Origin of the sequence: Amycolatopsis taiwanensis DSM 45107, from assembly GCF_000519205.1 — a bacterium.
In the GTDB taxonomy this organism is placed as follows: Bacteria; Actinomycetota; Actinomycetes; order Mycobacteriales; family Pseudonocardiaceae; genus Amycolatopsis_E; species Amycolatopsis_E taiwanensis.
This window is the reverse complement of the sequence record NZ_JAFB01000008.1, coordinates 225684-281011: the sequence shown is the minus strand read 5'-3', so window position 1 is coordinate 281011 and position 55328 is coordinate 225684. Positions and strand designations below refer to the sequence as shown.

General features: G+C 68.8%; 59 protein-coding genes (2 of these 59 cut by a window edge). 36 read left to right on the top strand and 23 right to left on the bottom strand.

What is annotated here, in order from left to right; genetic code table 11:
- The 6 genes from A3CU_RS0108255 to A3CU_RS0108230 all read left to right on the top strand — a co-directional run.
- Window positions 1-69, top strand: partial view of a nucleotidyltransferase family protein gene (locus A3CU_RS0108255; protein WP_027941894.1) — the 3' end only. Its footprint begins 744 nt before the window's first position; the window shows 69 of its 813 coding nt (coding positions 745-813); its start codon lies off the left edge, out of view; its stop codon occupies window positions 67-69.
- Window positions 66-860 carry a metallophosphoesterase family protein gene (locus A3CU_RS43900; protein ID WP_063628798.1) on the top strand — a complete coding sequence of 265 codons (795 nt, stop codon included), beginning with the start codon at window positions 66-68 and terminating at the stop codon, window positions 858-860. Before A3CU_RS0108255 ends, A3CU_RS43900 begins: the two co-directional genes overlap by 4 nt.
- Before the next feature lie 38 nt (window positions 861-898).
- Window positions 899-2479, top strand: coding sequence for a non-homologous end-joining DNA ligase (gene ligD / locus A3CU_RS0108245; protein ID WP_027941893.1), 1581 nt, complete (start codon window positions 899-901; stop codon window positions 2477-2479).
- A 194-nt stretch (window positions 2480-2673) separates the two neighbouring features.
- Window positions 2674-3318 carry a hypothetical protein gene (locus A3CU_RS0108240; RefSeq protein ID WP_027941892.1) on the top strand — a complete coding sequence of 215 codons (645 nt, stop codon included), beginning with the start codon at window positions 2674-2676 and terminating at the stop codon, window positions 3316-3318.
- 61 nt (window positions 3319-3379) lie between these two features.
- Window positions 3380-4339 carry a glycosyltransferase gene (locus tag A3CU_RS0108235; protein ID WP_027941891.1) on the top strand — a complete coding sequence of 320 codons (960 nt, stop codon included), beginning with the start codon at window positions 3380-3382 and terminating at the stop codon, window positions 4337-4339.
- 14 nt (window positions 4340-4353) lie between these two features.
- Window positions 4354-5568 (top strand): glycosyltransferase, encoded by a 1215-nt coding sequence (locus A3CU_RS0108230; protein WP_027941890.1) that lies wholly within the window; start codon window positions 4354-4356, stop codon window positions 5566-5568.
- Between the two features lie 15 nt (window positions 5569-5583).
- Here A3CU_RS0108230 and A3CU_RS0108225 read toward each other — a convergent pair whose 3' ends face one another.
- The 3 genes from A3CU_RS0108225 to A3CU_RS0108215 form a co-directional block, all read right to left on the bottom strand.
- Window positions 5584-6474, bottom strand: a complete 891-nt coding sequence (locus tag A3CU_RS0108225) for a glycosyltransferase family 2 protein (RefSeq protein ID WP_027941889.1) — start codon at window positions 6472-6474, stop codon at window positions 5584-5586.
- Window positions 6475-6538: 64 nt separating this feature from the next.
- A complete protein-coding gene (locus A3CU_RS0108220) occupies window positions 6539-7444 on the bottom strand; it encodes a glycosyltransferase family 2 protein (RefSeq protein ID WP_027941888.1) in 906 nt (301 codons plus the stop codon).
- Window positions 7441-8310: a polysaccharide pyruvyl transferase family protein gene (locus tag A3CU_RS0108215; RefSeq protein ID WP_027941887.1), complete on the bottom strand. Its 870-nt coding sequence runs from the start codon at window positions 8308-8310 to the stop codon at window positions 7441-7443. The genes A3CU_RS0108220 and A3CU_RS0108215 overlap by 4 nt, the downstream gene beginning before the upstream one ends.
- A gap of 60 nt (window positions 8311-8370) precedes the next feature.
- Between A3CU_RS0108215 and A3CU_RS0108210 the strand changes: the two genes are divergently transcribed.
- From A3CU_RS0108210 to A3CU_RS0108170, 9 genes are all read left to right on the top strand, one after another.
- Window positions 8371-9336 (top strand): UDP-glucuronic acid decarboxylase family protein, encoded by a 966-nt coding sequence (locus A3CU_RS0108210; protein ID WP_027941886.1) that lies wholly within the window; start codon window positions 8371-8373, stop codon window positions 9334-9336.
- 101 nt (window positions 9337-9437) lie between these two features.
- Window positions 9438-11057 (top strand): carbamoyltransferase family protein, encoded by a 1620-nt coding sequence (locus A3CU_RS0108205; RefSeq protein ID WP_027941885.1) that lies wholly within the window; start codon window positions 9438-9440, stop codon window positions 11055-11057.
- Window positions 11054-12529: an HAD-IIIA family hydrolase gene (locus A3CU_RS0108200; RefSeq protein ID WP_027941884.1), complete on the top strand. Its 1476-nt coding sequence runs from the start codon at window positions 11054-11056 to the stop codon at window positions 12527-12529. Before A3CU_RS0108205 ends, A3CU_RS0108200 begins: the two co-directional genes overlap by 4 nt.
- Window positions 12526-13536: a glycosyltransferase family 9 protein gene (locus tag A3CU_RS0108195; protein WP_027941883.1), complete on the top strand. Its 1011-nt coding sequence runs from the start codon at window positions 12526-12528 to the stop codon at window positions 13534-13536. The genes A3CU_RS0108200 and A3CU_RS0108195 overlap by 4 nt, the downstream gene beginning before the upstream one ends.
- Window positions 13537-13566: 30 nt before the next feature.
- Entirely contained in the window at window positions 13567-14130 is a 564-nt protein-coding gene (locus A3CU_RS0108190) for a D-sedoheptulose-7-phosphate isomerase (protein WP_027941882.1), read from the top strand.
- Window positions 14127-15509 carry a PfkB family carbohydrate kinase gene (locus A3CU_RS0108185; RefSeq protein WP_027941881.1) on the top strand — a complete coding sequence of 461 codons (1383 nt, stop codon included), beginning with the start codon at window positions 14127-14129 and terminating at the stop codon, window positions 15507-15509. The genes A3CU_RS0108190 and A3CU_RS0108185 overlap by 4 nt, the downstream gene beginning before the upstream one ends.
- Window positions 15506-16195 (top strand): SDR family oxidoreductase, encoded by a 690-nt coding sequence (locus A3CU_RS0108180; protein ID WP_027941880.1) that lies wholly within the window; start codon window positions 15506-15508, stop codon window positions 16193-16195. The genes A3CU_RS0108185 and A3CU_RS0108180 overlap by 4 nt, the downstream gene beginning before the upstream one ends.
- The gene (locus tag A3CU_RS0108175) at window positions 16186-17136 is read left to right on the top strand and encodes a glycosyltransferase family 9 protein (RefSeq protein WP_027941879.1); all 951 of its coding nucleotides are present in this window, start codon (window positions 16186-16188) and stop codon (window positions 17134-17136) included. Before A3CU_RS0108180 ends, A3CU_RS0108175 begins: the two co-directional genes overlap by 10 nt.
- Window positions 17129-18415 carry a UDP-glucose dehydrogenase family protein gene (locus A3CU_RS0108170; RefSeq protein WP_027941878.1) on the top strand — a complete coding sequence of 429 codons (1287 nt, stop codon included), beginning with the start codon at window positions 17129-17131 and terminating at the stop codon, window positions 18413-18415. The genes A3CU_RS0108175 and A3CU_RS0108170 overlap by 8 nt, the downstream gene beginning before the upstream one ends.
- Before the next feature lie 37 nt (window positions 18416-18452).
- On the opposite strand, the gene A3CU_RS0108165 is transcribed toward A3CU_RS0108170, so the two are convergent.
- A complete protein-coding gene (locus A3CU_RS0108165) occupies window positions 18453-19166 on the bottom strand; it encodes a DUF2267 domain-containing protein (protein WP_027941877.1) in 714 nt (237 codons plus the stop codon).
- Window positions 19167-19371: 205 nt separating this feature from the next.
- Between A3CU_RS0108165 and A3CU_RS0108160 the strand changes: the two genes are divergently transcribed.
- Both A3CU_RS0108160 and A3CU_RS43895 read left to right on the top strand, forming a co-directional pair.
- Window positions 19372-19788, top strand: coding sequence for a CBS domain-containing protein (locus A3CU_RS0108160; protein ID WP_027941876.1), 417 nt, complete (start codon window positions 19372-19374; stop codon window positions 19786-19788).
- A gap of 60 nt (window positions 19789-19848) precedes the next feature.
- Window positions 19849-20322: a hypothetical protein gene (locus A3CU_RS43895; RefSeq protein ID WP_156960280.1), complete on the top strand. Its 474-nt coding sequence runs from the start codon at window positions 19849-19851 to the stop codon at window positions 20320-20322.
- Window positions 20323-20328: 6 nt separating this feature from the next.
- Here the strand turns inward: A3CU_RS43895 and A3CU_RS0108150 are convergent, their stop codons facing one another.
- Window positions 20329-21417, bottom strand: a complete 1089-nt coding sequence (locus A3CU_RS0108150) for a carboxylate-amine ligase (RefSeq protein WP_027941875.1) — start codon at window positions 21415-21417, stop codon at window positions 20329-20331.
- A 118-nt stretch (window positions 21418-21535) separates the two neighbouring features.
- On the opposite strand from A3CU_RS0108150, the gene A3CU_RS0108145 reads away from it, so the two are divergent.
- Complete coding sequence (locus A3CU_RS0108145; protein WP_027941874.1) at window positions 21536-21868, top strand: hypothetical protein; 333 nt, start codon at window positions 21536-21538, stop codon at window positions 21866-21868.
- Between the two features lie 33 nt (window positions 21869-21901).
- Here the strand turns inward: A3CU_RS0108145 and A3CU_RS0108140 are convergent, their stop codons facing one another.
- Window positions 21902-22288, bottom strand: coding sequence for a hypothetical protein (locus A3CU_RS0108140; RefSeq protein WP_027941873.1), 387 nt, complete (start codon window positions 22286-22288; stop codon window positions 21902-21904).
- 35 nt (window positions 22289-22323) lie between these two features.
- On the bottom strand, window positions 22324-23178 hold the full coding sequence (locus A3CU_RS0108135) for an SDR family oxidoreductase (protein WP_027941872.1): 855 nt from the start codon (window positions 23176-23178) through the stop codon (window positions 22324-22326).
- A gap of 208 nt (window positions 23179-23386) precedes the next feature.
- Between A3CU_RS0108135 and A3CU_RS0108130 the strand changes: the two genes are divergently transcribed.
- Complete coding sequence (locus tag A3CU_RS0108130; protein WP_027941871.1) at window positions 23387-23941, top strand: hemerythrin domain-containing protein; 555 nt, start codon at window positions 23387-23389, stop codon at window positions 23939-23941.
- 91 nt (window positions 23942-24032) lie between these two features.
- On the opposite strand, the gene A3CU_RS0108125 is transcribed toward A3CU_RS0108130, so the two are convergent.
- Window positions 24033-24644, bottom strand: a complete 612-nt coding sequence (locus A3CU_RS0108125) for an FMN-binding negative transcriptional regulator (RefSeq protein ID WP_027941870.1) — start codon at window positions 24642-24644, stop codon at window positions 24033-24035.
- A 97-nt stretch (window positions 24645-24741) separates the two neighbouring features.
- On the opposite strand from A3CU_RS0108125, the gene A3CU_RS0108120 reads away from it, so the two are divergent.
- The 6 genes from A3CU_RS0108120 (at window position 24742) to A3CU_RS0108090 (ending at window position 33043) form a co-directional block, all read left to right on the top strand.
- A complete protein-coding gene (locus A3CU_RS0108120; protein WP_043840758.1) occupies window positions 24742-25629 on the top strand; it encodes an SDR family NAD(P)-dependent oxidoreductase in 888 nt (295 codons plus the stop codon).
- A gap of 1015 nt (window positions 25630-26644) precedes the next feature.
- Complete coding sequence (locus tag A3CU_RS52260) at window positions 26645-28210, top strand: restriction endonuclease (protein ID WP_245616926.1); 1566 nt, start codon at window positions 26645-26647, stop codon at window positions 28208-28210.
- 71 nt (window positions 28211-28281) lie between these two features.
- The gene (locus A3CU_RS52255) at window positions 28282-28857 is read left to right on the top strand and encodes a MarR family winged helix-turn-helix transcriptional regulator (protein ID WP_245616924.1); all 576 of its coding nucleotides are present in this window, start codon (window positions 28282-28284) and stop codon (window positions 28855-28857) included.
- A gap of 165 nt (window positions 28858-29022) precedes the next feature.
- Entirely contained in the window at window positions 29023-30390 is a 1368-nt protein-coding gene (locus A3CU_RS0108100; RefSeq protein ID WP_027941866.1) for an MFS transporter, read from the top strand.
- Window positions 30391-30422: 32 nt separating this feature from the next.
- The gene (locus tag A3CU_RS0108095) at window positions 30423-31382 is read left to right on the top strand and encodes an MBL fold metallo-hydrolase (protein WP_027941865.1); all 960 of its coding nucleotides are present in this window, start codon (window positions 30423-30425) and stop codon (window positions 31380-31382) included.
- A 44-nt stretch (window positions 31383-31426) separates the two neighbouring features.
- On the top strand, window positions 31427-33043 hold the full coding sequence (locus A3CU_RS0108090; protein ID WP_052371539.1) for an FAD-dependent monooxygenase: 1617 nt from the start codon (window positions 31427-31429) through the stop codon (window positions 33041-33043).
- Window positions 33044-33209: 166 nt separating this feature from the next.
- On the opposite strand, the gene A3CU_RS0108085 is transcribed toward A3CU_RS0108090, so the two are convergent.
- Together A3CU_RS0108085 and A3CU_RS55560 are read right to left on the bottom strand one after the other, a co-directional pair.
- Window positions 33210-34481: an HNH endonuclease signature motif containing protein gene (locus A3CU_RS0108085; protein ID WP_027941863.1), complete on the bottom strand. Its 1272-nt coding sequence runs from the start codon at window positions 34479-34481 to the stop codon at window positions 33210-33212.
- 83 nt (window positions 34482-34564) lie between these two features.
- A complete protein-coding gene (locus tag A3CU_RS55560; RefSeq protein ID WP_156960279.1) occupies window positions 34565-34714 on the bottom strand; it encodes a helix-turn-helix domain-containing protein in 150 nt (49 codons plus the stop codon).
- Between the two features lie 34 nt (window positions 34715-34748).
- On the opposite strand from A3CU_RS55560, the gene A3CU_RS53860 reads away from it, so the two are divergent.
- On the top strand, window positions 34749-34916 hold the full coding sequence (locus A3CU_RS53860) for a hypothetical protein (RefSeq protein ID WP_156960278.1): 168 nt from the start codon (window positions 34749-34751) through the stop codon (window positions 34914-34916).
- A gap of 25 nt (window positions 34917-34941) precedes the next feature.
- On the opposite strand, the gene kdpC is transcribed toward A3CU_RS53860, so the two are convergent.
- The 12 genes from kdpC to A3CU_RS0108010 form a co-directional block, all read right to left on the bottom strand.
- A complete protein-coding gene (gene kdpC, locus A3CU_RS0108070; RefSeq protein ID WP_027941862.1) occupies window positions 34942-35556 on the bottom strand; it encodes a K(+)-transporting ATPase subunit C in 615 nt (204 codons plus the stop codon).
- A 14-nt stretch (window positions 35557-35570) separates the two neighbouring features.
- The gene (gene kdpB, locus A3CU_RS0108065) at window positions 35571-37640 is read right to left on the bottom strand and encodes a potassium-transporting ATPase subunit KdpB (protein ID WP_027941861.1); all 2070 of its coding nucleotides are present in this window, start codon (window positions 37638-37640) and stop codon (window positions 35571-35573) included.
- Between the two features lie 35 nt (window positions 37641-37675).
- Window positions 37676-39337, bottom strand: a complete 1662-nt coding sequence (kdpA, locus tag A3CU_RS0108060) for a potassium-transporting ATPase subunit KdpA (RefSeq protein ID WP_027941860.1) — start codon at window positions 39335-39337, stop codon at window positions 37676-37678.
- Entirely contained in the window at window positions 39337-39438 is a 102-nt protein-coding gene (kdpF, locus tag A3CU_RS0108055) for a K(+)-transporting ATPase subunit F (RefSeq protein WP_027941859.1), read from the bottom strand. The genes kdpA and kdpF overlap by 1 nt, the downstream gene beginning before the upstream one ends.
- A complete protein-coding gene (locus A3CU_RS52245) occupies window positions 39435-39608 on the bottom strand; it encodes a hypothetical protein (RefSeq protein ID WP_156960277.1) in 174 nt (57 codons plus the stop codon). The genes kdpF and A3CU_RS52245 overlap by 4 nt, the downstream gene beginning before the upstream one ends.
- Before the next feature lie 32 nt (window positions 39609-39640).
- A complete protein-coding gene (locus A3CU_RS43885; protein ID WP_052371538.1) occupies window positions 39641-40105 on the bottom strand; it encodes a hypothetical protein in 465 nt (154 codons plus the stop codon).
- A 159-nt stretch (window positions 40106-40264) separates the two neighbouring features.
- Window positions 40265-40921 (bottom strand): glycoside hydrolase family 16 protein, encoded by a 657-nt coding sequence (locus A3CU_RS43880; protein WP_169739603.1) that lies wholly within the window; start codon window positions 40919-40921, stop codon window positions 40265-40267.
- A 49-nt stretch (window positions 40922-40970) separates the two neighbouring features.
- Complete coding sequence (locus A3CU_RS0108035) at window positions 40971-42341, bottom strand: FAD-dependent oxidoreductase (protein WP_027941858.1); 1371 nt, start codon at window positions 42339-42341, stop codon at window positions 40971-40973.
- A gap of 206 nt (window positions 42342-42547) precedes the next feature.
- Window positions 42548-42922 carry an MmcQ/YjbR family DNA-binding protein gene (locus tag A3CU_RS0108025; protein ID WP_043840757.1) on the bottom strand — a complete coding sequence of 125 codons (375 nt, stop codon included), beginning with the start codon at window positions 42920-42922 and terminating at the stop codon, window positions 42548-42550.
- A 129-nt stretch (window positions 42923-43051) separates the two neighbouring features.
- Window positions 43052-43498 (bottom strand): DUF5709 domain-containing protein, encoded by a 447-nt coding sequence (locus A3CU_RS0108020; protein ID WP_027941856.1) that lies wholly within the window; start codon window positions 43496-43498, stop codon window positions 43052-43054.
- Between the two features lie 160 nt (window positions 43499-43658).
- Window positions 43659-44510, bottom strand: coding sequence for an LLM class flavin-dependent oxidoreductase (locus tag A3CU_RS0108015; RefSeq protein WP_027941855.1), 852 nt, complete (start codon window positions 44508-44510; stop codon window positions 43659-43661).
- A 107-nt stretch (window positions 44511-44617) separates the two neighbouring features.
- A complete protein-coding gene (locus tag A3CU_RS0108010) occupies window positions 44618-45811 on the bottom strand; it encodes an MFS transporter (protein ID WP_027941854.1) in 1194 nt (397 codons plus the stop codon).
- Between the two features lie 67 nt (window positions 45812-45878).
- Here A3CU_RS0108010 and A3CU_RS43875 point away from each other — a divergent pair, with 67 nt between their 5' ends.
- The gene (locus A3CU_RS43875) at window positions 45879-46961 is read left to right on the top strand and encodes an ArsR/SmtB family transcription factor (RefSeq protein WP_245616922.1); all 1083 of its coding nucleotides are present in this window, start codon (window positions 45879-45881) and stop codon (window positions 46959-46961) included.
- On the opposite strand, the gene A3CU_RS0108000 is transcribed toward A3CU_RS43875, so the two are convergent.
- A complete protein-coding gene (locus A3CU_RS0108000) occupies window positions 46872-47738 on the bottom strand; it encodes an aldo/keto reductase family oxidoreductase (protein WP_027941853.1) in 867 nt (288 codons plus the stop codon). The two genes, A3CU_RS43875 and A3CU_RS0108000, sit on opposite strands and share 90 nt — an antisense overlap.
- A gap of 647 nt (window positions 47739-48385) precedes the next feature.
- Here A3CU_RS0108000 and A3CU_RS0107995 point away from each other — a divergent pair.
- The 9 genes from A3CU_RS0107995 to A3CU_RS43855 form a co-directional block, all read left to right on the top strand.
- Window positions 48386-49054: a TcmI family type II polyketide cyclase gene (locus A3CU_RS0107995; RefSeq protein ID WP_027941852.1), complete on the top strand. Its 669-nt coding sequence runs from the start codon at window positions 48386-48388 to the stop codon at window positions 49052-49054.
- A gap of 5 nt (window positions 49055-49059) precedes the next feature.
- Entirely contained in the window at window positions 49060-50769 is a 1710-nt protein-coding gene (locus A3CU_RS0107990; protein WP_027941851.1) for an acetyl-CoA carboxylase carboxyltransferase subunit alpha, read from the top strand.
- A complete protein-coding gene (locus tag A3CU_RS43870) occupies window positions 50766-51275 on the top strand; it encodes an acetyl-CoA carboxylase biotin carboxyl carrier protein (protein WP_043840756.1) in 510 nt (169 codons plus the stop codon). Before A3CU_RS0107990 ends, A3CU_RS43870 begins: the two co-directional genes overlap by 4 nt.
- The gene (locus tag A3CU_RS43865; RefSeq protein ID WP_063628797.1) at window positions 51272-52705 is read left to right on the top strand and encodes an acetyl-CoA carboxylase biotin carboxylase subunit; all 1434 of its coding nucleotides are present in this window, start codon (window positions 51272-51274) and stop codon (window positions 52703-52705) included. The genes A3CU_RS43870 and A3CU_RS43865 overlap by 4 nt, the downstream gene beginning before the upstream one ends.
- The gene (locus A3CU_RS0107975) at window positions 52702-52962 is read left to right on the top strand and encodes an acyl carrier protein (RefSeq protein ID WP_027941850.1); all 261 of its coding nucleotides are present in this window, start codon (window positions 52702-52704) and stop codon (window positions 52960-52962) included. The genes A3CU_RS43865 and A3CU_RS0107975 overlap by 4 nt, the downstream gene beginning before the upstream one ends.
- A 34-nt stretch (window positions 52963-52996) precedes the next feature.
- Window positions 52997-53455: an SRPBCC family protein gene (locus A3CU_RS0107970; protein ID WP_027941849.1), complete on the top strand. Its 459-nt coding sequence runs from the start codon at window positions 52997-52999 to the stop codon at window positions 53453-53455.
- The gene (locus A3CU_RS43860) at window positions 53452-53892 is read left to right on the top strand and encodes a cupin domain-containing protein (RefSeq protein WP_052371536.1); all 441 of its coding nucleotides are present in this window, start codon (window positions 53452-53454) and stop codon (window positions 53890-53892) included. The genes A3CU_RS0107970 and A3CU_RS43860 overlap by 4 nt, the downstream gene beginning before the upstream one ends.
- Window positions 53889-55163: a beta-ketoacyl-[acyl-carrier-protein] synthase family protein gene (locus A3CU_RS0107960; RefSeq protein WP_027941848.1), complete on the top strand. Its 1275-nt coding sequence runs from the start codon at window positions 53889-53891 to the stop codon at window positions 55161-55163. Before A3CU_RS43860 ends, A3CU_RS0107960 begins: the two co-directional genes overlap by 4 nt.
- 129 nt (window positions 55164-55292) lie before the next feature.
- A protein-coding gene (locus A3CU_RS43855; protein ID WP_052371535.1) for a beta-ketoacyl synthase N-terminal-like domain-containing protein crosses the window boundary here: on the top strand, window positions 55293-55328 show its beginning. It continues 1251 nt past the right edge of the window; only the first 36 of its 1287 coding nucleotides appear in the window; the start codon lies at window positions 55293-55295; its stop codon lies off the right edge, out of view.

The window sequence follows — 55328 nt, the reverse complement described above, 5'->3', positions numbered from 1 at the left end:
CTGGTGCACAACGATGTCCGGGTCGCCGATGTCCGGGAACCCGCGCACACCGAGGAGCTCAACCCATGAGGATCGCCGCTGTCGGCGACGTCCACCTCGGTGAGGACTCCCGCGGCCTGCTACGCCCCGCGCTGGAACACATCGGCGACCACGCCGACGTCCTGCTGCTCGCGGGGGACCTCACCCAGCACGGAACCCTGGACGAGGCGCGCGTCGTCGCCGAGGAATTCGCCGGGCTTGGCGTTCCGGTCGCCGCCGTGCTCGGCAACCACGACCATCACAGCGACCAGGAAGAGGCCATCGCGGCCCTGCTGACCGAATCCGGCATCACGATGCTGGAAGGCACCGCCATCACCTTCGACCTGCCCGGCGGGAGCCTCGGCGTGGCCGGGGTGAAGGGATTCGGCGGAGGGTTCGCCGGCAAATGCGCGAGCCGGTTCGGGGAACGTGAGATGAAGAGCTTCGTCGAGCACACCATGGAATCGGCGGACCGGCTCCGGGAAGCGCTCCTGAGTCTGGACACCGACGTGACGGTGGCGCTCACCCACTACGCCCCGATCGCGGGCACCCTGGGGGGAGAGCCACCGCAAATCCACCCGTTCCTCGGCTCGTACCTGCTGTGTGAGCCGGTCGACGAAGTGGGGGCCGACCTGGCCCTGCACGGCCATGCCCACTTCGGCTCCGAACAGGGCGTCACACCGGGCGGCGTGCGGGTGCGCAACGTCGCGCAGCCGGTCATCCGCGCTGCCTATGCGACCTATTCCATCGAGCCCGTCGCCGCGTCGGCACCGGCAGGGTTCGTGGGGGAGATCGCGTCCGGCCACCATGCTTCGACGCGTAACCACGCCGATCTTGGGTAACACGACTGAACGGACAGGAGCACGGAAAGGAGTCAGCATTGGCGGAGCGGCGTCGCCTGGCGGAATACCAGACGAAACGTGACTTCGCCCGGACGAGGGAGCCCGCCGGCGACGATGACTTCACGCGGGGCGGGAACTCGTTCGTGGTGCAACGGCACCGGGCCCGGCGCCGTCATTACGATCTCCGGCTGGAACTCGACGGTGTGCTGGTGAGCTGGGCGGTGCCGAAGGGCCCCACCCTCGATCCGGACGTCCGGCGGATGGCGGTACACGTCGAGGATCATCCCCGCGAGTACGCCGATTTCGAAGGCGTCATCCCCCGGGGACAGTACGGCGGCGGGGACGTGATCGTCTGGGACCGGGGCACCTGGGAACCGGCGGAGACCGACGATCCCGCGCAGGCGATCAGGGACGGCAACCTGCATTTCGATCTGCACGGGGACAAGCTCGCCGGCCGGTTCGTCCTCGTCCGGCGCGGCCAGTCCACTTCGGACAAGGAGCAGTGGCTGTTGCTGCACAAACACGACGAACACGCGCGCAAGGGCTGGGAGGCGGACGACCACCCGAAATCGGTCAAGACCGGTCGCACGAACGACGAGGTGGCGGCGGACCCCGAGGCGACCTGGCACAGCGACCGGCCGGCCTCCCGGGCCGCCGTGCCGACCCGCCTGCCACCGCCGAACCGCGACGAACTGGCCGCACTGGACAAGCTGGACGGCAAGGGAACCTGGGACTTCGACGGGCATCGGCTGAACCTGACGAACCTGGACAAGGTCCTCGTTCCCGCGGCCGAAGACGCAACCGCGGTGACAAAACGCGACTTGATCGCGTACTACGCGACGATCGCGCCGGTCATGCTGCCCTATCTCGCCGACCGCCCGCTCAACGCGCACCGTTTCCCCAACGGCATCGGCAAACCCGGATTCTGGCAGAAGGAAGCGCCCGGGCACGCGCCGAAGTGGTTGCGACGCTGGTACAACGACCGCGCCGACTCCGACGAGGCCCACTGCTACCTCGTACCGGACAGCGCCGCCGCCCTGGCCTGGCTCGCCAACTACGGCGCGCTGGAACTGCATGCCTGGACCTCCCGGATCCCGGACGTGGAGCATCCGACGTGGGCCCTGTTCGACATCGATCCCGGTCCGCGGACCCGGTTCGAGGATGTGCTCCTGCTGGCCCGGCTGCACCGCACGGCGCTGGAGCGGCTCGGTCTCGAAGGCCGGCCGAAGGTCACCGGCCAGCGCGGCATCCAGGTGTGGGTGCCGGTCGAACCGCGCTACACCTACGACGAAACCCGCGCCTGGACCGAAACCGTGTCCCGGCTCATCGGCCGCACCGTGCCGGACCTGGTGAGCTGGCAGTGGGAGAAGAGCAAACGCGGCGGCCTCGCCCGGCTGGACTACACCCAGAACGTCATCAACAAGACCCTCGTGGCGCCCTACAGCGTCCGGCCCCGCCCGGGTGCCCCGGTCTCGGTGCCGCTCGAGTGGGACGAACTCGACGAGGAGGACCTGCGGCCCGACGGCTGGACCATCCGCACGGTCGCGGATCGCTTGGCGGACAAGGGAGATCCGTTCGCCCCCCTGCTCGGTCTGCCGCAACACCTGCCCGAGCTGTGAACCGGCGTGTCCCCGCCCCAGGCCCCCGAGTTCCCGCCCCAGGCCCCCGAGTTCCCGGTTCAAGACGGTGAAATCCCGGTTCAGGACGGCGAGTTCCCGATTCAAGACGGTGAAATTCCGGTTCGGGACGATCACCGGCTACGACCGGTGCAAACCCCAGGCATGGAGTCACCGCGTGCCGGGTAGCCGGAGTCATGGCCGACCGGAACAAGACCATGGTGCGCCGGTTGCTCGACCGCGCCGGAGAGACCTATGCCGCCGAAGCGGGCATCCGCCTCGCCGACAAGCCGGCACCGCTGTACCGGCTGCTGGTGCTCTCCACCCTGCTGTCCACCCGGATCAACGCTAACATCGCGGTAGACGCCGCGAAGGAACTGGCCAGGGCCAAGCTGACCACGCCGCGCGCGATGGCGGACGCCGACTGGCAGGACCGGGTCGACGCGCTCGGCCGGGCCCATTACAAACGCTACGACGAGCAGACCGCGACCGCGCTCGGTCAAAGCGCGGAAACGCTGCTGGACCGCTACTCCGGCGATCTGCGCAAGCTACGGAAAGAGGCCGGGCAGGACCGCACCGAGATCACCCGGCAGCTGCGCCAGTTCTCCCGCGTCGGTCCCGTAGGCGCCGACATCTTCTGCCGCGAAGCCCAGGCTGTCTGGCCGGAACTGCGGCCCTACCTGGACAGGAAGGCGCTGGCCGGCGCGAAACGGCTGGCGCTGCCCGAGGATCCGGAAAAACTCGCCCGGCTCACCGACGGCGAGCACCTGGCACCGCTTGCTGCGTCACTCGTCCGTGTCGCGCTCAGCCGTGAACTCGCCGACGAGCTCGCCGGCCGCTGAGTGCGGCGTGCATCTCACACATAGGTGTTTAACGGCCGGCTGGACGGCAACGACTACTGCTATGGCAGAGATCCTGTTGTGGCACGTGCACGGGTCGTGGACGACGGCGTTCGTCCACGGCAGACACAGCTACACGCTGCCGGTGCTGCCGCAGGGTGGTGCCTGGGGCCTGGGACGCGCCGGCCGCGATTGGCCCGCCGCCGTGACGGAGGTTCCGGTTGAGGAGCTCGCGCACACCGAGCCAGACGTCGTGGTGCTGCAACGCATGGAAGAGATCGACCGCGTCACCGAATGGCTCGGACAGGTGCCCGGCAAGGACGTCCCCGCGGTGTACGTGGAACACAACGCTCCTTCGCCCTACGCCGCCAGCTCGGTCCATCCGCTGGCCGGCCAATCGGCTATCCCCATCGTGCACGTGACGCATTTCAACGACCTGATGTGGGACTGTGGAAGCGCGCCGACCGTGGTCATTCCACATGGGATCGTCGATCCGGGTCACCGCTACACCGGGGAGGTGCCCCATGGCGTCACGATGATCAACGAACCGGTACGGCGGGCGCGGGTCACCGGAAGCGATCTGCTGCCGGCCTTCTCGCAGGTGGGTCCCGTCGATCTCTACGGGATCGGCGCGACGGATTTCGCTCCGCCACTGGCCCGGCATCCCATCCGTGGCATCGGCGATCTCGCGCCGGCCGAACTGCACGACGAAGTGGCGCGCAGGCGCGTCTACCTGCACACCGCGCGGTGGACCTCCCTCGGCCTGTCCCTACTCGAAGCGATGCACCTCGGCATGCCGGTGGTCGCGCTGGCGACGACGGAGGCGTTACGGGCCGTACCCCCGGACGCGGGGGCACTGTCCACCGACATCACGGCTCTGACGACCACGTTCGGCGAACTGCTACACGAACCCGACCTGGCGAGGCTGGCCGGCAAGCGCGCTCGGCAGTTCGCCGTGTCCCACTACGGGCTCGACGCGTTCCTGGCGCGGTGGGACTCGCTGCTCGCCGAACTCACCCACTGAAGGACGTGATGCCGATGAAGATCGCCATGGTCTCCGAACACGCCAGTCCCCTCGCCGCGCTCGGCGGGGTCGACGCCGGGGGGCAGAACCTGCACGTGGCCGAGCTTTCCGCCGCCCTGTGCCGGCAAGGACACCAGGTCACCGTCTACACGCGCCGCGACAGCCGCACCTCGCCCGAGGAAACCACCGCCGCCGACGGCTACCGCGTGGTGCACGTGCCCGCCGGGCCCGCCGAACAGCTACCGAAGGACGAGTTGCTGCCGTACATGGGTGAGTTCGCCGAGTTCCTGCGTGCGGCGTGGGAGCGGGACCGGCCGGACATCGTGCACGCGCATTTCTGGATGTCCGGGCTCGCTTCGGTGCTCGCGGCCGCGCGCAGCAGCCTGTGTCTGGTACAGACCTTTCACGCGCTGGGCGCGGTCAAGCGCAGGCACCAGGGCGCCGAGGACACCAGCCCGCCCAGCCGGATACGGCTGGAACGCATGATCGCCCAGCGCGTCGACCGGGTGATCGCCACGTGCTCCGACGAGGTCTTCGAACTCGTGCGGCTCGGTATGCCCCGGTCGCGGGCTTCGGTGGTGCCCTGTGGAGTCGACCTCGACAGCTTCCGTGCGGACGGGCCGCGTGCCGCACGAGGCGCCGCACATCGGGTGGTCACCGTCGGGCGCCTGGTGCCGCGCAAGGGTTTCGATACCACCATCACCGCGCTCAGGTCGCTTCCCGACACCGAACTCGTCATCATCGGCGGGCCCGGTAAGGGAGAACTCGTCGACGATCCGGAAGCACAGCGGCTGCGGGGCCTCGCCGACGTGCTCGGCGTGGGCGACCGGCTGCACATGGTGGGTCAGGTGCCGCGTGCGGACATGCCGGCCCTGCTGCGCTCGGCGAGCGTCGTCGCCTGCACACCCTGGTACGAACCATTCGGCATCACCCCACTCGAAGCGATGGCTTGCGGCGTGCCCGTGGTGGCGGGCGCGGTCGGCGGCCTGATCGATACGGTCGTCGACGGTGTGACCGGCAGCCTGGTGCGGCCGCGCGACCCGCACCGGCTCGCGTCGGCCATCCGGAGCCTGCTCTCCGACCCGGTCATGCGCGAAAGGTATGGCATCGCGGGGCGCGATCGCGTGAGCGCCCGCTACTCGTGGGATCGAATCGCCACGGACACCCTGCGCGCCTACCGTCGCGCCAACCCGGCGGCCCACCGGCCGTCGGAATCCGCCGCCCAGTAAGCCGTTCAGAGTCGTTCAGCCGACGTAGCGACGGGCTTGCGATTGCCGTTGCGATTCCTCCAGCGAGACCAAGCCTGCCTCGACGGCGGGTGGGACCACCGCACGTTCCCGAAGTACCCAGGGCAGCCCCCGTAGTGCTTCCGCAACCGCCAGCGCGGTCGCGGAATCGAACGGCGCCGACCGGAGCACCGCCACGCTCCGCCTCAGTGCGCTGCGCAACGGGCGCCGCAACCACAATGTCCACAAGGTGTTCCGGATGCCGAGTTGGCGGCGGCGGCGCGAGTCCCGGACCTCGGATGGTGCGTGGTGGACCACGATCTCCTCGTCCCAGCACATCCACCAGCCGCGCGCGGCCAGGTCGAGCGCCAGCAGTTCTTCCTCGCCGCCGAGCCACATGCGTGCCGAGAAGCCACCGACCTCGGTGAACGCGGCGATGCGGAAGGCGGTCAGTCCGGCCATGATGCCCAGCAGCGCCGGGCCGGGCAGCCAGTCGGGCCCGGACACCGGCGAATACCGCAGTTCCGGCGTCAGCGGGTCCTCCGTCAATCCCGGCTCCACCAGACATTTCCCGGTGACGGACGCAAGCCCGGGATAGCTGTCGAGCACGTCCGCGGCGTGTTCGAGTGAACCGGCCTGCCACCGCGTGTCGTCATCGCAGAAGGCGACATACGGTGTGCGCACGCGCCCTACGGCGTGGTTGCGCGCTACCGAGCCGAGGTTGCGGTCCGCCCGGATCAACTCGACCTCCGGGAACGAGCGAGCGACAGCGTCCGCAGTTCCATCACGCGAAGCGTTGTCGACCAGGATGATCGGCGCGTTATCCGGCAGCTTCGTCATCTGCGCCAACGTCTCCATCAGCTGATCGCGACGATTGTGGGTGATCACGACCACCGTGATCCGGCTCATGCTTGCTCCTCCGCGGGTAAGGCGCGGTGGTCACCTTGACTGCCGCGGCTTGACAAAGGGCTACTCATGCCTGTTCCTCCGCGAACCGCGGCTTGACACTGTCACGCGCTTCCTCCGCCCGCTCGAGCCGCCTTGCCTGTTGTTCGACGAACTCCGGTAACCGGCGGCGCTGTCTCAACGCCGACGGGAGACGCGCCAGCAAACCGACGAGCACCGTCCGTGCATCCGCGTCACGCACTGCCCGCACCGCCAACGCCGCCGTTTGGGCGAGACACCGCCGCAAAGGTCGCCGCAACCAGGTGATCAGCAAGTTGTTCCGCCGCTCCGCGCGTGCACGCCACGTCGGAGCCGGGCGGTTCGGTGACGGGTGATGGTGGGCATGGACTTCCCCGGCGTAGCACAGTTTCCAGTCGTGCGCTGCGAGATCGAGCGCGAGTAGTCGCTCCTCCGCGCCGAAGTGGAGAAGCTCACTGAAGCCGCCCGCTTGGACGAACGCCACCTTGCGGACGACCACCGCACAGCCGAGGAACCCGAGCACCGACGGCCCCGGCAGCTCCCGGGCGCGACCCAGCGGGCTGGCCGCCATCGACGCGTTCACCGGATCATCGGTCCCGGGTGGACCGACGAGTGTCCGCGCGGCGAGCAGCCCGACCTCCGGGTAGGCGTCGAGAATCCGCTCGGCTTCGGCCAGTGCGCCCTCTGCCCACCACGAATCGTCGTCGCTGAACGCAACGTATGGGGTAGTCGCCTCCGCTACCCCGACGTTACGCGCGGCCGCCGCCAGGTTCCGTCGTAGCCGGATCAACCGCACACCGGGGAACGATCCGGCCACCGCCGAGGTATGGTCCGCGGAGGCGTTGTCGACCACGACGATCGCCGGGGCCGGCCGGAGCGAGGTCAGCTCACGCAGGGTCCGGGCGAGTTCGCCCGCCCGGTTCCTGGTCGCGATCACGACCGTGGTCCCAGTCACCGTGAAACCTCCGAGAGTAGTTGCTCGGCAAGGGTTCCACCCCCTCGCCCGTCTTTCGCGGCCGCCGTGCCCGCGCGGGAAAGGCACCATGCCCACCACCGGTCGAGAAGGCCCGGTTCACCGGCCCGTCGAGCGGCGACGATCGCGGGCCAGCCGAGCGCACCGGCCTGTGCGGTCACCTTCCCGCCGTCCTCGACCGGATCCACGGCCAGTACCGGCACGCCCGCGCGCAACGCGAGGACCAGCCCATGCAGACGGGTGGTCACGATCGCGTCGAACCTGCCGACCAGCGACAGGAACTGGTCGGGTGTCGCGCATTTCGACCAGTCGTCGCAGGCGAGCCGGGTGTCCACCGGAACCCGCGCGCAGTCGAGCGTGGACAGCCAGTCCGACAGGTGGGCATGGACTTCGTCGTGTCGTCGGCTGGCGCCGTACTCGGGCTGCGCCGGCGCCAGCACGACACCCGCCACCGGCACCGGATGCGCCGCCGCGGTCAGCGAAAGATCCACAGTGGACATTTCGCCGTCGTCCCTGGCGAGTATCCGGTGGAAACCGGTAACGGCGGTGTCGTCGTGGTCGATCACCGAGACCCCGACCGCGATCCGCCGGCATGCGGCGTACCGCTCGTGCAGCCACCGCACCTGCCTGCCGTGCGCGGGTCCGCACGCGAAGACCAGATGGGTGTATTCGCGCGGGTCCGCGTCGTCCAGCGACAGTGCTCCCGGCCGGAAACCCGGGCTCCACGCCGAATCGTGCGCCACCCCGGCTCCGGCCAGCACCTCCGAAACCCGCCGCATACTCAACACATCCCCCGCGGTCGCCTCGCCCTCGCGGAAGCTCGGCCAGCCGGTGACAAGTACCCGCATGGGCCGCAGGTACCCCTGTGCGCGCCGGTTCAACCGCGGCGGCACGGGTAGTCCGCTGGAATGACCCACAGCATTCAGCTCGCACTGGTGGCCGGAGGCGCGGGATTCATAGGTTCGCATCTGTGCGACAGTCTGCTCGCCGCCGGAGCCGAAGTGGACGCACTCGACAATTTCGCCACGTCCTCCCCGGACACCATCGCACACCTGCTCGACAAGCCCGGATTCCGGTTGATACAGCACGACGTCACAATGCCGTTACCGGCCGACCGTTGGTATGACACCGTGTTCCACCTCGCGTCGGCGGCATCGCCGCCGGACTACCTTCGGTTACCGCTACAAACGCTGCAAGCGGGCTCGGTGGGCACGGAGAACCTGCTTCAACTCGCCGCGCGGTGCGGCTCGCGGTTCTTGCTCGGATCGACGAGCGAGGTCTACGGCGATCCCGCCGAACACCCGCAACCGGAAACCTATTGGGGGAACGTGAACCCGGTCGGCCTGCGCAGCGTCTACGACGAGGCGAAACGTTATGCCGAGGCGCTCACCATGGCCTACCGCAGGGAAGAGGAAATGGACACCGGCATCGCGCGGATCTTCAACACCTACGGTCCCCGCATGCGGGCACATGACGGCCGCATGGTGCCGACCTTCGTCCGTCAGGCGCTGGCCGGTGAGCCGCTGACCGTCACCGGCACGGGCGAGCAGACCCGGTCGTTGTGTTATGTGGACGACACCGTGCGTGGTCTGCTCGCGCTCGCCCGGTCCGGTCATCCCGGTCCGGTCAATCTGGGCAACCCGCACGAAATCTCGGTGGCGGAACTCGCGTCGGAGATCACCCGCATCACGGAAAGCTCGTCGCCGGTGGAGCACATCGACGCCGTGGTGGACGATCCGCGACGGCGCTGCCCCGACATCGGCCTCGCGCGGCAGGAGCTGGGCTGGCGCCCCGAAGTGGACCTGGCCGAGGGGCTGCGCCGGACGGTGACCTGGTTCGCGCGGCTACTGCCGGAGCGAGAACCGCTCCCGTGAGTAGCGATTTCCTCCGGCTCGTTTACAACCAATTCCTCCGGGTAGCGCTACAGAAAGACGCGGACCGGACCGTGGTCTGCCCCGACGGAAAGGGTGGGATCGTGCGCATTCTCGGGATCAATGCCGTGTTCCACGATCCCGCCGCCGCGCTCGTCGTGGACGGTGAGATCGTGGCCGCGGCGGAAGAAGAGCGCTTCAGCCGGCGCAAGCACGGCAAGCGGCCGGTGCCGTTCTCCGCGTGGGAAATGCCGGAACAGGCCGCGGCCTGGTGCTTGGAATTCGCGGGTATCCGTCCGGATCAGGTCGACGCCGTGGGCTACTCCTATGATCCGGACCTCGTCGATCACTCACTCGGCGGTCTCGACGACGGCAGCGAGCGGACGCGCACGGACTATGCGCGCCGCGCGCCCGGATTTCTCAAGGCGTGCTTACCGGGGCTGGATCCCTCCTCGGTGCGGTTCGTACGCCATCACGTCGCGCACGGCGCGTCCGCCGCGCTGGCTGCCCCCTTCGACGATCCCGCCGTGCTCGTCGCCGACGGGCGTGGGGAAAGCACGTCGTATCTGGCGGGTGAATACCGCGACGGCAAGTTCGTCGAACTCGCCTCGCAACGGCTGCCGCATTCGCTCGGCCTGCTCTATGAGGAACTCACCGAGCATCTCGGCTTCGCGAGGTCGAGCGACGAATACAAGGTGATGGCGCTGGCTTCCTACGGCGAGCCGCGGTTTCTCTCCGAGTTCGAACGGCTGGTTCCCACCGACGGTGACGGTGGTTTCCGCACCGAGCCCGTTGACTGGACATCGTTCGCACCGCCCGCCACCGGGTCGGATTTCTCCCGCGAACACGCCGATCTGGCCGCGAGTGTACAACGCAGACTCGAAGACGTCCTGCTGGAACTGGCCGCCTGGCTGCATCGCCGGACCGGGAACCGGAAGCTGGCGATGGCCGGCGGGATCGCACTGAACTGCGTGGCGAACACCCGGCTGCACGCCGAGGGGCCGTTCGAGCAGATCTGGGTGCAGCCGGCGGCCGGCGACGCGGGCACCGCTCTCGGCGCAGCGCTGCAGCTCGCGACGGAGTGGGGCGAGCCGGTACAGGCGATGCCGGGCGCGGATCTCGGTCGCGAATGGACCGACGGTGAGCTGGAGACCGTGCTGCGCCGGGCAAAACTCGCCTACTCACGTCCGGACGATCTCGCCGGGACGGTCGCCGCGGCGCTGGCCGACGACCAGATCGTCGCCTGGTTCCAGGGACGGGCCGAGTTCGGTCCGCGCGCGCTGGGACACCGCTCACTGCTGGCCCATCCCGGCCATGCCGGCAATCTCGAACGACTGAACGACGTGAAGGGGCGTGAACACTTCCGTCCCGTCGCCCCGATGGTGCTCGCCGACCGTGCGGGCGAGATCTTCCAGCGTGGTCCGCTGCCCAGTCCCTACATGCTGTTCGTGCACGATGTCGCCCCGGCTTGGCGGGACCGCCTGCCCGCGGTGACCCACGTGGACGGCACCGCGCGAGTGCAGACCGTCGAGGCCGGCGAGAACCCCTTGCTGGCCCGCATGCTGACCGGGTTCGAGGCCAGAACCGGATTGCCGGCCGTGGTGAACACCAGTCTCAACACCGCGGGCAGGCCGATGGTCGATTCCCCGCGTGATGCCCTCGAATGCTTCGGCTCCGCGCCGATCGACCTGCTCGCCATCGGGCCGTTCGTGATCCGGCGATGATCGACTACAGCGTCGTGATCCCGACGACCGGCCGCGAAAGTCTGCGGACGCTGCTCGAAGCGCTCGACGGCGCATCCGGCCCCGCACCGCGGGAGATCGTCGTGGTGGACGACCGGCCGTCACCGCACGAGCTGCCGCTTCCACCGTGCCGGCATCGGATCGAGGTGGTCTTCTCCGGGGGGCGCGGCCCCGCGGCGGCACGCAACAGCGGCTGGCGCAGGGCACGCGGCGACTGGATCGCCTTCCTCGACGACGACGTGGTGGTCGGCCGGGACTGGCCGGACCGGCTCGCCGAAGACCTCGCGGGGCTCGGCCCGGAAACGGCCGCATCGCAGGGCCGGATAGTCGTTCCCCTCCCGGTGGACCGGCGCCCCACGGACGACGAACGTGGTACCGCGGGCCTCGCCACCGCGCGCTGGATCACCGCCGACATGGCCTACCGGCGCTCGGTGCTGTCCGCGGTCGGCGGCTTCGACGAACGGTTTCCGCGTGCTTACCGTGAGGACGCGGATCTCGCGCTTCGAGTCTGCCTGGCCGGCTACGTGATCGCGTCCGGCGCGCGCACCACCACGCACCCGGTGCGCGACTCCGGCCCGTTGGCCAGCCTGCGCGCCCAGCGTGGTAACGCCGACAACGCCTTGATGCGGCGCAAGTACGGCCGGCACTGGCGTGCGCGCATAGGCGAGGGACCGGGCCGGATTCGCCGGCATCTCGCCTGCGCCGCCGCCGGTGGCTTGACCGTCCTTTTCAGACTTTGCCACAACCGTAAGGCCGCCGCGGTCACCGCCACCGTCTGGGCGGCGCTGACCGCGGAGTTCGCCATCGCCCGAATCCGGCGCGGGCCGCGCACGGGTGCCGAGATCGGCCGGATGCTGGTGACCAGTGTGCTGATCCCGCCCGCCGCGTCGTGGCACCGCCTGCGCGGGCAACTCCGGTATCGCCACGCGTCCGGGCCGCCGCTCGCGCTCCTGTTCGACCGGGACGACACCCTGATCGAAGACGTGCCCTATCTCGCCGATCCCGAAAAGGTCCGGCCGATGCCCGGCGCGGAGACGATGCTGCCAAGGCTTCGCGCCGCCGGTGTCCGGCTCGGCATCATCAGCAACCAGTCCGGTGTCGCCAAGGACCTGATCAGCCCGGAGGAGCTGGCCGCGGTCAACTCGCGGGTGGAGGCGCTGCTCGGCCCCTTCGACACCTGGCAGGTGTGCATACACGACAGAGGCGACGGGTGCTCCTGTCGCAAACCCGGTCCGGGCCTCATCCGGCAGGCGGCGCACGCGCTCGGGGTCGCGACTGACCGGTGCGTCATCATCGGTGACACCGAGGCCGACGTGCTCGCGGCCGAGGGTGCCGGCGCACGCGGGATCCTGGTGCCCACCGCGAAAACCCGTCCCGAAGAAGTGCAGCGCGCGCAGTTGGTCGCGCGAGACCTCACCGAGGCCGTCCGGCTCGCGATGGGGGTGACGCGATGAGGAAGGTACTCCTCGCGCGCCTGGACAACGTCGGCGACGTTTTGCTCGCCGGGCCGTGCGTGCGTGCCGTGGCGGCCGGTGGCGACACGGTGACGATGCTGGCGAGCCCGCGCGGGCGCGGCGGCGCCGAACTCTTGCCGGGAGTCGACGACGTGCTGGCCTGGAGCGCACCGTGGATCGATCTGGATCCGGAACCGGTTACCGCGGCCGGTATCGACGAGTTCGTCACGCGGATCCGGGCACTGCGGTTCGATCGCGCGCTCATCCTCACCTCGTTCCACCAGTCGGCGCTGCCGCTGGCGCTTCTGCTGCGGATGGCCGGAATCCCTTGGCTCGGCGCGATTTCCGACGACTACCCCGGCTCGCTGCTCGACCTCCGGCATCGGGTGCACGGCGACGTGCCGGAGAGCGAACGAGCCCTTTCGCTGGCCATAGCCGCGGGCTACCGGCTCCCCGCCGGGGACGACGGTGGGCTGGCCGTACGCCGGCCGCTGCCCGATGTCAGCCGGCTGACCGGCGAGCGCGGTTACGTCGTGGTGCACCCGGCCGCGTCGGTGCCGGCTCGCCAACCCACGGCGGAGCATGCGGCCGCCATGGTCGCCGCCCTCGCCCGGGCCGGTCATCGCGTGGTGGTGACCGGCGCGCCGTCCGAACGGCAGCTCACCGCGCTGGTGGCCGGCGAGCACGCCAGGGACCTCGGAGGGGCGACGACACTGCGTGAACTCGCCGCGGTGCTCGACGGCGCGGCCGCAGTGGTGGCGCCCAACACGGGGCCCGCACATCTCGCGGCCGCCGTCGGAACCCCGGTCGTGTCCTTGTTCGCTCCGGTCGTACCCGCCGCGCGCTGGGCCCCGTATCGCGTGCTGACGGTGCTGCTCGGTGACCAGGGGGCACCGTGCCGCGACACCAGGGCCAGGGAATGCCCGATCGACGGCCATCCGTGCCTCGAATCGATCAGCCCGCTCGACGTGGTCGCCGCGACCGCGGAAGTCACCGGACGACGGTGAGCGGAGCCGCCTGAGGGCAGGAGGTGTTTCGTGATCAGAGAACATTTCGCGGCGTTGAGCGAAGCCGCGACGCGGACGAGTGTCTCCGCGCCCAAGGTCCAGCGGTGGGGCCACCGGCTCGCCGGCATCCTCGACGGCGGCGGCCGGCTCCTGGCCTGCGGCAACGGTGGCAGTGCCGCCGAGGCGCAGCATTTGACCGGTGAGTTGGTCGGCCGGTTCCGCCACGAACGCCGGCCGCTGTCGGCGATCGCGCTGCACGCCGACACGTCCGCGCTGACCGCGATCGGCAACGACTACGACCAGAACGAGCTGTTCGCGCGTCAGGTCCGCGCCCACGGCAGGCGAGGCGACGTCCTCCTGTTGCTGTCCACGAGCGGAACGAGCCCGAATGTCGTCGCCGCGGCCAAGGCCGCACAGGACATCAGCGTCATCACCTGGGCGTTCACCGGGCCCGCACCCAACCCGCTCGCGGCCTTGTGTGATGACGCCATCGCGGTCGAAGCGCCGAGCACGGCGACCGTGCAGGAGGTACATCTGGCGTTGGTACACGCGCTGTGCGCTTCACTCGACGAAGCACTCGGAGTCCCGACATGACTGCCGCGAGTCGGCTGGTGGTGGTCGGCGATGTGCTCCTCGACGTCGACATCGACGGCACGGCGAACCGGTTGTGTCCGGAGGCTCCGGTGCCGGTCGTGGATGTGGTCCGGCAACGGCACCGGCCCGGTGGCGCCGGCCTGGCGGCGTTGCTTGCTTCGCGGTGCACCGCCGCGGTCGATCTCGTGACGGCCCTTGGTGACGACGAGGGCGGGGCGGCGATCGCGAGGATGCTGGCGCCGGCCGTGCGTGTGCTGCGGCTTCCCTTGCAGGGCAACACCATCAGCAAAACCAGGATTCGCGCCGGCGGACAGTCGATGCTCCGCCTCGACGGCGGCAACGGCAAGGCCAAGACCACTCCGCTGGCGCCCGAGGTGATCGCCGCACTGCGTACGGCCGGCGCGATACTGGTCGCGGACTACGGTCGCGGCGTCGCCGCGCACCCGGAGATCCGTGGCCTGCTCACCGAACTCGCGCCGCGAGTGCCCATCGTGTGGGATCCGCATCCCCGTGGGCCCGCGCCGATCCGCGGTGCCCGGCTGGTCACCCCGAACGCGGGCGAGGCAGCGGGGTTCGCGCCGGGTTACACCGAGCCCGCGGAGTTGGCCAAGGTCCTCCGCGACGAATGGTGTACCGACTCGGTCGCGGTCACCACGGGCTCGGCGGGCGCACTGCTCGCCAACGCCAAACGCGTGACGACCGTCGAGGTGCCGGCCGGGCTGCGTTTCGCGGGATACGACACCTGCGGGGCAGGCGACCAGTTCGCCTGCGCCGCCGCGAGCGCACTGCTCGATGGGCGCACAGTCGCCGACGCGGTGGCGGCGGGCGTGGAGGCGGCCGCGAGGTTCGTCGCCGTTGGTGGCGCTTCCGCGCTGTCGGTGCACGAACGCGCCCAGACCGCGCCCGCCACCCCGGAACCGGCCCTCGAACTCGCCGCGCGGGTCCGCGCCTCCGGCGGGCGGCTCGTGGCCACCGGCGGGTGTTTCGACCTGCTGCACCCCGGGCACCTCGCATTGCTGCGGCAGGCGCGTGCACTCGGTGACGCGCTGATCGTGTGCCTCAACTCCGACGATTCGGTCCGGCGACGGAAAGGGAGCAGCCGTCCGATCGTCGCCGAAGCCGACCGGGCGCACCTGCTCGCCGAACTGTCCTGTGTGGACGCGGTGGCCGTCTTCGGCGAAAGCTCGCCCGCCCGGCTGCTCGAGCGGCTGCGTCCCGACGTCTGGGTCAAGGGCGGCGACTACGCCGAATCCGATCTCCCCGAAGCCGAAGTGATCCGCCGCCACGGTGGCGAAATCGTGCTGGTGCCGACCGTGCCCGGGTACTCGACGAGCCGGCTGGTGGCCACCGCGCGCGGCAACTGTGAAGGAGAGCGATGACAGCACTGGGCAACATCCTGATCACCGGTGGGGCCAGCGGCCTCGGCGCCGCCGTGGCCGAAGCCGTTACCGAAGCGGGTGGAAAGCCATACGTGATCGACCGGGTCCGGCCCGAACGGGCGGTGGAGTTCGCCCAGGCGGACCTGTCGGACACCGCGGCGACCGAAACCGCGGTGCGCGATCTCGTCGAACGGGCCGGGGGCCGGCTCGACGGCGTCTTCACCGCCGCGGGCATCGATGCCTGCGGACCGCTCGACGAGGTGCCCGTCCGCGACTGGGAACAGGTCATCAAGGTCAACCTGCTCGGTACCGTCACCGTGGTCCGCGCGGCACTGCCGTACCTGAAGGAAAGCCACGGGACCGTCGTGACCTGCGGCTCCACCTTGGGCATCAAGGCCGTCGGCGACGCGACCGCCTACTGCGCCTCCAAATTCGGCATGGTCGGCTTCACCCGCGCGCTCGCCGCCGAGACCGCGGGCGTCGTCGGCGTCACCTTGCTGATCCCCGGTGGCATGGACACCGCCTTCTTCGACGGCCGCGCCGAACAGTACAAACCACCGCCCGGCGCGAAGCTCAACCGGCCGGAGGACACCGCACGGTCGGTGGTGTTCGCGCTGAGCCAGCCGCCGGGCTGCGAGGTACGGGAACTCGTCGTCTGCTCATCCGAAGAAGGGTCGTGGCCGTGACCGACTCGGTCCTCGTGCTCCGCGCGCTGGGTCTGGGCGATTTGCTCACGGCGGTTCCCGCGCTGCGCGCACTGCGCCGCGCCCGCCCCGACGCCCGGCTCGTCCTCGCGACCCCGGACAGGCTGCGAGACGTCGTGGAGCTCATCGACGCCGTCGACGAGTTGTTGCCGACCTCGGGACTCGGTTCGTTGCACTGGCCCGGCAACCGGCCGGCACTCGCGGTGAACCTGCACGGACGCGGTCCGGAGAGCATCGAAGACCTCCTGGCGCAACGTCCGGGCAACCTGCTCACTCACCGTCATCCGGCGTTTCCGGCCCAGCCCGGCCTCGAGTGGCGGAGCGACGTGCATGAGGTGGACCGGTGGTGCCGGCTCCTCGAATACGGCGGGATCCAGGCGGACCGCGAAGACCTCCGGCTGCCCGAACCGCCCGGGCCGAGCCCGGCGCCGAGCGCGGTGGTGATCCACCCCGGCGCGGCCTCTCCGGCCCGGCGGTGGCCACCGGAGCGGTACGCGGCCGTGGCGCGCGACCTCGCCGCGGCCGGCCATCGGGTGGTGATCACCGGTTCCGTGGCCGAGCAAGCGCTCGCCCGGGAGATCGCGGAGCCGGCCGGGCTGCCCGAATCAGCCGTGCTGGCGGGGCGGGCCGGACTCGCCGAACTGGCGTCGCTGGTCGCCGCGGCCCGGCTCGTCGTCTGCGGGGACACCGGTGTCGGGCATCTCGCGACCGCCTTCGGCACGCCGTCCGTACTGCTTTTCGGGCCGACGCCACCCCGGTTGTGGGGCCCGCCGCACACGGCCACGCAGCACATCGCGCTGTGGGTCGGGGATGTGGGCGACCCGCACGGCAACCGGACCGACTCCGGCCTGCTGATGCTCCAGCCCGCGCGCGTGCTGGCAGCGGCTGCCGGTTTGTTGCGAGAGAAGGTGCCTCATGGGTAACCGCGTCGGAATCGTGGGCGCGGGCTACGTCGGCCTCACCACCGGCGCCTGTCTCGCTCACCTCGGTCACCACGTTACCTGCGTCGACAATGACCGATCCAAAGTAGACTCCTACGCCGAAGGTGAGATCGGCATCGCCGAACCGGGGCTCGGCGACCTGGTGCGGGAGGGGCTCGCCGAGGAGCGGCTCGGATTCACCACCAGACTCGCCGCACTCGACAAGTCGGACGTGGTCGTGCTGTGCCTGCCCACCCCGATGGGCCGGGACGGCACCGCCGATCTCGGCTCCGTCGAGGCCGTGCTGCGGGAACTCGGGAGCGTGATACCACCGGACTGTGTGCTCGTCACCAAGTCCACCGTGCCGGTCGGCACCGCGGCCCGGCTGCCCGCCCTGCTCGGCCGCGACGACGTCCCCGTGGTGAGCAATCCGGAATTCCTTCGCGAAGGCCACACGGTTTCCGACTTCCTCGCCCCCGGCCGCATTCTCATCGGGTCCGCGCCCGAGTTCCGCGACGCCGCGACGCGGGTCGCCGGGCTCTACGCCGGGCTGGACGCGCCGGTGCTCCACACCACCGCGGAGAGCGCCGAGCTGGCGAAGTATGCCAGCAACGCGTTTCTGGCCATCAAACTGTCCTATGTGAACACGCTGGCCGAGTTGTGCGAGCGGGTGGGCGCCGACATCGGCGAGGTCACGCACACGATGGGCCTCGACGACCGCATCGGCACGGCCTTCCTCACGCCGGGGCCCGGCTGGGGTGGCTCCTGCCTGCCCAAGGACACCAGCGAACTGCTCGGGCTCGCGGAGGCCGCCGGGGTCGACCTTCCACTGGTTCGCGACGCGGTACGGGTGAACTCCCGCCAATCCGCGTCGATGGTGCGCAAGATCCGGATCGCCGCGACCGGCACCGCGGACGGTTCCTTGGCCGGCGCCAGGGTCGGACTGCTCGGGCTCACCTTCAAGGCGGGCACCGATGACCTCCGGAACTCCCCCGCGCTCGGCATCGCGGCCGAACTCGCCCATCAGCGCGCGGTGCTGACGGCGCACGATCCGGCCGTGTCGCGCGGCCCGGACTGGTTGACCACCACGGCGGACCCGTACCGCGTCGCCGAAGACGCCGATGTGGTGGTCGTGCTCACCGAATGGCCCCAGTTCCGTGATCTCGACTGGGCCGCGATCGCGGCGACCACGCGGCGACCCGTCGTGGTCGACACCCGGAACCTGCTCAACGACCGGATCCTCGCCGGAACAGGCATACGTCGAATCGGCGTCGGCAGCTGAAGCGGCCGACGCCGAAGACGCGACGTGTCTGTTGCCGTCAGGGGCGACCACCGGACCCGATTTCCGCCACCGCACGGTCGATCCGTTCGGCGAGCTCGAGATCGGGTTCGGTGACCACACCGGGCTGCCCGGTGTTCAACGTGACGGTGACCGTGTCGGCCTCGCGCTCGATGTGTGCGTGATCGTTGAGTTCGCGGGCCTCCCGCTGAACCCGGTTAGTCAGCGGAGTCAGCCGGTCCGGTGGGAGCTGTATCGTGCGCGAGATGCCGGTGTGATCGCCGGTCCAGCCGGTGAGGTGGCGCAACGCCTGGTCGATCTCGGCATCGGACAACTCGGTGGGGACCTCGGCGCGCACGCTGGCCGCCCGTCGCGGTGGTTCCCCGGCCGGGGTCAGCACGTCGAAAATGTCGGAGCTCAACCGGCTGTGCAGGTGGTCGACAAGCTCCGCGTCGCCGGCTCGCAGGGCATTGAGTACCGCCTGGCTGAGGTACCGCGCCCGCTCCGGTGTGGTCTGGAGCCGATGGCCGATCTGGATCAGCAGGCCCGTGCCGTCGCGGATCTCGGGCGGTCCCGGCACCTCTGCGGCGGGCTCCAGCAAGCCGGGCAGGCGTTCGGCGACACGCCGGCGATCCTCCGGTGGCAGGCAGTGCGCCAGGGTGGCCAGCACCGCCTGCACCGCCTCGCGTGCCTCGCCCGTGCTGTCCAGGCCGGCCTGGTCCCGTACCGACTCGACAAGGTCCTGGTATTTCACTGACATCCTCCTTTCACAAGGTGACCGCCCGGCGGGTACCCGGGAGATGAACCCGTATTCCGCCGAGGGCACCCGACGGGCCGGTAGACGGCCGGCGCCGTTTGACGAACTCGAGTGCGGGGTAGGCCATGAAGGGCTCGATTTCTCGGTACCGCAAGAGAAAGACGGCACAGAACGCCCACAAGGCCGAAGGAGGAGAACAGCGATGACCAAGGCCCGCGACATCATGACCAGGAGCCCCGCCTGCATCCGCACGAGCGACACCGTCCTCGACGCCGCCAAGCGGATGGCCCAGGTGAGTGTCGGCGCGATGCCGATCTGCGGTGAGGACAACCGGCTCAAGGGCATGCTCACCGACCGTGACATCGTGGTGAAGGTGCTCGCCGAGGGTAAGGACCCGCGCGCGATCCGGGCCGGCGAACTGGCGCAGGGCGAAGCCGTCACCATCGGCGCCGACGACGACGCGAACGAGATCTTCCGCACCATGGCACGGCACAAGGTCCGGCGTCTCCCCGTCATCGACGGCCACGACCTCGTCGGGATCGTCGCCCAGGCCGACGTCGCCCGCGCGCTGAAGGACCCTCAGGTCGGCGAGCTGGTGGAAGCGATTTCCCAGGACTGATCGGCATTTCGAACCGGGCGCGGCGGGAACGCCGAGGACTACCTGTTTTGGAGACCGCGCATGGCTGAGCACCATTACCGTGGGCCCTCGCACACGAGTGGGCGCGAAGTGCTGCACGCCACCGTGCGCGGGGCCGTGGCGGCGATGAGCATGAGCGGGATGCGCCTGCTGACCACCCGAGTCGGCCTGGTGGGACAGACTCCACCCGAAATGGTCGCCTTCGAGCACGCGCCGAAGATCATCCGCCGGATGTCGCCTGGACAGCGGGATGGGCTCATCGTTCTGATGCATTGGGCGTACGGAGCAGGCGGCGGAACAGTCTTCGGCCTCCTGCCGGACCGCGTGCGGCTGAAGCCGTGGGCAGGCCCGATCTTCGGCGCGGCGCTGTGGCTGCTGTTCGAGGTCGTGCTGGTGCCGGTGCTCGGGCTGCAAGCACGCAGGGGCAAAGCATTGCGGGAGCGGGCCGCCTTGGCCGCCGACCACCTTCTCTACGGCGCGATCCTGTCCGAGTTCCGCCGCCGCCCGAGCCGCTGATCGTATTCAGCGCAAGATCAGAGAGTCGACGACGTCGCCGAGCAGCTTTCGCTTGGCGAAGGCGGCACGCTGCCGTTGCGCGCCATCGCCGGTCTCCCGTAGCTTGGCCAGCGCCTCCAGCACGAAATCCACGTCGCCGGTGGCGCGCAGGGCGGGCCGGATCCGGTCGACCAGTTCGGTGAGCTGGGCATGGACCGGCACGAGACGGCCGGTGACCGGATGCAGGCAGCTCCCGCCGGCTCCGTCGCGGGCCACCCGCCACAGGTTGGCGCGCAACACCTCCTGGGACAGCGAGAGCGGCGGCCTGTCCAGGTCGTCTAGCGCGGTACCGACCAGCCCACGGACCACGATGCCCAGGAGCGCGGCTGCCTCCGCCGTCACGGCCACGTCCGCGACCCTGGTTTCCAGGGTCGGTTGCCGCTCGGACAACCGGATGTCCCAATAGAGCATCCCTCGGTCGAGCATGGCCCCGGCGCGGAGCATGCCATCGACGATGGTTTCGTAGTGATCGAGCGAGACGAAAACCGGTGGCGGGCCGGCGGAGGGCCACCGCGACCACAGGATGTGCCGCCAACTGCTGTAGCGGGTGTCCTGGCCATCGCAGAAAGCCGAGTTCGCGGTCAGCCCGAGCAACGCCGGAAGCCAGGGCCGAACATGGTTGCTGACCACGACCCCGGCCTCCCGGTCCGGCACCGCCACGTGCACATGGCACCCGCACGCGGTGCCGGTTCTGGCAATGGCCCGGAACTGTTCGGCCATCCGGCGGTAGCGCGTCGTCGGCGTGATCTCGGGCGGGGTTTCCTGGGCGAACACTGGTGTCCCGCTCGCCATCACCCGCAGCCCGCTTCTGCCCGCTTCCTTCGCCAGCCGCCCACGCAGCTCTCGCAGCTGGCCCAGGAGTTCGCCGGCGCTCTCGCACACCCCGGTCGCCGACTCGACCTGGCAGCGACCGAGTTCGAGTTGTACCGCGACTTCCGGCTCCTTTGCCGCGTGGACCACGTCGGGTCCGCGCAGTGAAAGACGACCGGCGTCGTCGATCAACAGAAACTCTTCCTCGACGCCGACGGTCAACACGAATCCGGCTACCCGCGGCACGCGAGAACCAACCATTCGGGTGTTCGTTGCACCGGCGCTGTGGATCGAGGATTCAACCGGTCTCACGGTGGGTACACGCTTAGCCCGACCCCCGATAATCGAGAGAGGTTGATGACGAATGCCGCGCGCATGGAGCGACAAACGGGAACGACAGTACGAACATGTCAAGGAATCGGCCGAGCATCGGGGTTACGGCCAGCGCCGGGCAAAGGAGATGGCGGCGAGGACCGTCAACAAGGACCGTGCGCAGGAGGGCGAGTCCAGGCGGGCGAGCAAGACCTCGACGAAGGACATGTCCCCCGAACGACGCGGCGGCAAGCGATCCGGCAAGCGCCAGGGGCCCGGCGGACTCACCCGGGACCAGCTCTACAACGAAGCGAAGCAGCGTGGGATCAAGGGCCGCTCGAGGATGTCCAAACACGACCTGCAGGAGGCGCTGGGCAAGTCCTGAGCCCAGTCCGTCTTAACCACGTGCAGTCGTCGGCTACCGACTGTGCCGGGCTTGAGGTGCTGACCTGGACGTTCGCTGGCGAGGCAGGAGGTAGGCCGTGGTCGTGTCGGCCTCCCCCTGGTCCTCCAGCTCCACGACTCCCTCGGCGTCGCTGCCGACCGGCTTGGCCGCCCCCTCGAAAACCTCGCCGACAAAGCGGACGACGACCGGCAGCGCGCTGTTGGTCAACGCCTTGAACACCGGTACCGCGGCGATGAACATGGCCAGCGGCGGTTCGATGAGTCCCAGCCCCACCGCAACCGCCAGTCCTCCGAAATACCCCACCGACCGGGGCACATCGACCCGTACCCGGCCGGACTCGATCGCCATCACGCTGCCCGGGGCACCGATACGGACCTCGAGCACACTCTCCGACGCCATACGAACACCTCACACACTCGTCGCCCGGCAGAGCCTCAGCCGGGCGTGGTCTCGCCGCCGAGCGGCGCAAGCACCTCGCCGGTGTAGTAACCGGACAACCGGTTCGAAGCGAGGAAGACATACGACGGCGCCACATCGTCCGGGTGCGCCGCCTCCTTGAACGGCACCTGCAGGCCGAAACTCTCCACCTTCTCCGGTGGGAACGTCGATGGGATCAGCGGCGTCCACACCGGGCCAGGCGCGACACAGTTGACCCGGATCCTCCGTCCGGCGAGCGCCTGCGCCATGGCGAACGTCCACGCGTGGATCGCTCCCTTGGTGGCCGAGTAGTCGATCAGCGACTTGTTGCCCCGCAAGCCGTTCACCGAACCGGTGTTGACGATGACGTCGCCATCCTGCAGATACGCCAACGCCGCCTGCGTAACCCGGAAGTAGCTGTGGATGTTGATGTCGAAGGTCCGCATCCACTGCTCCTCGGTCAGGTCCTCGGGCTCGTCGACCGGCCACTGCGTCGCGGCGTTGTTCACCAGGATGTTCAAGCCACCCAGCTGGCGCACGGTTTCCGCCACGACCTGCCGGCAGTGCCGGGCCTCGGCCAGATCACCCGGGAGCAGGACACACTGCCGTCCTTCGGCCCGGACGAGGTCTTCCGTCCGTTTGGCGTCCTCGTGCTCGTTGAGGTAGGCGATCGCGACGTCGGCCCCCTCCTTCGCGAAAGCAATCGCGACTGCCCGGCCGATACCCGAATCCCCGCCGGTGATCAAGGCCCGTTGCCCCGTGAACAGGCCACGCCCCTCGTAGCCGGCCATCGAGTCCCGCGGTGGCGGTTCCATCTTCGCGGTCACGCCGGGCGGTTCCTGCTGCTGTGGTGGCTGGGGACGGTCGGTCATGGGACCTCCTTCGATCGGGCTGGCGTCCAGTCCCGTTTACCCGTCGACGGGCGGCGAAAACGCCGCCACCACCGGGTGGAAACCCGGCGTATGCCGGGTAGCCAGAGGGCGTATCGAGACACGCGCGACCGGCACCGCGTCTCAAGCAACCAGAGGCACTGAGCGCGGGTCAAGCCCGCCGGCGTGTGAGGCAAAGAAAGGAGCCGACATGTCCGAGGACATCGACGTGGTCACTCTCCTCGAGCGCCAGCACGAAGAGATCCGGCAACTGTTCACCGAGGTGGAGGACGCCGGAAACGCTCACCGTGCGCAGGCCTTCGGTGAGCTGGTCAAACTACTTTCGGTGCATGAGACCGCAGAGGAAGAACTCGTACACCCTGAGGTACGCCAGCAGCAGGGCGGTGAGCCGATCGTCGAGGCGCGCATCCGCGAGGAACGCCGCGCGAAGGAGTTACTGTCCAGTTTGGATGAGTTGGGGCCGGACGCGGAAGGATTCGACACCCTGCTCCGCGAGCTGCGCGACGACGTGCTGGCACATGCCGATCACGAGGAACAGGAAGAGTTCCCGTTGCTGCGCCGGACCAGCGACGAAAAGCGGCTACGCGCCATGGCGGACACCGTACGCGCCGCGGAAGCGATCGCGCCCACGCGTCCGCACCCCGGTGTGGAAAGCCCGGGCGAGCACCTGGTGCTCGGCCCACCCACCGCGCTCATGGACCGGGCTCGCGACGCGATTCGCAGCGTGCTACGACAAAAGCACTGACCGGATCTCTCGGGTGTTCGAGGTTGAGGAATTGTCAGAACCTGCCGGTGAAGACTGCCAACCGGACTGGTCGCCTCGTAGCAATTGACCGTCAGGGGCGGTGGTTCTCGACGGCGGTCGCGCCGCTCTCGTCTCCGGACTGCCGGAGTCCGCGGATCACTCCGTCGATATCGGCTGCCGGACGGTTCTGGCTGAGTTTGAACTTGGCTTCGATGCGCTTGATGGTGATTTCGATCCCCACGATGGCCCTGAGCTGGCCACGGAAGAACTTCTCCGGCGCATCGTCGACCGACCACGGTTCCGGCCGACCGGCTTCGTGGTGATCGGTGAGGCGGCGTACGACGTCGGCCACCCAGTCCGGGTCATCGTGCACGGTCATGGTCCCGTAGACGTGCGCGGTGAGATAGTTCCAGGTGGGCACCACCCGGCCGTGCTCCGCCTTCGACGCGTACCACGACGGCGTGATGTAGGAGTCGGGGCCACGCAGGATGACCAACGCATCACCGATCACCGATCGCCGCCAATGATCGTTGTTCCGGGCGAGGTGGCCCAGCAGCCTGCCATGTTCCTGGTCGTAGACGAACGGCAGGATCGTCGCCACCAGGCCGTCAGGGGTCGCCGTGACCAGATCAGCGGCCCCATGATCGGCCAGAAGCTCATGAACCGATTCGTCATCGGGCGCGAAGTGAGCCGGAACGTACACGAGATCATCCTAATCCGTTGCCACGGCTCGATCCACGACACCAGCAACGCCGGCACCGTCTTCCGACCGGCCGCGCGACTCGCACGTAGGAGAAACGATGACCACCAGAAACGAGTCCCCGGTATCCGGGCCACTGACTGGTCGGATCGCCATCGTGACCGGTGCTGCCCGGGGGATCGGCCGGGCAGCAGCGATTGCGCTCAGCCAGGCTGGGGCGGACGTGGCCGGGATTGACATCGCCACCCGAGTGAGTCCGATCCTCGATTTCGAACCCGCCACGGTCGAGGACCTGTCCGAGACCGGCCGGCTCGTGAGGGCCGCGGGCGGCCGGTGGCTGCAGCACGTCGCCGACCAGCGTGAGATCGCCCAGATTCGCGCCATCGCCGAGACGGTTGAGCGGGAATGGGGCGGTGTCGATGTGGTCTTCGCGAACGCCGGGATTCAGGCGTTCAAGCCGCTGCTGGAAATGTCCGATCCCGACTGGTACGACCAGATCGACGTGAACCTGCACGGTACGGCGAATGTTCTGCGCGTCTTCGCGCCGCTACTGGTCCGGCGCGGCGGCGGGCGGATCATCGTCACGTCATCGACGCAGGGCCAGCACGGAACGAAGTTCGGATCGTCGTACTCGGCTTCCAAATGGGGGATCATCGGCCTGATGAAGTCGGCGGCGCTGGAACTCGGCGCCCACAACATCACGGTGAACGCCGTCATCCCCGGTCTGATCGACACCGCCTTGACCCGGCACGAGGGCCGTTACGCGCAAGCCATCATCGAGGCCGGGCAGGTACCCAGTGGCGACGCGAGTGAGGACGAGCGCAGGGCTGTCGAGTTGTTGAAAGCCAAGACACCACTGGGCGTGCCCTGGCTCGAACCGGCGGACGTCGCCCCGCTGATCGTCTTTTTAGCGTCAGACCAAGCCCGAATGATCAGTGGGACCTCGTTCGCCGCGACTGGCGGCGACAGCGCGCACGTCACGGCCTGAAGCGGGCTGCGCTGCTCTGGCAGGCAGCGGGTTCGAGGTGCCCGTGTGGACCTGACGTTGTCCGGTAGGCCGGGTACGGCTGCGGCGCAAGGCCAAACGAAATGAGCGGTCCATCAACGTCAAGGAAGACCAGCGGAAGCTGTCCAGAGCCACCGGTCACGGCCGCTAAAGTAACCGATCTTCATGGCAGGTAGATCTGATCAGACGTCGGGATGCCGAGATGGGCGGTCGCCCGCCCAGGGCCTGTATCGAATTCGGTTGGCGTGCGTTCGGCCGGTTTCGTCGTTCTTGCCGGAATCCCGGAAACGTCACAAACCCAGAACTCACCTCCACCGCCCCAGAACTCAGCCACCCGAACCCAGAACTCGCCCGCCCCAGCCGGGGACACGCCAGCACCTGGCGTGTCCCCGGCTCAGGCACCCGAGTTCCCGGCTCAGGCGCCCGAGTTCCCGGTCCGGCCGGGTGTGTCCCCGGTCCAGGCACCCGAGTTCCGGCTTGGGACCACAGAGATACCGAAGGCAGGATTACCCTGCCAGTGCAACGAACTCGCGTCCTGGACCGGGGACACAGCCTCCTGGAACAAGAACACAGTGGTCTGGAACAGGAACACGGCAGCCTGAAGCGGGAACACACCGCCGTCGCCACACGCTACGAAGCCACCGTCCACCTCTGGGGAAGCCTGTCGGGACCGTTGGTTCGCCGGAACTCGTGCACGACCTCGATCGGGCCGATGTGGCACGTTCCACTCTCGGGCAATCTTGATCGCGGAGTCCTCGAAGCCCACAAAGGACGATCAACAGTACGACGGCACCCAGGAGCCGCCGTTCTGAGTCCACGACACCAAGCCACGAAGGCTGCCGTACGAGAAGGTCGGCCGCGGTCGTCTCAGACTGGCCGTCCATCGAAACGACCGCAGCGCGGTGCTCCGTTCGGGCACAGTTGTCGTGGATCAGACTCAGCGGGTTCAGTTGTTGGCTTACCGTCAGAGAGGAACGCTTGCACGGGAGGGAGTGCCGTGGCGCAGCGAACGGGTCGGTCGTCCGGGAGCGAGTGGAAGCGGCAGCGGCAGCGGATGGCGTCGTGGGAGGCCGCCGAGCGCAAACGTCAGGCCAAGGAGAGGGCGCGCCAGGCCCACCAGGATTACCTCGCCGAGCAGCAGGAACGGGCGAGCGGCCGGACCCGGGAGGCAGCTGAGCGGTTGGCCGAATTGACCGGGATCCTGCACGCCGCGCTCGACGCCCGGGCCGCGCCGCTGGACTTGACGGCCGGTAAAGCCACCCCAGCGCTGCCCGTGCTCGATCTCGGCCGGGACGCGAGCCCCTCCCCCGCGCCCAACTGGGCGGACTACGAACCGCGGGAACCGGGAGCGATCGGCCGGATGCTCGGGCGGAACAAGCGGTTCGACGAGCTGACCGCACGTCAGCGTCAGCGGTTCGACCGGGACCTGGTGCGCCACCAGCAGGCCGAGCAGGCGCGGCAGCAGCGGGTGGCGGCGGCTCAGGCGCAGCACAACGAACTCGTTGCCGCCGCGGTGCGCGCCGCAACGGAGCACAACGCGGCGATCGATCGGCGGCGTGAGCGGGTGCTGGCCGGTGAGCGGATCGCGACCAGCGACTACTTCCAGCAGGTGATCGACTCGGTCCGGCTGCCCGCCGGTTGTCCCACGGCTCGCCGGGCGGGCTATGTCCCCGAATCCACGATGCTCGTCATCGAGTGGGATCTTCCCGGGTTCGACGTGGTGCCCACGGACAAGGAGTTCCGCTACGTCAAGACCCGGGACACGGTCGAGGTGTCACGCGGCAGGTCGATCACCGAGCGGCGGCAGGCTTACCGTGATCTCATCGCCCAGATCGCTCTCGTCGCGTTGTACGTGGTGTTCCGCTCAGACCCTGCTGATCTTGTGCACACGGTCGTGGTGAACGGCGTGGTCGACGGCATCGATTCCGCGACCGGTCAGCCCAACCGCACCTGCCGAATCACGCTACGCGCGACCCGCAAGCACTTCGAGGAGGTGAACCTGCGCAAGGTCAAGCCGGTCGACTGCGCGCAGATCCATTTCGCCGCGCAGATCAGTGGACACCCCGACGACGTCCAACCCGTCACGCCCATTGTCGATTTCGGCATGGCCGACCCGCGCATCGTCGAGTCCGCCGACGTGATCAGCGAGTTGGACCGGCACCCCAACCTGGTCGACCTGACCGCCGAAGAGTTCGAGCATTTCATCCAGAACCTGTTCGCCCGCATGGGTTTCGAAACTTACAAGCTCCCGAACAGCGGTGACGGCGGCGTGGACGTGCTCGCCTATGACCACGACCCGGTGCGCGGCGCCAAGTACGTGATCCAGGCGAAGAAATACACGCACAAGGTCCAGCCCAGCGCGGTCCGGGAACTGCATGGCACGGTCCAGCATGAGGGCGCCAACAAGGGCATCCTGGTCACCACACACGGCTTCACCTCGGGCTGCTACGAATGGTCGAACGGCAAGCCGCTGCAGCTTTACGACGGCACGCACCTGATCGCCCTCTGCAGGCAATACGGCATCGAAGCCCGGATCGTCCTTCCGCTCAAGTCCGCCGAGTAGAACGCGGCCCGGCGTGCCGTCGCCTCGCACTCCGAAGCACGCCCGGGCCGGCGGCGACCTACCATTGGCCGGTGGCCAAGTCCCTCGACCCCCGGTCCGGTGTTGACCCCGACTCGGCGCAATCCGGCGAGCCGAGCGACTCGTTGTCCTTCGCGGAAGTCGCTCTCGACCGGACGAAGGAGCGGCTCCCCGGCACGGACCGCGCCGCCATGGCCATGGTGCTGTTGTTGCATCGCGTGGCGAACAGCATCGTTTACGACCTCGAGTCCACAGTGCACCGGCCCGCCGGCTGGAGCTGGTCGGCCTTCCGCCTGCTGTTCACGCTCTGGGTCGCCGATGGCCTGGAGGCCCGCCGTGCCGCCGAGTTGACCGGGATGAGCCGGGCCGCGGTGTCCAGTCTCGCGAAGACCCTCAGCTCAGCCGGCTTGCTCGCCCGGGCACCCGACGCCCGGGACGGCCGCGGCGTGGTGCTCTCACTTACCCAGGCCGGTACGGATCGGCTGGAGTCGGCCTTTCAGCACCATAACCAGCGGGAATCGAAGTGGTCCGCGCTTCTCACCGAGGATGAGGTCGAGACCCTGAACACCGTGTTGACCAAGATCGCACGTGCCGGACAGTCCACGGACTGGGTCAGTCGCCGCTTCTGAGTCACCGCGCAATGTGACCTATGTCACTGTCATTTGGCGGTAAAACCTTGGGGCTGGTTCTGGTATTCGTGACGTCCGTCGCTTACCGTCTGCCAGATAGTTAAACCTTTTATCATCATCAAGGGTCGCGGATCGAGACCTCCCGACCTCAAGAAGGGACTGCCAATGACGTACAGCCCTGGGGATTCCGCCTATCCCGTGCCGTCGAGCACGGCGACCGAGGGCGGTTCGCCCGCCGGGTCCGCCAAGACCCAGCTGCGCCGGGTCATCGGCGGGAGCGTGGTCGGCACGACCATCGAGTGGTACGACTTCTTCGTTTACGCCTCGGCTGCCGGCCTGGTGTTCAGCAAGCAGTTCTTCCCGTCGCTGGACGGGACGGCCGCGCTGCTGGCCTCGTTCGCCACGCTCGGCGTCAGCTTCGTGGCCCGGCCGATCGGCGGCATCGTCGCCGGGCACGTGGGCGATCGCCTGGGCCGTAAGGCGGTGCTGGTCGCGACCCTGCTGCTGATGGGGATCTCCACGGTGGGCGTCGGCCTGCTGCCTGGGTACGACTCGATCGGTGTCGCGGCGCCGGTGCTGCTCGTCTTCTTGCGCCTGCTGCAGGGTTTCTCGGCCGGTGGCGAGTGGGGCGGAGCCGCGCTGATGTCAGTGGAGCACGCTCCGGCCGGCCGACGTGGGCTGTTCGGTTCGTTCCCGCAGATCGGCGTGCCGCTGGGACTGTTGCTGGCCAATCTGGTCTTCTTCACCATCTCGTCCACCACGAGCAAGGAGCAGTTCCAGTCGTGGGGCTGGCGCATCCCGTTCCTGCTCTCGGTCGTGCTGATCGCGGTCGGGTTCTTCGTACGGGCCAGGGTGTCCGAGAGCCCGGTCTTCGACGAGCTGCGCGATCGCCGCTCCCGTAGCTCCGCTCCGCTGGTTCAGCTGTTCCGCACGAACACCCGCGAACTGCTCGTCGCGATCGGCTTGTTCATCGGCAACAACATGATCGGCTACATCCTGATCGCGTTCATCAACTCCTACGGCACGAAGACGCTCGGCCTGTCGAGCTCGACGATGCTGTTGATCGGCATCGTCGGTGCCGTCGCCTGGGGAGTGTTCACCCTGCTCGCCGGGCAATGGTCGGACTCCTGGGGCCGCCGCCGCACCTATCTGGTCGGCACGATCGCGATGGCCGCGTGGACGTTCCCGTTCTTCCTGCTCTTCGACACCCGCTCGATACCGCTGATGCTGCTGGCGGTGATAGCCCTGGCCTTCGGCCTCGGTCTGACCTACGGTCCGCAAGCGGCCGCGTACGCCGAGCTCTTCCCGACCGCGATCCGCTACAGCGGCGTCTCCTTCGCCTACTCCATCGGCGCGATTCTCGGCGGTGGCTTCGCCCCGCTGCTCGCGACCTGGCTGATCCAGGTCACCGGCACCTCCCTGTCCGTATCCGCCTACATGCTCCTGGTCTGTCTGATCACGCTCATCGCCGTGCTCGCCCTGCGCGAACGTCCCGCCGCCGAGCGGGAAGCGTTCGTACTGGCCACCGACTGAACCGACCGTCGTCTGATCGAAAGGACACCACTATGCCCAAGCCGTTCGCCTCCTCCGCCGACACCGCGGCCAAGCAGCAGACTCTCGAGGTGCTCGCCGACGGGGTTTACGCCCTGACCGCCGAGGGCGACCCGAACATCGGCGCGATCGAGGGTGAAGACTTCCTGGTCTGCTTCGAGGCCCTTGCCACCCCGGTGGCCGCACGCAAGTGGCTCGCGCGGTTGCGCGAGCACACCGACAAGCCCGTGCGCTACCTCGTGCTCAGCCACTACCACGCGGTCCGCGTGCTCGGTGCCAGTGCGTTCGACGCCGAAACGATCGTCGCGCACGAGAACACCCGGGCGCTGGTGGCCGAGCGGGGCCTTCAGGACTGGGAAAGCGAGTTCGCCCGCATGCCACGGCTGGCCGACGGCGCCGACTCGGTGCCCGGACTCACCTGGCCCACGCTGACCTTCGCCGACCGGCTCACCATCGACCTCGACGGCGACCGCGGAGACCTGGTACTGCAATGGCACGGCCGCGGGCACACCGAGGGCGACATCACCGCCTGGCTGCCCCAGCAGAAGATCCTGTTCGCCGGGGACCTGGTGGAGGCCGAGGCGGCGCTCTACACCGGCGACGCCTTCCACCGCGACTGGGCTTCGTCCACTTTGGACAACCTCAAGGCGCTCGGTGCGGATCAGCTCATCGGCGGCCGGGGTGCGGTGAGCAGGGGGCGCGAGGCGGTCGACGCCGCGATCGAGCAGACCCGGAACTTCCTGCAGGTGATGCTCCGTGAGGTCGGCGCGGTGCAGCAACGCGGCGGCACGCTCAAGGAAGCCTTCGAGGCCACGCATGCCGCGCTCGTCGATGACTACGGCCACTGGCCGATCTTCGAGCACTGCCTGCCCTTCGACGTCTCCCGCGTGTGGGACGAGCTGTCCGGTGTGGAGCGGCCGGTCATCTGGACCGCCGAGCGCGACCAGGCGGTCTGGGCCCAGCTCCAGGACTGACCACCGCCCTCGACACCGGCCTCGCAAAGACGGGAGAACTCACGATGTCCACCGATCCCCTGCCCGGCGCCTGGCCAGGCGCGCCGGTACTGGTCCTCGGTGCCGGCCCGGTCGGGCAGACCACGGCGCTGCTGCTCGCCCGGTGGGGCGTGCCGACGATCATGGTCGATCAGCGCCCGCACCGGGACCCGGTCGGCTCGAAGGCGATCTGCCAGCAACGGGACGTCCTCGACGTCTGGGAAGCGGTCGGCGCGGGCCGGCAGATCGCCGACGAGGGCGTCACCTGGACCACGGCACGCACGTTTTATCGCGACGACGAGCTGTTCAGCTACGACTTCGCCGAGCCGGGGCGGCCGGCGTTCCCGCCGTTCGTGAACATCTCCCAGACCCGGACCGAGGAGATTCTCGACGAGCGCATCGCCGCCGAGCCGCTGGTGGACCTGCGCTGGGGCCACCAGGTCGTCGCGATCGACCAGGACGCGACCGGTGTCACGGTGCAACTGGCCGATGGCGGGCAACTGCGCGGCTCGTATCTCGTGGTGTGCGGCGGGGCACGCTGCGACGAGCTCCGCAGCCTACTCGGGGTGAGTTTCGACGGGCACTCCTTCGACGACCGGTTCCTCATCTGTGACATCCGTACCGACCTGCCGACCTGGGCGACCGAACGCCGGTTCTACTTCGATCCGGAATGGAACCCCGGTCGCCAGGTGCTGATCCACCCCTGCCCGGACGACACCTTCCGGATCGACTGGCAGGTGCCGGCCGACTACGACCTCGACGCCGAGGCCGCCTCCGGCGCGCTCGACGCACGGATCCGGAAGATCATCGGTGATCGCGACTACGAGATCGTGTGGAAGTCCGTCTACCGCTTCCACTCCCGCGTGGTCGACCGCATGCGCCTCGACCGGATCCTCATCGCCGGGGACGCCGCTCACCTCGTCTCCCCGTTCGGCGCGCGGGGCCTGAACACCGGAGTCTTCGACGCGGAAAACGCCGCCTGGAAGATCGCCTATGTGGGCCACGGCTGGGCACCCGAGGCCTTGCTCGACACCTACCACACCGAGCGGCATGCGGCGGCCTGCGAGAACCTCGAGGTCACGACGGCGACCATGGACTTTCTCGTCCCACCGGACGAGGAACGAACGCGGCGACGCACCGACATCCTCACCCGTGCGGCCTCGGACCCGGCGGCCCGCGCGGACGTGGACTCCGGCCGGCTGTCCGAACCGTTCTGGTACGTCGACTCATCGTTGACCACGGCGGATCCCCGGCGTCCGTTCGCCGGGCGGCCGCCGCGCGGCCAGGTCCCGCCCGCCGGTCCGGGAGTGTTGCTTCCCGACGCGCCGATCGTCACGCCCGATGGCGATCATGGCCGGGCCCGCGCATTCGCCCGTGACGGCTTCCTGCTCCTGACCGGCGCCGGTACTGACGCCACCGTGGTGCGCGCGGCCGCCGCAGCGGTGCCCGGCCCGGTGTACGTACTCGCCCTCGACGAGATCGACCCCGACGGCACCCTGACCACCGCGCTGGGCGCCCGGCCCGACGAAGTGTGGGTGCTCCGGCCGGACGCCCACATCGCCGCCGTCCTCACCGAACCGGCCGGGGACGACATCACCGCGGCACTCACCCGCGCCACTGGACACCACGTCACGACCCAGTAGCACGATCGCGCATCGTGCGGCATTTCCGTTGTGGCGCGAGGGAAAGACGCAGAGGCCCGGATGAGGTGGCCCTACCAAGGATCACCCTCATCCGGGCTCCGCGCTGAGTACATTCCGGACTAGCACCCGGGCGACGGTGCTGTCTGTCCGGGTGCCGACCCTGTGGTTATGCGGCTTGTTGGTATCGGGGTGTGGTGGTGTGCGCGAGGTTGCGCATGGGTCTTCGTTGCTTGTCGATCCACGGTGGCGGGATGAATTCGGGCAGGTGCCCGTTCATCCGTACCTCCCACTGCGTGTGGTGAATCACCCGGTGATGCTTAGCGCACACGAGCACGAGATTGTCCACGTCGGTGCGCTTGTCCGTCGACCATGGCACGACGTGGTGCGGTGTCGTCCATTTAGGACCTCGGGTGCAGCCGGGGAAGGCGCATCCGCGGTCTCGGGCGGTGAGGTAGCGGCGTTGGGCAGGTGTGGCGAACCGGGAAGCATCGCCTACGTAGAGGGGTGCGGCGTTGTTGCCGAAGATCGCGGGCACCACCTTGGACTCGCAAGCCAGGCGGCGGAGCCCGTCGACGCTCGATATTCCGGGGATGTCGAGGAGGGCGTGCCGGGCGCGGTTCTCGAGTTCGGCGAGGGTGATGGACACGATCATCACCGCGCGCTCACCACCTTGGGTCGCCAACTCGTCGCAACGCGCGGCAAGGGCGATGATTTCGGCGAGGGCGTCTCCGGCGCGTTCGGCGGGGGTGCGGGTGTCGTGTTCGCCGGTCTCGGGGTTCTTGTGTGGTTTCGCCAGTGGCCCGAGTAGCCCGTCGAGTTCCTCGGCGGTTTCGGCGTCGAGTTCACCGCTGAAGCGGATGCTGCCGTCTTTGCGGCGCGTGATGTCCAACCGGCGCAACGGGTGAGCCTGCTCGCGTTCCTTGTCCTCCGGTGGTGCGGTGTCCTGCTCCCAGATCGCGCGCAGCCGACGGCCGGCTTTGCGCACCGCCTCCGGTCCGGCCTGTCGAGCCAGCTCCACCAGAATCCGCTCATCCGCCTCGCGCTGCTCGACCGGGATCTGTGCCGGGCACGCCTGCATGGTCGTGGTGATCGCGTGGACGTGTTCTGCGTTGATGTCCCCGGCGGTGAGGGCTTTGCCGGTGGCGGCCTGTGGTGGGGGTTGCGGCACCCCGGTCAGCGACGAGGACGCCATGGTGGCCGCGGCGTGCTCGATGCGTTGTTTAGCTTCCCGCGCAGAAATCCGCAACATATCCGTCAGGAACGCGGCCGTGTCCTTGAACCCCAAGGACTTCCCCAGCCCACGCTGCTCGCTCTCACCCACGATCGCGAGCATCTCGGCGTAGCCGGTCCGCAGCTTTTCCTCACACGCCACCAACAGAGCAGTCAGGTCCCCATCGGGAACCTGCCACAACCGGGAAACGGGAGCCTGCTCGGACATGCCACCATAATACCAAACGTAAGACATACGTTCGATACACGTTCGAGTGATCGAGGGCAGGTTCAAGTGGCGAGTGCACCAGGTTAGGTTGGCAAGTCTAGCTCAACCTCCCGAAACACCACCGAATGATCCCGACCGATCGAATCCCCAATCTCACGGTACGACATCCTCTTCTTGATCCCCAACGCGATCACCTCACGCTCCATCAGCTCCAACGGACGACCACGCCCCACCAGCCAGCTCCTCGCGCCACGAATCACGTTCTCCGTGGCTCTCGGCACGGCGCTGGACCCGATGACGCCGTGGGGGAACGGCCGCAGGTACCTCAACTTCCTTGCGGGCACCGACACCACCGACGCGACGGCCGAGTGCTTCGAGGCGGAGGCCTTGGCCTCCTCACCTACGCCTACCAGCGTCGTCGAGCGTCCGTTGTAGAGGTGCCCGGTCGGAGTCGTCCCGCCTAGGGATGCACCAGTTGTTGGACGGCGACGTTGAGGGCGAGCACGTTGACCGTCGGTTCACCGAGCACGCCCAGGGCGCGGCCTTGTACCTGGCCGTCGACGAGTTGGCGGACCTGTTGCTCGCTCAGCCCGTTTTCCCTTGCCACGCGGGAAATCTGCAGGTAGGCATAGGCGGGGCTGATGGCCGGGTCCAGGCCCGAGGCGGAGGCCGTCACCGCGTCCGGGGGAACCTGGTCGGCCGGCACGCCTTCGCGCTGGGCGATGGCGTCCCTGCGTTCCTGCACCAGTTGCACGAGCTTCGGGTTGTCGGCGGCCAGGTTCGACGCACCCGAGGTGGACGGGTCACCGGGCCCGAGCGGCTCGCCGGCGGTGCCCGACGGCCGGGTGTGGAACCACGGGTCGTGCCGGGGATCGGCGGGCGTGAGGTCGACGCCGATCTCCGCGGACCCGACGGGCTGCCCGTTGACGTACACAATGGACCCTTCGGCCTTGTTCTCCAGGCCTGGCAGGCGGGAAACCGACCACACGGCCAAGGGATACAGCACCCCGGCGAGCACCGTCAGCACCAGCATCAACCGCAGGCCGGCGCCGGCCTGTCGCACCATATTGGACAACCACTTCACGACATTCACCCGATTCCCGGAATGAGCCGGACCACGAGATCCACCAGCCAGATCCCGAGGAACGGCACGATGATCCCGCCGAGCCCGTAGACCAACAAGTTGCGTCGCAGCAGGCCGCGGGCGCTGGTGGGCCGGTAGCGCACGCCGCGCAGCGCAAGCGGGATGAGCGCGACGATGATGAGCGCGTTGAAGATCACCGCCGAGAGGATCGCCGAGGTCGGCGAGTGCAGGCGCATGATGTTCAGCGCGTTCAGTTGCGGATAGATGGCGACGAACATCGCGGGCAGGATGGCGAAGTACTTCGCGAGGTCGTTGGCGATGCTGAAGGTGGTCAGCGCGCCGCGGGTGATCAGCAGTTGCTTGCCGATCTCCACTATCTCGATCAGCTTCGTCGGGTTGGAGTCGAGATCGACCATGTTGCCGGCTTCCTTGGCCGCCATGGTGCCGGTGTTCATCGCCACCCCGACGTCGGCCTGCGCGAGCGCGGGCGCGTCGTTGGTGCCGTCCCCGGTCATCGCGACCAGCTTGCCGCCGGCCTGCTCGGCGCGGATCAGGGCCATCTTGTCCTCGGGCTTGGCCTCGGCGAGGAAATCGTCCACCCCGGCATCGGCCGCGATCGCCTTGGCGGTCAAGGGATTGTCGCCGGTGATCATGACGGTCCGGATGCCCATCGCGCGTAGCTGGGCGAACCGCTCGCGGATGCCCGTCTTGACGACATCGGAGAGCTGGATGACGCCCCGCACGATCGCGGTGCCGTTGACCTGCTCGGCGACCACCAGCGGGGTGGCGCCCTGTTCGCCGATGGAGTCGGCGATGCGGTGCACCTCGTCCGGCACCACGCCGCCGTGCTCCGCCACCCACGAGCGCACCGCGGTGGCGGCCCCCTTGCGGACCTGCCGCCCGTCCAGGTCGGCGCCGGACATGCGGGTCTGCGCGGTGAACGCGACGAACTGCGCGGCACGTTCGTGCTCGCTGGGCTTGCCGGCCAGGCCGTACTCGCGCACGCACAGGTCGACGATGCTGCGCCCTTCCGGGGTGCCGTCGGCGAGGCTGGACAGCCGGGCCGCCATCGCGAGGTCCTCCACTGTGGAGGAACCGACCGGAAGCAACTTCGTGGCCTGACGGTTGCCGTAGGTGATGGTGCCGGTCTTGTCCAGCAGCAGCGTGTCCACGTCCCCGGCGGCCTCGACCGCGCGGCCGGACATGGCCAGCACGTTGCGCTGCACCAGCCGGTCCATCCCGGCGATGCCGATCGAGGAGAGCAATGCGCCGATCGTGGTCGGGATCAGGCACACCAGCAACGCCGTGAGCACGATCACCGACTGCATACGACCGGAGTAGCCCGCCATCGGCTGCAGCGCGACCACCGCGACCAAGAAGGTGATGGTCAGCACCGCGAGCAGGATGTTCAGCGCGACCTCGTTCGGCGTCTTCTGCCGGTTCGCGCCCTCCACCAACGCGATCATCCGATCCACAAAGGACTCTCCGGGCCGGGTGGAGATCTTCACCACGATCCGGTCCGACAGCACGGTCGTCCCACCGGTCACGGCGGACCGGTCGCCGCCGGACTCCCGGATCACCGGGGCCGACTCGCCGGTGATCGCGGACTCGTCCACGGTCGCGATGCCTTCGACCACGTCACCATCACCGGGGATCACCTCCCCGGCCTCGACCACGACCAGGTCCCCGATCGCCAGGCCGGCGCCGGGTACCCGTTCCTCGGTGCCGTCGGTGCACAGGCGCCTGGCGACGGTTTCGGTCTTGGTGCGGCGCAGGGTCTCCGCCTGTGCCTTCCCCCGGCCTTCGGCGACGGCCTCGGCGAGGTTGGCGAACACCACCGTGAACCACAGCCAGATCGTCACCCCGATGGTGAACACCGACGGCTGGGTAACGGCGAACACCGTGGTCAACAGCGAACCCACCCACACCACGAACATCACCGGATTGCGCATCTGGTGCCGCGGGCCGAGTTTGCGCAGCGCGTCCGGCAGCGAGACCAGCAACTGCCGCGGGTTGAACACGCCCGCCGACACCCGTCCCGCGTGCCCGGTGGTGGCAGGCTCCTGGAGGTCCATACGACTCGATTCCTGGTTCGGTTTGGTGACGGCCGTCATGAGAGAGCCTCCGCGATCGGGCCGAGGGCCAGGGCCGGCACGAAGGTCAGCGCGGCGACCAGGAGGACCGTGCCGCCGAGCATCGTGGAGAACAGCGGGCCGGTCGTGGGCAGCGTGCCCGCCGAGACCGGGACCTTCTTCTGCCGCACCAACGCGCCGGCCAGCGCGAGGGTGGCGAGGATCGGGATGAACCGGCCCAACAGCATCGCAATGCCCAAAGTGGACTCGTAGAAGTTGTTCGTCACGGTCAACCCGGCGAACGCGCTGCCGTTGTTGTTCGCTGTGGACGTGTAGGCGTAGAGCACTTCGGACAGTCCGTGCGCACCCGGGTTCGACAGCGAACTGCCGGTCACGGAAGGCAGAGCCAGCGCCAGCCCGGTCCCGATCAGCACGACGACGGGCATGGTCAGCATCGAGATCGCCGCGAAGGTGACCTCCCGCCGCCCGAGCTTCTTGCCCAGATACTCCGGCGTACGGCCGACCATCAGCCCGGCGAGGAACACCGCGATGATCGCCATCACGAGGATCCCGTAGATGCCGGTGCCCACCCCGCCGGGCGAGACCTCCCCGAGCATCATCTGAAACATCGGGCCGGCGCCGCCCAGACCGCTGAAGCTGTCGTGCATCGAGTTCACCGCACCGGTCGAGGTGCCGGTGGTGCTGGTCGCGAACAGGGTCGAGGCGGGAATTCCGAACCGGGTTTCCTTGCCCTCCATGGCGGCGCCGGCCAGCAGGGCGGCCGGGCCGTTCGGGTGCGCCTCGGCCCACCACGTCACCGCGAGCACGCCGGCCCACAGCACGCCCATCACCGACAACAGGACGTACCCCTGCCGCTTGTTGCCGACCATGATTCCGAACGTCCGCGTCAGGGCGACCGGAATGCACAGGATCAGGAAGATCTCGACCAGGTTCGACCACGAGTTGGGGTTCTCGAACGGGTGGGCGGCATTGGCGTTGAAGATGCCGCCACCATTGGTGCCCAGTTCCTTGATGACCTCCTGGCCGGCCGCCGGCGCGATCGCGATCGAGTGCTGCGCGCCGTCCAGCCCGGTGACCGGGATGTTCTCCTGCAGGCTCATCGTCACGCCGAGACCGACCAGCACGATCGCGAACACGAACGAGATCGGCAGCAGGATCCGCACCACGGCCCTGGTCAGGTCGACCCAGAAGTTGCCAAGCCGGTCACCCGCGTGCCGGACGAACCCGCGGATCAGCGCGACCGCGACCGCGAGTCCCATCCCCGCCGAGACGAAGTTGTGCACGGTGAGCCCCAGCATCTGCACCAGATGCCCCATCACCGACTCGGGCACGTAGGACTGCCAGTTGGTGTTGGTGGCGAAGCTGACCGCGGTGTTGAACGCCATCTCCGCCGGAATGCTGCGCCCGAAGCTCAACGGCAACAACGGCTGCAAGCGCTGCAGTGCGTACAACAACAGCGCCGACACCAGTCCGAACGCCAGGACCCCCAGCGCGTATGTGGTCCACCGCTGCTCCGAGGACGGGTTCACCCGCACCAGCCGGTAGATCACCCGCTCGATCCGCCAGTGCCGGTCCGTGGTGAACACTCGCGCCATGAACCCGCCGAGCGGCCGGTATACCACGGCCAAGGCCACCACCAGGATGCCGGCCTGCGCCAGGCCGGCCCACGTGTCGCCCATCAGAACTTCTCCGGCCGGATCAGCGCGTAGAACAGATAGACGATCAACGCCAGGGCGATGGCGCCGCCCGCGATGTTCGCAATCAAGCCGGTGCCACTCACAATCGCTCCAATCCCCGCAACACCAGACCCAGCACCGCGAAGATGCCGATCAGGAGCAGCACATAGAGCACATCGGCCATGTGCTCGCCTCCGTCTTCTTCCGTGCGGCCGCCCCGTGGCTGCCGCGCCGGACGAGCATGCAGGCTCGAATCACCCGATCGGGGACGCACATACCTTTTCTTAACGCCGGCTCTAGTCGCCTTCACGCACCTTTAATGCGGCCTCCGTCAGGCGGTCGGCTGTCCCCTTCTTTCGTGGCGTTACCGTGCGCCACAACGCCTTCCCCTGGGCCATCGGGCAAAATGGATCGCCGCCGGGCGAGCACCATCCGCACGGTTCCGGCGATGGCCACCACCGTCACCGCGGTTCCCACCAGTACCACTGCCGCGCCCGCCGCACCGGCGTTGAACACCAGGCCGCCCGTCCGGCCGAGCACGAAACTGTCGTGCAGGCCCCAGCTGACGGCAGCGGTCGCGAGCGCGGCCGGCAGCGTCGTCACCGCCGAGATCACGGCCACCGCCAGTGCGAGCAGTACCACCGACCGGACCGGTTGAGCGGTCGCGCCCGCCGCCACCGCGACAATGGTGACGCCGATCGCCACCACGAACCCGAGCGGGAACCCGAATCCTCCGGAAACCGGAGGAGGCGGCCAGTCAAGCTTCCGCATACTTCGATTGCACACCACAATCCGACCGGCCCGGGTGACCGGTGCCACCACCCTTGCGCTCGCGGCACCGGTTTTGACGCGTTCTTGACGGCCTCGGCAGGCGTCGACACGGAGTCCGGGGCTTGCGCCCATACGGGGTCTCTCGGGGCTGTCCCCGGACTACACCGCGTACATGCGGACCCAGTCGACCTGAAAGCTGGTCGGTATGCGGCCGGCCTTCACCGGCGCGTTGTTGTTCTGCTGCAAGGTCAGGTGCATCGGGCCGGTCGGGATATGGAACCGGTCGGTGTCGGAGAACCACGCGCGACCGTCGATGGAGTAGGTGATCGCGGTGGGAGACCACGCGACGGAGTAGACGTGCCACTGCGTCATGTCGACCTTCGTCATGGCGCTGGTCCGGTCGTTGCGGGCGCCGTGGTGCACGAAGCCGCTGGTCATCTGCCGGGTCGGGTCGTAGTTCTCGGTGAAGTCGAGCTCGCCGGCCGCCGGCCACCCGGCGTCGTCCTCGGGCCACAACAGGAACACCGAGTTGACCTGCGGGTCGGCCGGCGCGTCGAACCGGGCGGAGACTTCCCAGATGCCGTAAGTCTGGTCGGTGGTGTGGGCGATGCCGGGGATGGCTCCGTCGCTGCTGGTCGAGCCGGTGAGGATCCCCCCGGCCACGGTCCAGGCGGCCGCGGACCAGGTTTCGCCCGAGCTGGCCTGGTATCCGTCGTAAACCGCCCAATGCCGGGTGTCGAGGGCGGTGCCGGTGAAGTCGTCTTCGAAGACCAAGGTGGGCGTCTTCTGTTGCGTGCACGCGGACGCGACGACCACCGCTACAACGGTGATCGTGACGACGCGGAGGAGCTGACCCGCTCGGTGCTCAGCCCTCGGCATCGTCGGGGTTCAGCGCGATCCGCAGCAACTCGTCGTGGCTGCACAGCTTCACCCGGGGGCGTCCGTGCGGCTCGCCGGCGGCCCGCTCGGCCGCATCGATCAGCTGCCAGCCCTGCTCGGTGACCAGTCCGGGCTGTCGCTCGGCGAGCCACTTCTCGATGGCGGCGGGGTCGTCGCCACCGTGCCGCCGCAACTCGCCGCTGTCCAGATCGGTCAGCAGCCGGCGCACCGTCTCCGCGGCGTCCTTCTTGTTGGTGCCGATGATCCCGGTGGGGCCCCGCTTGATCCAGCCGACCACGTACTCCCGCTCGCCACCGGCGACCTTGCCCTGCTCGTTCGGGATGATCGCGCGGCGCTCGTCGAACGGCAGGCCGGGCAGCGGCATCCCACGGTAGCCGACCGCGCGCAGCACGAGACCGGTCTCCACCACCTCCCGCTCGCCGGTGTCGCGCGCGCTGACCCGGCCGTCGTCACCGGTGAGAAGCTCGTTGCGGCCCAGCACGAGTTGCTCGACGCGCCCGGCGCCGCGCAGTTCGACCGGCGACCGCTGGAAGCGCAGCGTGATGTGCCGCCGGCCCGGTTCGGGCGCGCTGGCCGCGTACTCCCGCAGCACCTTGAGGTTGCGCTGAACCACCCTGGGCAGGCCGTCCTCACCGGGGGTTTCCGCGACCTCGCCGGGGTGCACGTCCACGCCCGACTCGGTGAACTCGGGCAGCTCCCGCAGCTCGGGAGTGGTGAACGAGGCCTGCGCGGCGCCGCGGCGGCCGACCACCATGACCTCCCTGATTTCGCTGTGCCGCAACGCCTCCAGCGCGTGGTCGGCGATGTCGGTCCTGGCCAGCCGGTCCACCGGCGAGCAGAGGATGCGGGCCACGTCCAGCGCCACGTTCCCGTTGCCGATCACCACGGCCCGCTCGCACGAGAGGTCGTAGGACAGGTGTGAGAAGTCGGGGTGACCGTTGTACCAGCGCACGAAGTCCGCCGCGGCGACGCTGCCGGGCAGGTCCTCACCGGGAATGCCGAGCTTGCGCTCCCCCTCGGTGCCCACGGCGTAGATGACCGCGTCGTAGCGCGAGGTGAGCTCTTCGCGCGTGACGTCGCCACCCACGTCGACGTTGCCGAAGAACCGGAACGACTCGTGGGCGGCGATCCTGGCGTAGGCCGACGACACCGACTTGATCTTCGGGTGGTCCGGTGCCACCCCCGATCGCACCAACCCCCACGGCGTGGGCAGCCGCTCGTACATGTCGATCCGGACGTCCACCCGATCCTGGTCGAGCAGCGCGCCGGCCGCGTAGAAGCCGGACGGTCCGGAACCGACGATGGCAACGCTGAGCGGGTCCTCGCTCGCCGCCATGGGCTTCACCTCCCGGTGACGTGACTGGGCGTGCGACACCACCCCACCGACCGGCGAGCGCTGCGCACGCGGTGGTGAACCGGTCCCGCTAGATCACGATAGCCTTGCCGCGACCCGAATCGGCGTCTTCGGACATCTTGTCGCGCGTCTGGAGGTTGCGACAAGTGACGTTTTGTTCACGTTCGAACACGTTCCCGCCCCGCCCATCACTGCTCCTCACTCAGCGCGACCCACCCGAGCTTCTCCCGGACGCGGCGGGGCAGCCCGGCGACGACGAGGTCGTAGGAGTCCTCGATCAACTGCAGAACGAGGGAGTCCGGCACCGAACCGTCGACGACGACGGTGTTCCAGTGCCGCTTGTTGAGGTGGTAGCCGGCGGTGATGGCCGGATGGGTGGCGCGGAGGTGAAGTGCCAGTTCCGGCTCGCACTTGAGGCTCACCCGCAACGGGGTGCCGGCCAGCGCGCTGAGCGCGAACATCTTTCCCTCGACCTTGAACACGCTGTTGGCTTCGCCGAAGGGAAATTCCTCGCGCGCCTTGGGCAGCGCCAGGCACGCGGCCTTGAGTTCCTGCGGAGTCACGCCCCCGAACCTAGTTGAGACCGCTGACATTCCACGCATGGTCGTGGCGGCCGGCGATTCCGCCTCAGGCGCACGGCATCCCGTCCACCGGCGCCGAAGTGACCATTGTGGACATGATCGGCGTCCGGGCTACCCCTGAGTCGGGTCCTCGATCACGTGGACGGCGGCCTCTTCGGCGGATGCCGCCGCACCGTCGATACCGACGTCGTGGGCGACCAGCTCCTCCTCGGTGTGCCGGATGTCGCCCTCGTCGAAGGCCACGAGCCGCCCGGAACGGGCGTAACCGACCTCGTCGTCGTACGGCTCGCCGTCGGTGCCGGCCGCATCGCCGATCCCGTCCCCGTCATCCGGGTTGTCCGCCAGGGCGTCGGGCAGTTCGCGGGCCAGCCGCGCGTCCAGGCCCTCCCCCTGCGCCACCTCGCTCGCGGTCACTCCCCAGTCACCGACGGCCCACGGGCGTTCCGGGGGTGAGTAGCCTTCGTCCAGCGGATCCTCGGGGCCGCGGGTGTCGAGGGTGTCCGCCGCGTCCAGTTGTTCGAAGACGTCGTCGTCGACGTCGTCAGGCCAGTCGGCCATCGGGTCCTCCTTGCCTACCTTCGGACCGCTGACGTGGGTTCGCGCTGTGGTGAGCCGACGATCCTCCGGCGATGCTCGTTCCACCTTTGTGGTCAGCGAACCACGCCCTCCCGGCGTTCGGAAAGAGCACAAGGGATGCAGGGACCAGGAGCGACCTTGCTCAGAGCACCGCGTCGGCGAGCGCGGCGACATCGTCCAGGTTGTCGGTGCCCGGGTTGAACACCAGCTCGTCGGCGCCGAGGTCGGCGAAGTCCTGCACGGCCTGGCGCAGTTCCTCCGGCGTGGTCCGGACGGTGCCGGCGACCATGTCCGCCATCTCGCCGAAGTTGCTGTAGTAGTCGCGTATTTTGGCGCGGCCCTGGTCGGGATCGCCCAGCGCGAAGTAGGCGATGGCCACCAGCCGCGGCTGGCCCTGACGGCCGTGCTCGCTCCACGCGGCGCGGGCCTTGCCGAACGCGTCGGCCACCACCGGTACCGGCATCGAGCCGCCGATGTAGCCCTCGCCCCAGCGGGCCATCCGGGCCAGTGCCGCCGGGGCGAACCCGCCGAAGAGCAACGGCACCTGCCGGGTGCCGGGCGGGACCGCCGCGTTGTCCCCGCCACCGACCAGGTCGCCACGCCAGACACTGCGATAGGTCTCCAGGTCGGCGTCGATGCGCTTGCCGAGCCCCTTCGGGCCGAGACCGTCGACCACGAAGTCGTCGGGACGAGCCCCGATGCCGATACCCAGGGTCAGCCGGTTTCCGGAGACACCGTCGATCCCGGCGACCTCCTTGGCGAGCAGGGTCGCCGGCCAGACGGTGCCGATCAGGACGTTGCTGAGCAGCCCGATACGCTGCGTGGCCCCGGCCGCCGCGGCGAGGGCGACGGTGTCCATCACCCCCGGGTAGGCCGTGCGCCCGACCGTACCGAGCGTGGAAAAGCCGGCCTCCTCGGCACGCCGGGCCCACTCCGGAACCACCCGGGGGTCGACGTCGCGCACCTGGTTGGGCAACCCGATTCCGATCTTCATGTACTACCCCTTCCCTGAACCACCCATCGCGCCGGGAACGGGCAGGATCCCGGTTGTTCACGAGGATAGACATGGTCCGTACCAGGCCGGACTCGCCGGGTGCACGGTCAGTCACGGGGAGCACGAATCAGCGTGGACATCGCGGCCAGCAAGGCGATTCCCCGCAGCGCGCCCGCGATCGGGTACGGCGCGCGTAATCCGAACAGGCTGGCGGCGAGGCCGCCGGCCAGTGCCCCGAGCGGGATCAGGCCCCAGCCGAGCATCTTGTAAACGCTGTTGACACGGCCGAGCAGGTCGGCAGGCACGAGACGCTGCCGGAGGCTGACGGTCACGATGTTCCAGAGGGTGGTGGCAAAGCCGTTGGTGGCCAGGAGAGCGGCGAGCACGACCGCGTTCGGGCTCAGCCCGATCCCGGCGAAGATGACGACGTTCGCGCCGAGCGCGGTGATCAGGGCGCCGGTCGCGCCGATCCGGGCGACGAGCCGCGCATTGACCACGGCACCGACCAGGCTGCCCAGTGCGGCGCCGGCCAGCAGCAAGCCGTAACCACGTGCGCTCAGGTGCAGCGTCTGGGTTGCCAGCAGCACCAGCGTCGCATTGCCGAGCTGGCTGCAGAAGTTGTTCACCGCGAGCAAGATGGCGAGGGTGCGCAACAGCCGGTGACGGGCCAGCCAGCGCAGACCGTCGGCAACCGCCGTGCGAATCGGCGGGTGCTCGATACGTGGGCTCCGACACCGCGGCAGTGCCGACACCAGCAGGGCGGACAGGGCGAAAGAGGCGGCATCGAGCCCAAGGGGCAGCGCCGCGGCGGCGGTGAACAGCAGGCTTCCCAAGGGCGGTCCCACGAACTGCTGGCCGATCGCGGTGATCGCCTGTTGGTGACCGTTCGCCTTGTGCAGCAAGGCTTTCGGGACGATGTCCGGCAGGATCGCCTGCGCGGCGTTGGCGAACACGACCTCGCACGCGCCCAGACCGAAGGCCGCGGCCGCGAGCGCCGGGATCCCGGCCCGGCCGGACGCGACCAGCACCGCGGTGGCGGCGACGATCAGCGCCTGGATCGCCTGTGCTCGCCACATGAGGCTCGCGCGGTCGCGCCGGTCGACAAGTGCGCCGGCGGGGAGGGACAGCAGTAGCCACGGCAGGTACGTCGCGGCGGACACGATCGACACGAGCCGGGCATCACGCGTGACCGCGACGGCGAGCAATGGAACGGCGGCGGCGAACGCCCCGTCTCCGATGGCGTCGACGCCCGCCGCCCACCACACCCGCCAGTAGGCGGAGGGAAGCCCGATTCCGGTCACGTCGGCATCGTGGAATCCCCGGCGGCGGTGACGACACCATTTAGCCGGAGGCTACATACTCGCGATCGTGACCTTGACAGTCGAACTCGGCGTGGCCGAGCTGGCGGCGACCCGGTTCGCGATCTCACCGCTGTCGGAAACGGTGTCCAGCCTGCAGCAGCTCGCCGGGCACGACCGTCAGCCGAGCAATGTCCGCTGGCTGCGCTGGGCTGTGGGGGAACTCGCCAAGGAGCCGCTGGGCCTCTCTCATACCTGGCCCCTGATAGCAGGCAACCTGCCGAGTTCGCCATCGTTCCTCGTGCCCGCCCCGGCCGGTCCTCGACCGTCCATCGAGGACGACCTGGTGGCGTTGCGGCAAACGACCGCCGGCCAGGTACGCGCCAGCCTTCGTCGCGTGTTCGGCGACCGGCTCCCGGACGCTGTCGCTGCGCTTGCCGGCCAACCCGCGGTCGGCCTGCGGACGGTCGCCGCGGAACTGCGTGCGGCACATGATCGGCTCATCGCACCGCACTGGCCACGGATGAGAGCCGTCCTCGAGGCGGACATCGCCTATCGCGCGAAGCAGTTGGCCGCAGGCGGTGCCGAGAGGTTGTTCGCCGGCCTGCACCGGGACCTGCGCTGGCACGACGGCCGCCTGATCCTGGGTGAACCTTGGTCGGAGGGCGAGCGCGTCGTGAACCGTGGCCCCGGCGGGCTGGTCCTCATCCCGGTCGCGCTCGGCTCGCCCCACGTGCTGATCAAGCTGAACACGACCACTCAGACAACGGTGCGGTACCCGGCCCGCGGCACCGGGACGTTGTGGGACAGCCAGACACGGGCACCGGCGGGCAGCACGGTCAGGTTGCTTGGCCGCGCGCGGGCGGAACTCCTCGAGGCACTGCGTTCCCCCGCGACGACGACCGAACTGGCCCGCCGGCTCCGCGTCACACCCAGCGCGGTTTCACAACAACTGCGTGTGCTCCGCGAGAGCGGGCTCGTCGCGCGGGAGCGGTCCGGCCGCACCGTGCTGTACGCGACCACCGCTCTCGGGGAGTCTCTGGCCGAGGACAGGGACAAGCGTTCATGCGATGCGATTCAGCTCGGCCAGTTCGTCCTCGGGAAGCCTCAGCGCGGCGGCGGCGACGTTGTCGCGCAGATGCGCGACCGATGAGGTGCCGGGAATGAGCAGGATGTTCGGGGAGCGCTGGAGCAACCATGCCAGCGCGACGGCCATCGGCCCGGCGCCCACCCGGGCGGCCACCGCGTTCAGCTCCTCGGACTGCAGCGGGGAGAAGCCGCCGAGCGGGAAGTAGGGCACATAGGCGATTCCTTGCGCGGCAAGGGAATCGATCAGGTCGTCGTCGGCGCGGTGGGCGAGGTTGTAGTTGTTCTGCACGCACACGATCGGCGCGATCGCCTGGGCTTCGGCGATCTGCTCGCGGTTGACGTTGCTCAGCCCGAGATGCCTGATCAGCCCCTCCCGCTGCAACTGGGCGAGCACGGTGAACGGCTCGGCGATGGAACCTGGTTCGGGGCTGTCGAATCCGCCGACGCGCAGGTTCACGACGTCGAGGGCCTCCAGTCCCAGATGGGCCAGGTTGTCCTGGACGGCCTGGCGCAGCTGCTCGGGCGCGAGCGCCTTGGGCCAGTTTCCCTCGGCGTCGCGCAACGCTCCGACCTTCGTCACGATGTGCAGGTCGTCCGGGTAGGGGTGCAGGGCTTCTTTGATGATCTCGTTGGTGACGTACGGGCCGTAGAAGTCGGCGGTGTCGATGTGCGTGATGCCCAGCCGAACCGCCTCGCGCAGCACCGCCACGGCTGCGTCGCGGTCGGCCGGCGGGCCGAAGACGTGCGGGCCGGCCAGTTGCATGGCGCCGTATCCCATCCGCGTGACCGTCAGGTCCGCGGCCAGGCTGAACGTTCCGCCGGGAAGCGCGGTTGCTGTCATGAGCATTCCTCTCCACATGGTTCCGCGCGCAACGATTCCATACTCGGTGCTGAACCCGGATTTCGGGCGCCCGGACCGGGGACACGGGCATGCGAAACAATTCCCTCGGCTGCTGATATTCGGGTGACACCGCGCGCAGGACGATGGCCCAACGTGTCTCGGTAATCACGAGGAGTCACCTACTCACTCGGGAATCGCCCGGGCAGAGCGCCTGCGGGTGACACGGTGGTCTTCCCATCGACATGGCCGCCGGGGGCCGCCCAAGAAACCGCCTTGACCTGCGGATTTGTTGCAGCGCAGGCGGAATTCGCGGGAGGGTGAGGGTGACCCGGCCCGGCGGTAGCACATACGCAGCGTGGAGAAGATCTCAGTCGTCGATACTCCAGGTAGTGGCCTGTCGCCCAGCTGTGCTCTCAGGTCACGCCGATCGGGTGAAGACCCCCTCGGCATTCTCAGGCTTTACTCATTTCACGTGAGGTCGTATTAACCGGACCCGTTCCCCATCCGGAGTCAAACGAATTTCCCGTCCCAGGATTGCCAGCGCCGGCATTCGCCCACTTCGTGGGATCCGCGGACGGCCGAGTACGACCACGCGAAAGTCCGCGCGTCGAGCGGAATTCTTTCCAGCCGTCAGCCAAGGAGCAGCCATGACTTTTCGCAGCGTGATTGTCGCCCGAATTGTCCCGGGCAGTGAGGACAAGGTCGGTGACGTCTTCCGTTACTACGACGAAACGACCCGGCCGCAGGACTTCGACGTGATCGGGCGAACCCTGCTCTCGCTGGACGACCTCTACATCCACATCATCGAGCGCTCGGTGGATCCGAAGGTGTCCGGCAAGACTCGCGGGCACCCCGCCTTCAAGGAGATCAGCGAGGCCATCGCCCCGTACGTGACGCCGTATCCGAAGGACTGGAAAGCGCCGTCCGACTCGGTGGCCAAGGAGTTCTACCGCTGGATTCCGGGCCGTAAGCCGCCCTCGGGCAGCACGAGCCAGATCGTCATCGCCGCGCACATCAAGCCCGGCGCCGAGCCGGACGTCGCGCGAATCTTCCGCGAATCCGACGCCGGAGAACTGCCGGCCCAGATGGGCGTCGCCGGCCGCTGGCTGTACTCGATCGACGACGTCTACCTGCACCTGCTGGAGCGGACCGACCCGGCGTTCAACGAAGCGGTGCGGGAGAACCACGACCAGCCGGCCTTCGCTCAGATCATGGCCGATCTTCGCCCCTACATCAGCGCGTACAGCCCGGACACCTGGACCAGCCCGGTTGATGCGGTTGCCAGGGAGTTCTACCGCTGGCGGGCCGACGGCTGATTGCCATGACCGCGATCAGACTCACGTCCGCGTCCGTACGGGACGTCGGCGACTGGCAGGTATGTCCCGGTTGCCGGGGACTGCTCTACCGGAAACGGCTGGAGCGTGATCTCGGCGTCTGCGCGGAATGCGGGTACCACACCCAGCTGACCGCGCGGCAGCGGATCGCGCAGCTCGTCGACGCCGCGACGTTCGTCGAGCTGACCCACGAAGCGATCCCCGGCGACCAGGCCGGCCGCGACCCGATCGGGTTCGGCGACCGGCGGAACTATCCGAAGAGCCACGCCGCGGCTGCCGAGAAGTCCGGCGAGGTGGAGGCCGTGGTGTTCGGCACCGCGGAAATCGACGGGTTCGAGGTGGTCGTCGCCGCGATGGACTTCCGGTTCATGGGCGGCAGCATGGGATCGGCCGTCGGCGAGTGTGTCGCGGTGGCCGCCGAGCGCGCCCGGCGCACCCGGACGCCGTTGCTGGTGGTCACCGCCTCCAGCGGTGCGCGGATGCAGGAAGGGTGCCTGTCCCTGATGCAGCTGGCGAAGACCGCGCAGGCCATGGCCGGACTGCGACAGGACGGCGTGCTCTCCATCTGCGTCCTGACCAACCCGACGTTCGGCGGGGTGAGCGCCTCGTTCGCGTCGCTGGGCCACATCGTGCTCGCGGAGGCCGGGGCGCTGATCGGCTTCGCCGGGCCGAGGGTGATCGAGCAGACCGTCCGGCAGGAGTTGCCGGCCGGGTTCCAGACGGCGGAGTTCCTGCTCGAGCACGGGATGGTGGACGGCGTGGTCGCCCGTCCCGGGCTCCGGCCGCTGGTGCGGCGCCTGCTCAGCGTGCACCGGCCCGACGACCGCAAGCCGAGGAAGGTGTCGGGCGCACCACCGGTCCGCCGCGCGAAACGGCTCGGCAGCCGGGATCCGTGGGAAGTGGTGCGCCGCGCCCGGCACGTCGACCGTCCGTCCACAACGGACTACCTGAGCCTGGCGTTCGACGAGTTCTGTCCGCTGAACGGGGACCGCACCTTCGGCGACGATCCCGCCATCGTCGGCGGCCCGGCCAGAATCGCCGGGCACCGGGTGATGGTGATCGGTCATCAGAAGGGCCACACCACCTCCGACCGGCTGGCCAGCAACTTCGGGATGGCGCACCCGGAGGGCTACCGGAAGGCGCATCGCCTGATGGACTACGCGGCCTCGCTGCGGCTGCCGGTGGTCTGCCTGGTGGACACCCCGGGCGCGTTTCCCGGCATCGAAGCCGAGCAACGCGGACAGTCGGCGGCGATCGCCGAGTGCATCATGCGTAGCAGCACGCTGCCGGTGCCCGTCATCTCGGTGATCACCGGCGAAGGTGGCAGCGGCGGTGCATTGGCGCTGGCCACCGCGGACCGCGTCCTGATGCTCGAAAACGGTTTCTACTCGGTGATCAGCCCGGAAGGGTGCGCGGCGATCCTGTGGCGGTCGGCGGAGGAAGCGCCCGAAGCCGCCCGCGCGCTGCGGATCACCGCACCGGAGCTGCTCGGCCTGGGCATCGTCGACGCGGTCGTCCCGGAACCCGAGGGTGGCGCGCACGTCACTCCCGAGGTGGCCGCGGACAACCTGCGCAAGGCGGTCGCCGAATACCTCGGCGAACTCGCCGATGTGCCCACGAACGAGCTGCTTTCCCAGCGGTACCAACGGTTCCGTGCCTACGGCAAGTGGCAGGCAAGCGAGGTGAGATCGGCATGAACGGAACCGACGACTCCGAACACGCGGCCATCCTGAACGCGCTGACCCGGGAGATCACCGCGATGGCGAAACTCTCCCCGACGGTGCGCCGGGTTGCGATGCAAGCGGCGGGCCACAGCGTCGAGGTGGAATGGTCGGACACCGCCACGGGCCCGCAAGTGGTTCAGGTTTCCCAGCCGCAACCGGACGAGAGGGACCACGAAGGCAGCGACGACAACACCGACGAACACGTGGTGGTTCGTGCGCCGCTGGTCGGGACCTTCTACACCGCCCCGCAGCCGGGCGCGCCACCGTTCGTCTCGGCGGGCGACACCGTCGAGAAAGGACAGACGCTGGCCATCATCGAGGCCATGAAACTGATGAACCCGCTGCTCGCCGAATGCGCGGGCACGGTCGAGAAGGTGCTCGTACCCAACGGCGAGGCGGTGGAGTTCGACCAGGCCCTCATCGTGCTGGCGCCGGGGGAACCCGGTTCCCCGCAAGACCGGGAAGGAGGCCCGGGATGATCCGCAGACTGCTCATCGCCAACCGCGGCGAGATCGCCCTGCGGGTCGCCCGCACCTGCCGGGAAATGGGTATCGAGGTGGTCGCCGTCCATTCCACCGCCGACCGCGACGCGGCGGTCCTCGCCTTCGCCGACGACGCGGTGTGCATCGGGCCACCGGCGCCCAAGAACAGCTACCTGAACATCCCGAACATCGTGGAGGCCGCGCGGCTGTCCGGGGCGGACGCGATCCATCCCGGGTACGGGTTCCTGTCCGAGGACCCGGACTTCGCCGAGATCTGCGCGGCGAACGGCCTCATCTTCGTCGGCCCCGACCCCGAGGTGATGTCGCGGATCGCGAGCAAGGCCGTCGTGCGCGGGCTGATGTCGCGCGCGGGCCTGCCCCTGTTGCCGGGCACCGAGGATCCGGTCGAGACGGTCGAAGACGGCGAGCGCATCGCCGCGGAGATCGGCTACCCGGTGATCATCAAGGCGGCCGCGGGCGGCGGCGGGCGCGGGATGGCGATCGTGCCGACCAAACACGACTTCCGCACCACCTACCACGCCACCCGGTCCGCCGCGCACGCCGTGTTCAAGGACAGCACCGTCTACCTGGAACGGTTTCTCACCGGCGCCCGGCACGTCGAGATCCAGGTGCTGTGCGACCGGCACGGCAACGGCATCCACCTCGGCGAGCGGGACTGCTCGGTGCAGCGGCGGCGGCAGAAACTCGTCGAGGAGGCACCGTCCACGCGTCTGGACGCGGCGCTGCGCGCGGAAATGGGCGCCGCCGCCGTACGCGGGGCGCTGAGCGTGGGCTACACCGGCGTGGGAACCATGGAGTTCCTTGTGGACGGTGACGGCCGGTTCTATTTCATGGAACTGAACGCGCGCATCCAGGTCGAGCATCCGGTAACCGAGATGGTCACCGGCGTGGACCTGGTTGCCGAGCAGTTGCGGGTCGCGGGCGGTGAACCGTTGTCGCTGAGCCAATCCGACGTGGTGATCAGCGGCGCGGCCATCGAGTGCCGGATCAACGCGGAGGATCCCGGGGCCTCGTTCGCACCGACCCCGGGTGTGCTGGAGCGGCTCGAACTGCCCGGCGGCCCGTGGACGCGGGTCGACGCCGGTTACCTGGCGGGCTCGCGGGTTCCACCCCACTACGACTCGCTACTGGCGAAGGTCGTCGTCTGGGGCCCGGATCGCCGGTCGGTACTGGCCAGAATGGACCGTGCGCTGACCGAGATTCGCGTGCAGGGCAGGGGAATCAGCACCACCGCCGGGTTCCACCGGGCCGTGCTGAGCCATCCGGTGTTCGCCGCCGGCGAGCACACCATCCATTTCGTCGACGAGATGCTCACGGAAGAAAAGGAACGTTCAGTCACCAGGTCGGCGCCGAATGGAAAGAGACAACGCGCGTTGAACAAAACCGAAGGGAGCCGAGGATCATGAACACCCAACCTTTCCGCATCGAGGACCTGATGGACATCCTCGAGGAAAAGGCCGGCCTGCCGGAGTCGAACCGCACCACGGACGCGAGCGTGAAGTTCACCGACATCGGGCTGGATTCGCTGGCGTTCCTTTCCGTACAGGCGACGCTGGAAACCAAGTACGGGTTCGAACTGACCGACGAGGGCCTGCAGCACCGGCCGTTCTCCGACATCATCGCCGCCGTCAACCAGCGGCTCCAAGAAGTCGACGTGGCGTAACCCCAGCCCCCAAACCCCCTTGAAGGAGCACAGCATGAGCGGGCACACCGACAATTCCGTGTACATCGACGCACCCATCGACTTGGTCTGGACCATGACCAACGACGTGGCCTCCTGGCCGGCGCTGTTCACCGAGTACTCGGCGGCGGAAATCCTCTCCACGAAGGAGAACACGGTGAAGTTCCGTCTTTCCATGCATCCCGACGAGAACGGTGTCGTCTGGAGCTGGGTATCCGAGCGGACCATGTACCCCGTCGAGCGCAGGGTGCTGGCGCACCGTGTCGAGAAGGGACCTTTCGAATACATGGACATCGAGTGGACCTACCGCGAGGAGGGCGAAGGGACCCGGATGCGGTGGGTGCAGGACTTCGCGATGCGGCCCGACGCGCCCGTGGACGACGCCGCGATGACCGAGCGGATCGACCGGAACTCGAAGGTCCAGATGGACATCATCGCGCGCAAGGTCGAGTTGGCCGCGGAGCGTGTGTCATGACCGCCACCACGCCCAACGGGGCGACGGGTAAGGCCAAGGCGGCCGGCCACCGGATCGTGGCGCGCGACGACGTCCCGCCCAACCGGCGACGCGGCGGTGACATCCGGACCGTGCTCTCCCCCGCCACGGCCGGGGCGACCACGGGCTTCATGGGCACGCTGAGCCTGGAACCCGGCGAGGTGGTGACTGAGCACTGGCATCCTTACTCCGAGGAATTCCTGTTCTGCGTGCGCGGCACCATCACGTTGCGGCTCAACGGCGAACCGCGAACCTTGCACGCCGACGAGGGCGTGCACATCCCGATCGGGGTCCGGCACCGGTTGATGAACGAGACCGGGGACACCGCCTTCGCGGTGTTCAGCCTGAGCCCGCTCGCGCCACGACCCGAGCTCGGTCACGTCGACACCGAGCAACCATCAGGTGAGGTAAAGGGATGACTGGGCGTACTTCGGTGATCACCGGGGTCGGTGTGGTGGCCCCGGGAGGTATTGGGCGCAAGGAGTTCTGGCAGCTGCTCACCAGCGGCCGGACCGCGACGCGCCGGATCTCGTTCTTCGACCCCGACTCGTTCCGGTCCCAGGTGGCGGCCGAGTGCGACTTTGACCCGCTCGCCGCCGGGCTCACCCGGCAGGAGATCAGCCGGAGCGACCGGTTCACCCAGTTCGCGCTGGTGGCCGCGAGCGAGGCGGTCGCCGACAGCGGGCTCGAGTTCGAGAAGGAGTCGATGAACCGCGATCGGCTGGCGGTCGCCATGGGCAGCGCGGTCGGCGCCACCACGCGACTGGAAGACGAATACAAGGTGCTGTCGGACAACGGCCGTGACTGGCTGGTGGATCCCCGCTATGCCAGCAGGTTCCTGTACGAGGCGCTGGTACCGAGCAGCATGGCGGCCGAGGTCGCCGTCCGGTTCGGCGCCCACGGCCCGGCCGCGGTGATCTCCACCGGGTGCACGTCGGGCATCGACGCCATCGGCTACGCGCACCAACTGGTCGAGGACGGCGACGCCGACGTGGTGATCGCGGGCGCGAGCGACGCCCCGATCTCGCCGATCACCATGGCCTGCTTCGACGCGATCCGGGCCACCACGGCGCGCAACAACGACCCGGAGCACGCCTCGCGCCCGTTCGACGCGACGCGGGACGGGTTCGTCATGGGTGAGGGCGCCGCGGTGGTCGTCATCGAGGAGGCCGAGCGAGCCCGGCGCCGCGGCGCGCATGTGTACTGCCAGATCGCCGGATATGCCAACCGCTGCAACGCCTTCCACATGACCGGGCTGCGGCCCGACGGGCTGGAGATGGCCGCAGCGATCGACGACACGCTGCAGCAGGCGAGGCTGTGCGCCGAGGACGTCAGCTACGTCAACGCGCACGGGTCGGGCACCAAGCAGAACGACGTGCACGAGACCGCGGCCTTCAAGCGCAGCCTCGGCGAGCACGCCTACCGGGTGCCGGTGAGCTCGATCAAGTCCATGGTCGGGCACTCGCTCGGCGCGATCGGCTCGATCGAGCTCGCCGCCTGCGCGCTCGCGATCGAGTACGGGGTGGTGCCCCCCACCGCCAACTACGAGGAACCCGATCCGTTGTGCGACCTGGACTACGTGCCCAAGACGGCCCGGGCCGAGGACCTGGACGTGGTGCTGTCGGTGGGCAGCGGCTTCGGTGGCTTCCAGTCCGCGGCCCTGCTCGCCCGGCCAGGAAGGTTGCTATGACACGCGAGTCAAGTCGCGGCCGGCAAGCCGAGCACCGAGCGCGCCCCGAAGGCCCGCGCGAACTCGCGGAAGAGAGGTTGTCATGACAGACGCAAGTCGCGGCTGGCAGGCCATGGAAGAGGAGTTGCCATGACGGCGCCGGTGGTGACCGGGGTCGGCGTGGTC

Bases quoted from the DNA above. Each gene is read 5' to 3' on its own strand.
- A3CU_RS43900 (WP_063628798.1), top strand. From the start codon at position 66: ATGAGGATCGCCGCTGTCGGCGACGTCCACCTCGGTGAGGACTCCCGC.
- A3CU_RS0108240 (WP_027941892.1), top strand. From the start codon at position 2,674: ATGGCCGACCGGAACAAGACCATGGTGCGCCGGTTGCTCGACCGCGCC.
- A3CU_RS0108235 (WP_027941891.1), top strand. From the start codon at position 3,380: ATGGCAGAGATCCTGTTGTGGCACGTGCACGGGTCGTGGACGACGGCG.
- A3CU_RS0108230 (WP_027941890.1), top strand. From the start codon at position 4,354: ATGAAGATCGCCATGGTCTCCGAACACGCCAGTCCCCTCGCCGCGCTC.
- A3CU_RS0108225 (WP_027941889.1), bottom strand. From the start codon at position 6,474: ATGAGCCGGATCACGGTGGTCGTGATCACCCACAATCGTCGCGATCAG.
- A3CU_RS0108215 (WP_027941887.1), bottom strand. From the start codon at position 8,310: ATGCGGGTACTTGTCACCGGCTGGCCGAGCTTCCGCGAGGGCGAGGCG.
- A3CU_RS0108210 (WP_027941886.1), top strand. From the start codon at position 8,371: ATGACCCACAGCATTCAGCTCGCACTGGTGGCCGGAGGCGCGGGATTC.
- A3CU_RS0108200 (WP_027941884.1), top strand. From the start codon at position 11,054: ATGATCGACTACAGCGTCGTGATCCCGACGACCGGCCGCGAAAGTCTG.
- A3CU_RS0108195 (WP_027941883.1), top strand. From the start codon at position 12,526: ATGAGGAAGGTACTCCTCGCGCGCCTGGACAACGTCGGCGACGTTTTG.
- A3CU_RS0108185 (WP_027941881.1), top strand. From the start codon at position 14,127: ATGACTGCCGCGAGTCGGCTGGTGGTGGTCGGCGATGTGCTCCTCGAC.
- A3CU_RS0108180 (WP_027941880.1), top strand. From the start codon at position 15,506: ATGACAGCACTGGGCAACATCCTGATCACCGGTGGGGCCAGCGGCCTC.
- A3CU_RS0108170 (WP_027941878.1), top strand. From the start codon at position 17,129: ATGGGTAACCGCGTCGGAATCGTGGGCGCGGGCTACGTCGGCCTCACC.
- A3CU_RS0108160 (WP_027941876.1), top strand. From the start codon at position 19,372: ATGACCAAGGCCCGCGACATCATGACCAGGAGCCCCGCCTGCATCCGC.
- A3CU_RS43895 (WP_156960280.1), top strand. From the start codon at position 19,849: ATGGCTGAGCACCATTACCGTGGGCCCTCGCACACGAGTGGGCGCGAA.
- A3CU_RS0108145 (WP_027941874.1), top strand. From the start codon at position 21,536: ATGCCGCGCGCATGGAGCGACAAACGGGAACGACAGTACGAACATGTC.
- A3CU_RS0108140 (WP_027941873.1), bottom strand. From the start codon at position 22,288: ATGGCGTCGGAGAGTGTGCTCGAGGTCCGTATCGGTGCCCCGGGCAGC.
- A3CU_RS0108135 (WP_027941872.1), bottom strand. From the start codon at position 23,178: ATGACCGACCGTCCCCAGCCACCACAGCAGCAGGAACCGCCCGGCGTG.
- A3CU_RS0108130 (WP_027941871.1), top strand. From the start codon at position 23,387: ATGTCCGAGGACATCGACGTGGTCACTCTCCTCGAGCGCCAGCACGAA.
- A3CU_RS0108120 (WP_043840758.1), top strand. From the start codon at position 24,742: ATGACCACCAGAAACGAGTCCCCGGTATCCGGGCCACTGACTGGTCGG.
- A3CU_RS0108100 (WP_027941866.1), top strand. From the start codon at position 29,023: ATGACGTACAGCCCTGGGGATTCCGCCTATCCCGTGCCGTCGAGCACG.
- A3CU_RS0108095 (WP_027941865.1), top strand. From the start codon at position 30,423: ATGCCCAAGCCGTTCGCCTCCTCCGCCGACACCGCGGCCAAGCAGCAG.
- A3CU_RS0108090 (WP_052371539.1), top strand. From the start codon at position 31,427: ATGTCCACCGATCCCCTGCCCGGCGCCTGGCCAGGCGCGCCGGTACTG.
- A3CU_RS0108085 (WP_027941863.1), bottom strand. From the start codon at position 34,481: ATGTCCGAGCAGGCTCCCGTTTCCCGGTTGTGGCAGGTTCCCGATGGG.
- kdpB (WP_027941861.1), bottom strand. From the start codon at position 37,640: ATGGACCTCCAGGAGCCTGCCACCACCGGGCACGCGGGACGGGTGTCG.
- kdpA (WP_027941860.1), bottom strand. From the start codon at position 39,337: ATGGGCGACACGTGGGCCGGCCTGGCGCAGGCCGGCATCCTGGTGGTG.
- A3CU_RS43885 (WP_052371538.1), bottom strand. From the start codon at position 40,105: ATGCGGAAGCTTGACTGGCCGCCTCCTCCGGTTTCCGGAGGATTCGGG.
- A3CU_RS0108035 (WP_027941858.1), bottom strand. From the start codon at position 42,341: ATGGCGGCGAGCGAGGACCCGCTCAGCGTTGCCATCGTCGGTTCCGGA.
- A3CU_RS0108020 (WP_027941856.1), bottom strand. From the start codon at position 43,498: ATGGCCGACTGGCCTGACGACGTCGACGACGACGTCTTCGAACAACTG.
- A3CU_RS0108015 (WP_027941855.1), bottom strand. From the start codon at position 44,510: ATGAAGATCGGAATCGGGTTGCCCAACCAGGTGCGCGACGTCGACCCC.
- A3CU_RS0108000 (WP_027941853.1), bottom strand. From the start codon at position 47,738: ATGACAGCAACCGCGCTTCCCGGCGGAACGTTCAGCCTGGCCGCGGAC.
- A3CU_RS0107995 (WP_027941852.1), top strand. From the start codon at position 48,386: ATGACTTTTCGCAGCGTGATTGTCGCCCGAATTGTCCCGGGCAGTGAG.
- A3CU_RS0107990 (WP_027941851.1), top strand. From the start codon at position 49,060: ATGACCGCGATCAGACTCACGTCCGCGTCCGTACGGGACGTCGGCGAC.
- A3CU_RS43870 (WP_043840756.1), top strand. From the start codon at position 50,766: ATGAACGGAACCGACGACTCCGAACACGCGGCCATCCTGAACGCGCTG.
- A3CU_RS43865 (WP_063628797.1), top strand. From the start codon at position 51,272: ATGATCCGCAGACTGCTCATCGCCAACCGCGGCGAGATCGCCCTGCGG.
- A3CU_RS0107975 (WP_027941850.1), top strand. From the start codon at position 52,702: ATGAACACCCAACCTTTCCGCATCGAGGACCTGATGGACATCCTCGAG.
- A3CU_RS0107970 (WP_027941849.1), top strand. From the start codon at position 52,997: ATGAGCGGGCACACCGACAATTCCGTGTACATCGACGCACCCATCGAC.
- A3CU_RS43860 (WP_052371536.1), top strand. From the start codon at position 53,452: ATGACCGCCACCACGCCCAACGGGGCGACGGGTAAGGCCAAGGCGGCC.
- A3CU_RS0107960 (WP_027941848.1), top strand. From the start codon at position 53,889: ATGACTGGGCGTACTTCGGTGATCACCGGGGTCGGTGTGGTGGCCCCG.